The 57,202-nt window shown below is 40.9% G+C and carries 51 protein-coding genes and 1 riboswitch; of the genes, 34 read left to right on the top strand and 17 right to left on the bottom strand.

Annotated features, from left to right (window positions below; translation table 11 throughout):
* The 3 genes from ABMQ40_RS13020 to ABMQ40_RS13010 form a co-directional block, all read right to left on the bottom strand.
* A partial coding sequence (locus tag ABMQ40_RS13020; RefSeq protein ID WP_370900284.1) for a cbb3-type cytochrome c oxidase subunit I occupies nucleotides 1-829 on the bottom strand: 829 nt, incomplete at its 3' end.
* A 5-nt stretch (nucleotides 830-834) separates the two neighbouring features.
* A complete protein-coding gene (gene ccoS / locus ABMQ40_RS13015) occupies nucleotides 835-1,059 on the bottom strand; it encodes a cbb3-type cytochrome oxidase assembly protein CcoS (protein ID WP_370900282.1) in 225 nt (74 codons plus the stop codon).
* 109 nt (nucleotides 1,060-1,168) lie between these two features.
* Nucleotides 1,169-3,547: a heavy metal translocating P-type ATPase gene (locus ABMQ40_RS13010; RefSeq protein ID WP_370900280.1), complete on the bottom strand. Its 2,379-nt coding sequence runs from the start codon at nucleotides 3,545-3,547 to the stop codon at nucleotides 1,169-1,171.
* Nucleotides 3,548-3,636: 89 nt separating this feature from the next.
* On the opposite strand from ABMQ40_RS13010, the gene ABMQ40_RS13005 reads away from it, so the two are divergent.
* From ABMQ40_RS13005 to ABMQ40_RS12955, 11 genes are all read left to right on the top strand, one after another.
* Nucleotides 3,637-4,350, top strand: a complete 714-nt coding sequence (locus ABMQ40_RS13005; protein ID WP_370900278.1) for a Crp/Fnr family transcriptional regulator — start codon at nucleotides 3,637-3,639, stop codon at nucleotides 4,348-4,350.
* A 58-nt stretch (nucleotides 4,351-4,408) separates the two neighbouring features.
* Complete coding sequence (panB, locus tag ABMQ40_RS13000; protein WP_370900276.1) at nucleotides 4,409-5,224, top strand: 3-methyl-2-oxobutanoate hydroxymethyltransferase; 816 nt, start codon at nucleotides 4,409-4,411, stop codon at nucleotides 5,222-5,224.
* 16 nt (nucleotides 5,225-5,240) lie between these two features.
* Nucleotides 5,241-5,924, top strand: a complete 684-nt coding sequence (locus tag ABMQ40_RS12995) for an RluA family pseudouridine synthase (protein WP_370900286.1) — start codon at nucleotides 5,241-5,243, stop codon at nucleotides 5,922-5,924.
* Between the two features lie 101 nt (nucleotides 5,925-6,025).
* Nucleotides 6,026-6,121: riboswitch (TPP riboswitch) on the top strand.
* 64 nt (nucleotides 6,122-6,185) lie between these two features.
* Nucleotides 6,186-6,392 (top strand): sulfur carrier protein ThiS, encoded by a 207-nt coding sequence (thiS, locus tag ABMQ40_RS12990; protein WP_370900274.1) that lies wholly within the window; start codon nucleotides 6,186-6,188, stop codon nucleotides 6,390-6,392.
* A gap of 21 nt (nucleotides 6,393-6,413) precedes the next feature.
* Entirely contained in the window at nucleotides 6,414-8,225 is a 1,812-nt protein-coding gene (thiC, locus tag ABMQ40_RS12985; protein ID WP_370900272.1) for a phosphomethylpyrimidine synthase ThiC, read from the top strand.
* Entirely contained in the window at nucleotides 8,222-8,809 is a 588-nt protein-coding gene (locus ABMQ40_RS12980; protein ID WP_370900270.1) for a thiamine phosphate synthase, read from the top strand. Before thiC ends, ABMQ40_RS12980 begins: the two co-directional genes overlap by 4 nt.
* The gene (locus ABMQ40_RS12975) at nucleotides 8,785-9,531 is read left to right on the top strand and encodes a hydroxymethylpyrimidine/phosphomethylpyrimidine kinase (protein WP_370900268.1); all 747 of its coding nucleotides are present in this window, start codon (nucleotides 8,785-8,787) and stop codon (nucleotides 9,529-9,531) included. Before ABMQ40_RS12980 ends, ABMQ40_RS12975 begins: the two co-directional genes overlap by 25 nt.
* Nucleotides 9,531-10,145 carry a thiamine phosphate synthase gene (locus ABMQ40_RS12970; RefSeq protein WP_370900266.1) on the top strand — a complete coding sequence of 205 codons (615 nt, stop codon included), beginning with the start codon at nucleotides 9,531-9,533 and terminating at the stop codon, nucleotides 10,143-10,145. The genes ABMQ40_RS12975 and ABMQ40_RS12970 overlap by 1 nt, the downstream gene beginning before the upstream one ends.
* Nucleotides 10,142-10,921, top strand: coding sequence for a thiazole synthase (locus ABMQ40_RS12965; RefSeq protein ID WP_370900264.1), 780 nt, complete (start codon nucleotides 10,142-10,144; stop codon nucleotides 10,919-10,921). The genes ABMQ40_RS12970 and ABMQ40_RS12965 overlap by 4 nt, the downstream gene beginning before the upstream one ends.
* A 1-nt stretch (nucleotide 10,922) precedes the next feature.
* Nucleotides 10,923-12,044, top strand: coding sequence for a 2-iminoacetate synthase ThiH (gene thiH / locus ABMQ40_RS12960; RefSeq protein ID WP_370900262.1), 1,122 nt, complete (start codon nucleotides 10,923-10,925; stop codon nucleotides 12,042-12,044).
* Between the two features lie 8 nt (nucleotides 12,045-12,052).
* The gene (locus ABMQ40_RS12955) at nucleotides 12,053-12,760 is read left to right on the top strand and encodes a HesA/MoeB/ThiF family protein (protein ID WP_370900260.1); all 708 of its coding nucleotides are present in this window, start codon (nucleotides 12,053-12,055) and stop codon (nucleotides 12,758-12,760) included.
* 34 nt (nucleotides 12,761-12,794) lie between these two features.
* Here ABMQ40_RS12955 and ABMQ40_RS12950 read toward each other — a convergent pair whose 3' ends face one another.
* Nucleotides 12,795-15,014 (bottom strand): outer membrane beta-barrel protein, encoded by a 2,220-nt coding sequence (locus ABMQ40_RS12950; protein WP_370900258.1) that lies wholly within the window; start codon nucleotides 15,012-15,014, stop codon nucleotides 12,795-12,797.
* Nucleotides 15,015-15,142: 128 nt separating this feature from the next.
* Nucleotides 15,143-17,416 (bottom strand): aconitate hydratase, encoded by a 2,274-nt coding sequence (locus ABMQ40_RS12945; RefSeq protein WP_370900256.1) that lies wholly within the window; start codon nucleotides 17,414-17,416, stop codon nucleotides 15,143-15,145.
* Between the two features lie 221 nt (nucleotides 17,417-17,637).
* Here ABMQ40_RS12945 and ABMQ40_RS12940 point away from each other — a divergent pair, with 221 nt between their 5' ends.
* From ABMQ40_RS12940 to ABMQ40_RS12905, 8 genes are all read left to right on the top strand, one after another.
* Nucleotides 17,638-18,342: a WG repeat-containing protein gene (locus ABMQ40_RS12940; RefSeq protein WP_370900254.1), complete on the top strand. Its 705-nt coding sequence runs from the start codon at nucleotides 17,638-17,640 to the stop codon at nucleotides 18,340-18,342.
* Between the two features lie 240 nt (nucleotides 18,343-18,582).
* Nucleotides 18,583-20,700 carry a TonB-dependent receptor gene (locus ABMQ40_RS12935; protein ID WP_370900252.1) on the top strand — a complete coding sequence of 706 codons (2,118 nt, stop codon included), beginning with the start codon at nucleotides 18,583-18,585 and terminating at the stop codon, nucleotides 20,698-20,700.
* 151 nt (nucleotides 20,701-20,851) lie between these two features.
* The gene (locus ABMQ40_RS12930) at nucleotides 20,852-21,577 is read left to right on the top strand and encodes an HU domain-containing protein (protein ID WP_370900250.1); all 726 of its coding nucleotides are present in this window, start codon (nucleotides 20,852-20,854) and stop codon (nucleotides 21,575-21,577) included.
* A gap of 6 nt (nucleotides 21,578-21,583) precedes the next feature.
* Nucleotides 21,584-22,126 carry an acyl-CoA thioesterase gene (locus ABMQ40_RS12925; protein ID WP_370900248.1) on the top strand — a complete coding sequence of 181 codons (543 nt, stop codon included), beginning with the start codon at nucleotides 21,584-21,586 and terminating at the stop codon, nucleotides 22,124-22,126.
* Between the two features lie 58 nt (nucleotides 22,127-22,184).
* Nucleotides 22,185-23,114, top strand: coding sequence for a 2-hydroxyacid dehydrogenase (locus tag ABMQ40_RS12920; protein ID WP_370900246.1), 930 nt, complete (start codon nucleotides 22,185-22,187; stop codon nucleotides 23,112-23,114).
* Between the two features lie 123 nt (nucleotides 23,115-23,237).
* The gene (locus ABMQ40_RS12915) at nucleotides 23,238-24,500 is read left to right on the top strand and encodes a serine hydrolase domain-containing protein (RefSeq protein ID WP_370900245.1); all 1,263 of its coding nucleotides are present in this window, start codon (nucleotides 23,238-23,240) and stop codon (nucleotides 24,498-24,500) included.
* 20 nt (nucleotides 24,501-24,520) lie between these two features.
* Nucleotides 24,521-26,317 (top strand): Ig-like domain-containing domain, encoded by a 1,797-nt coding sequence (locus tag ABMQ40_RS12910; protein WP_370900243.1) that lies wholly within the window; start codon nucleotides 24,521-24,523, stop codon nucleotides 26,315-26,317.
* Nucleotides 26,318-26,324: 7 nt separating this feature from the next.
* The gene (locus tag ABMQ40_RS12905) at nucleotides 26,325-26,783 is read left to right on the top strand and encodes a heme-binding domain-containing protein (protein ID WP_370900241.1); all 459 of its coding nucleotides are present in this window, start codon (nucleotides 26,325-26,327) and stop codon (nucleotides 26,781-26,783) included.
* Nucleotides 26,784-26,833: 50 nt separating this feature from the next.
* On the opposite strand, the gene ABMQ40_RS12900 is transcribed toward ABMQ40_RS12905, so the two are convergent.
* The 5 genes from ABMQ40_RS12900 to ABMQ40_RS12880 all read right to left on the bottom strand — a co-directional run bounded on the left by ABMQ40_RS12900 (nucleotide 26,834) and on the right by ABMQ40_RS12880 (nucleotide 31,107).
* Complete coding sequence (locus ABMQ40_RS12900; protein ID WP_370900239.1) at nucleotides 26,834-27,358, bottom strand: NUDIX hydrolase; 525 nt, start codon at nucleotides 27,356-27,358, stop codon at nucleotides 26,834-26,836.
* Complete coding sequence (gene xerD / locus ABMQ40_RS12895) at nucleotides 27,358-28,269, bottom strand: site-specific tyrosine recombinase XerD (protein ID WP_370900237.1); 912 nt, start codon at nucleotides 28,267-28,269, stop codon at nucleotides 27,358-27,360. Before xerD ends, ABMQ40_RS12900 begins: the two co-directional genes overlap by 1 nt.
* Nucleotides 28,270-28,275: 6 nt before the next feature.
* Complete coding sequence (locus ABMQ40_RS12890) at nucleotides 28,276-28,698, bottom strand: deoxycytidylate deaminase (protein WP_002983800.1); 423 nt, start codon at nucleotides 28,696-28,698, stop codon at nucleotides 28,276-28,278.
* 51 nt (nucleotides 28,699-28,749) lie between these two features.
* Nucleotides 28,750-29,517, bottom strand: a complete 768-nt coding sequence (locus tag ABMQ40_RS12885) for an enoyl-CoA hydratase/isomerase family protein (protein WP_370900235.1) — start codon at nucleotides 29,515-29,517, stop codon at nucleotides 28,750-28,752.
* 102 nt (nucleotides 29,518-29,619) lie between these two features.
* Nucleotides 29,620-31,107 (bottom strand): catalase, encoded by a 1,488-nt coding sequence (locus ABMQ40_RS12880; RefSeq protein ID WP_370900233.1) that lies wholly within the window; start codon nucleotides 31,105-31,107, stop codon nucleotides 29,620-29,622.
* A gap of 131 nt (nucleotides 31,108-31,238) precedes the next feature.
* Here ABMQ40_RS12880 and ABMQ40_RS12875 point away from each other — a divergent pair, with 131 nt between their 5' ends.
* From ABMQ40_RS12875 to ABMQ40_RS12855, 5 genes are all read left to right on the top strand, one after another.
* Nucleotides 31,239-32,189, top strand: coding sequence for a LysR substrate-binding domain-containing protein (locus ABMQ40_RS12875; protein ID WP_370900231.1), 951 nt, complete (start codon nucleotides 31,239-31,241; stop codon nucleotides 32,187-32,189).
* Between the two features lie 227 nt (nucleotides 32,190-32,416).
* Nucleotides 32,417-33,697 carry a methionine adenosyltransferase gene (gene metK, locus ABMQ40_RS12870; RefSeq protein ID WP_370900229.1) on the top strand — a complete coding sequence of 427 codons (1,281 nt, stop codon included), beginning with the start codon at nucleotides 32,417-32,419 and terminating at the stop codon, nucleotides 33,695-33,697.
* Nucleotides 33,698-33,783: 86 nt separating this feature from the next.
* A complete protein-coding gene (locus ABMQ40_RS12865; RefSeq protein WP_370900227.1) occupies nucleotides 33,784-34,275 on the top strand; it encodes a hypothetical protein in 492 nt (163 codons plus the stop codon).
* 198 nt (nucleotides 34,276-34,473) lie between these two features.
* Nucleotides 34,474-35,064 carry an RNA polymerase sigma factor gene (locus ABMQ40_RS12860; protein ID WP_370900226.1) on the top strand — a complete coding sequence of 197 codons (591 nt, stop codon included), beginning with the start codon at nucleotides 34,474-34,476 and terminating at the stop codon, nucleotides 35,062-35,064.
* 199 nt (nucleotides 35,065-35,263) lie between these two features.
* On the top strand, nucleotides 35,264-35,959 hold the full coding sequence (locus tag ABMQ40_RS12855; RefSeq protein ID WP_370900224.1) for a YjjG family noncanonical pyrimidine nucleotidase: 696 nt from the start codon (nucleotides 35,264-35,266) through the stop codon (nucleotides 35,957-35,959).
* Between the two features lie 56 nt (nucleotides 35,960-36,015).
* On the opposite strand, the gene trpS is transcribed toward ABMQ40_RS12855, so the two are convergent.
* From trpS to ileS, 6 genes are all read right to left on the bottom strand, one after another.
* Entirely contained in the window at nucleotides 36,016-36,984 is a 969-nt protein-coding gene (trpS, locus tag ABMQ40_RS12850; protein WP_370900221.1) for a tryptophan--tRNA ligase, read from the bottom strand.
* Between the two features lie 114 nt (nucleotides 36,985-37,098).
* The gene (locus ABMQ40_RS12845) at nucleotides 37,099-37,743 is read right to left on the bottom strand and encodes a SanA/YdcF family protein (RefSeq protein ID WP_370900219.1); all 645 of its coding nucleotides are present in this window, start codon (nucleotides 37,741-37,743) and stop codon (nucleotides 37,099-37,101) included.
* Between the two features lie 9 nt (nucleotides 37,744-37,752).
* Complete coding sequence (locus ABMQ40_RS12840) at nucleotides 37,753-38,391, bottom strand: lipoprotein signal peptidase (RefSeq protein ID WP_370900217.1); 639 nt, start codon at nucleotides 38,389-38,391, stop codon at nucleotides 37,753-37,755.
* A gap of 23 nt (nucleotides 38,392-38,414) precedes the next feature.
* Nucleotides 38,415-38,660: a DUF6576 domain-containing protein gene (locus tag ABMQ40_RS12835; RefSeq protein ID WP_370900215.1), complete on the bottom strand. Its 246-nt coding sequence runs from the start codon at nucleotides 38,658-38,660 to the stop codon at nucleotides 38,415-38,417.
* A 77-nt stretch (nucleotides 38,661-38,737) separates the two neighbouring features.
* Nucleotides 38,738-39,118 carry a TraR/DksA family transcriptional regulator gene (locus ABMQ40_RS12830; RefSeq protein WP_370900213.1) on the bottom strand — a complete coding sequence of 127 codons (381 nt, stop codon included), beginning with the start codon at nucleotides 39,116-39,118 and terminating at the stop codon, nucleotides 38,738-38,740.
* Between the two features lie 59 nt (nucleotides 39,119-39,177).
* Nucleotides 39,178-42,567 carry an isoleucine--tRNA ligase gene (ileS, locus tag ABMQ40_RS12825; protein WP_370900211.1) on the bottom strand — a complete coding sequence of 1,130 codons (3,390 nt, stop codon included), beginning with the start codon at nucleotides 42,565-42,567 and terminating at the stop codon, nucleotides 39,178-39,180.
* A gap of 246 nt (nucleotides 42,568-42,813) precedes the next feature.
* On the opposite strand from ileS, the gene flxY reads away from it, so the two are divergent.
* On the top strand, nucleotides 42,814-44,106 hold the full coding sequence (gene flxY / locus ABMQ40_RS12820) for a flexirubin biosynthesis putative acyl-CoA ligase FlxY (protein WP_370900209.1): 1,293 nt from the start codon (nucleotides 42,814-42,816) through the stop codon (nucleotides 44,104-44,106).
* A gap of 169 nt (nucleotides 44,107-44,275) precedes the next feature.
* Here flxY and ABMQ40_RS12815 read toward each other — a convergent pair whose 3' ends face one another.
* Nucleotides 44,276-45,520 (bottom strand): NAD(P)/FAD-dependent oxidoreductase, encoded by a 1,245-nt coding sequence (locus ABMQ40_RS12815; protein ID WP_370900207.1) that lies wholly within the window; start codon nucleotides 45,518-45,520, stop codon nucleotides 44,276-44,278.
* Nucleotides 45,521-45,610: 90 nt separating this feature from the next.
* Here ABMQ40_RS12815 and flxA point away from each other — a divergent pair, with 90 nt between their 5' ends.
* The 9 genes from flxA to ABMQ40_RS12770 all read left to right on the top strand — a co-directional run bounded on the left by flxA (nucleotide 45,611) and on the right by ABMQ40_RS12770 (nucleotide 57,066).
* Nucleotides 45,611-47,131, top strand: a complete 1,521-nt coding sequence (flxA, locus tag ABMQ40_RS12810) for a flexirubin biosynthesis tyrosine ammonia-lyase FlxA (protein ID WP_370900205.1) — start codon at nucleotides 45,611-45,613, stop codon at nucleotides 47,129-47,131.
* A gap of 64 nt (nucleotides 47,132-47,195) precedes the next feature.
* The gene (gene flxB / locus ABMQ40_RS12805; protein WP_370900203.1) at nucleotides 47,196-47,927 is read left to right on the top strand and encodes a flexirubin biosynthesis SDR family reductase FlxB; all 732 of its coding nucleotides are present in this window, start codon (nucleotides 47,196-47,198) and stop codon (nucleotides 47,925-47,927) included.
* Between the two features lie 12 nt (nucleotides 47,928-47,939).
* Nucleotides 47,940-49,160 carry a beta-ketoacyl-[acyl-carrier-protein] synthase family protein gene (locus ABMQ40_RS12800; RefSeq protein WP_370900201.1) on the top strand — a complete coding sequence of 407 codons (1,221 nt, stop codon included), beginning with the start codon at nucleotides 47,940-47,942 and terminating at the stop codon, nucleotides 49,158-49,160.
* Nucleotides 49,161-49,164: 4 nt separating this feature from the next.
* Nucleotides 49,165-49,419, top strand: coding sequence for an acyl carrier protein (locus tag ABMQ40_RS12795; protein ID WP_370900199.1), 255 nt, complete (start codon nucleotides 49,165-49,167; stop codon nucleotides 49,417-49,419).
* 46 nt (nucleotides 49,420-49,465) lie between these two features.
* A complete protein-coding gene (locus ABMQ40_RS12790; RefSeq protein WP_370900197.1) occupies nucleotides 49,466-50,350 on the top strand; it encodes a lysophospholipid acyltransferase family protein in 885 nt (294 codons plus the stop codon).
* A 118-nt stretch (nucleotides 50,351-50,468) separates the two neighbouring features.
* Nucleotides 50,469-52,010, top strand: a complete 1,542-nt coding sequence (locus tag ABMQ40_RS12785; protein ID WP_370900195.1) for a phytoene desaturase family protein — start codon at nucleotides 50,469-50,471, stop codon at nucleotides 52,008-52,010.
* Nucleotides 51,997-53,754, top strand: a complete 1,758-nt coding sequence (locus ABMQ40_RS12780) for a C45 family autoproteolytic acyltransferase/hydrolase (RefSeq protein WP_370900193.1) — start codon at nucleotides 51,997-51,999, stop codon at nucleotides 53,752-53,754. Before ABMQ40_RS12785 ends, ABMQ40_RS12780 begins: the two co-directional genes overlap by 14 nt.
* Before the next feature lie 235 nt (nucleotides 53,755-53,989).
* Nucleotides 53,990-55,015 carry a hypothetical protein gene (locus tag ABMQ40_RS12775; protein WP_370900191.1) on the top strand — a complete coding sequence of 342 codons (1,026 nt, stop codon included), beginning with the start codon at nucleotides 53,990-53,992 and terminating at the stop codon, nucleotides 55,013-55,015.
* A 26-nt stretch (nucleotides 55,016-55,041) separates the two neighbouring features.
* Nucleotides 55,042-57,066: an FG-GAP-like repeat-containing protein gene (locus ABMQ40_RS12770; protein WP_370900189.1), complete on the top strand. Its 2,025-nt coding sequence runs from the start codon at nucleotides 55,042-55,044 to the stop codon at nucleotides 57,064-57,066.
* Nucleotides 57,067-57,202: the final 136 nt, after the last annotated feature.

Raw genomic sequence — 57,202 nt, 5'->3', positions numbered from 1 at the left:
ATAGATATACGAAGATCAGTGACCAGAAGTGGATGATCGAAAGTTTATAAGAGAAAACAGGACGGTCAGCTGCTTTTGGAAGGAAATAATACATAAGACCTAAAACAGGTGTCGTCAGGATGAATGCTACGGCATTATGTCCGTACCACCATTGTACAATAGCATCTTTTACTCCGGCATACATAGAGTATGACTTCCATCCCGTGAATGATAATGGAACCTCCAGATTGTTAAAGATATGAAGCATGGCTACAGCAATCCAGGTACCGATATAGAACCATATGGCAACATAAAGGTGTCTTACCCTTCTTTTTGCAATGGTAAGGAACATGTTGATCCCGAAAATAATCCATGAGAATGCGATCAGGATATCAATCGGCCATTCATGTTCGGCATATTCTTTGGAAGTATTGATCCCCATCAGGAAGGTGATAACCACCGCTATGATCATGATCTGCCAGGTCCAGAAGTGGATCCAGGACAGCGTATCGCTGTACATCCTTGTCTTCAATAATCTTTGTAATGAGTAATAAACACCAGTATAAACAATATTACAGACAAATGCGAAAATTACCGTACTTGTGTGTAACATTCTGATTCTACCAAAACCAAATGCACCATGAGTATTTATTAAACCTTGAATATTGCCAGAAGCTAAACTTTTAATGGTTGTATCATCTGTCCCGAATAAAAATTCAGGTAATTCCGGATAGAAAAGCATTAATGCCGCTGTAAGCCCGAACAAGAACCCAATGACCCCAAAAACCACGGTCGCATACAGGAATGCCCGAACAATACTGTTGTCATAACTAAACTTTTGTGTTTCCATATCAACTATTCACTTTTTTCTTCAATTTTATTATTCTCTCCTTTCTCTTTCTCGTCTTCTTTGTTGCCGCTGTCTTCTTTTTCCTTGATTTCATCGGAGTCGAAGAGTATTCTGACAGCCGGAGATTCGTCATCCTCAAACTGCCCTTTTTTGGCATTGACTATAAATACGACCAAGAAAATTGCAGCTAAAGAAACACTGCATAGGATCATTAAATATAGAATATCCATTGGACAACAAAATTAACCTATTTTCGGGGTTCAAATTTAATGAAAAATAATGACATTCATCACGAAATGCCGATTTCACTTAATTTAAAATCAGTCTAAATAAGGGCTTTTAAGCCCCTTTTTTAAAATACTTTCTTCCAAGAATCCAGGTCGAAAGAGTAGTGAATGTAACCACCGTTATAGAGCTTATAGGCATAAGGATGGCAGCAAAAAGAGGATGCATATGTCCTGAAACAGCGTAGCTTAATCCTACGATGTTGTAAAGGAAGCTGATAATAAAGGTCATTTTTACAATGGTAATCGATCCCTTGCAAACGTTCAGATAACGATCAAGAGAAACCACCTTGTCCCCATTCATGATTACATCCGAGGAAGGGGTGAAAGTATTGGTGTCGTCAGCAATGGCAATTCCTACATTACTTTGTTTCAATGCTCCTGCATCATTCAGACCATCGCCAAGCATGGCCACCTTTAAGTTCTTGTCCTGGAGTTCTTTAATGTAATTCAGCTTGTCTTCGGGGCTTTGATTGAAAGCCATTCCCTGGCAATTAGGAATGAGGTCTTTTAGCTGGCTCTCTTCCGAGGCATTATCACCACTCAGGATGAAGACTTTATATCCTGTAAGCTTTGTAAATAAGCTTTTAAGATTTTGACGGTACTCATTTTTGAAAATGAACTTTCCTAAATATACGTCATTTTTACTGATATAGACGGCAGTTTCAAGGTTTTTGGATTCCTGGTTGTTATAGCGTGCAGAACCGATTTTATAGATATTTTCTCTCACACTCGCTTCATAGCCCTTTCCTGAGATCTCCGTGAAGTTTTCCACCGGAAAATAATCATCTTTGATATCCAGAAATTCATAAAGGGACTTGGAAAGAGGGTGGTTGGAATTTTTTAATAAAGTTTTTATGTTTGATAAGTCAAATTCTTGTATCTCAGCACCTTCATATTGAATATTGGCTTTTTTCCTGTGGGTGATTGTTCCTGTCTTGTCAAAAACCAGCGCATCCAGCCTGGCGATCTTCTCAATGGTCAGAGTATCTTTTACATAAAATTTATTCTGTCCTAAAATCCTCATGATGTGTCCGAAGGTAAATGGTGCCGAAAGGGCAAGCGCACAAGGGCATGCGATGATCAGAATGGCGGAAACTACCTGAAACATTTTTTCCAGATCGATAAACGACCAGTAAATTCCCGAGATCAGAGCAATACCTAAAATAATGAAAGTGAAATGTTTACTGATGTGGTTCGTAAGGGTGTCAAGTCCTGTTTCATGCTTTTTGAATGCTTCCTTGTTCCAAAGTTGGGTTAAATAGCTCTGGTCAACATTTTTGATGACCTCCAGTTCTAAAGAAGACCCGATCTGCTTTCCGCCGGCAAAAATCTTGTCGCCCGGCTTCTTGCTGATGCTTACGCTTTCTCCGGTAATGAAGCTGTTGTCAATATTTCCATCCCCGTTGATCAGGATAGCATCTACAGGAATGATTTCCTGATTCCTGACTAGTATCCTGTCCCCAACTTTAATGTCTGAAAGAAGAATGTTTTCCTGTTTGCCGTCGAAATCCACTTTGGTAACGGCGATGGGATAGAAAGACTTATAATCCCTGTCATAAGAAAGGGCACTATAGGTCCTTTTCTGGAATATCTTCCCCAGAAGCATAAAAAACAAAAGGCCGCACAGTGTATCGAAATATCCCGGGCCATAATCCGTCACTACTTCATAGATACTTCTTCCAAACAGAACAAAAATCCCTAAAACAATGGGTACATCAATATTTACGATCCTGTTTTTTAGACCGTACCAGGCAGATTTGTAGTAATCCGATGCCGAGTAAAATACCACCGGACACGCCAGTAAAAACATCAAAGTTCTGAAAAGCCCTTTGTAGTGATCCATCCAATAATCCTCTCCCCCTACATATTCAGGAAAAGCCAGGAACATTCCGTTCCCAAAGGCAAATCCGGCAATAGCAAACTTTACGAGCAGGGATTTATCCAGGTGATCAACGTTTTTATCTGCCGTTTCCAGGCTGATAACAGGCTTATAGCCCAGATTGGTCAGGAAATTAGCTAATTCACTTAATTTCAATTCATTATGACTGAAGGAGATTTGCAGGGTCTTCCTTGTAAAATTAACCTCGGAATACTTAATACTCTTGTTCAGAGTGTGGAGGCTCTCCAGTAGCCAGATACAGGAAGAACAGTGTATTACAGGAATTTTGAATGTGACCAGACTGGTATTCCCCTCCGAGAAGTCCGTAACCTTTTCGAAAATCTCAGGAGTGTCCAGATAATCAAACTGGGAGGAATTTTCATCACTGGGACGGATTCCTGCCCTTTTATTTAACTCGTAGAAATTGGTTAAATTATTGGTATTCAGAATTTCATAAACAGATTTGCAACCGTTGCAACAGAAAATCTTTTCATCAAAAAGAATCCTTTCCTTTTCTATACCTTGACCACAATGAAAACAGTTCTCGCTCACCTTCATAAAATATTGAGATACAAAATTATAACAATTTTTTTTGTTTATCGAGTTTAAATTTTCTATTTTTGTGATAAATGTCATATAAAATGCCGCAGGAACAACAGATAGCAATTGAAGAGAGGTTCGCCAGAGTTTTTAATGATAAATCATTTAAAGAAAGACTTTCTAGCGCAGATTTTGAAAAATATATTAACGCGAAGAAAAAACTGAGTTTCCACAAACATGATACTATTTTCGAGGACGGGGAAACTCCCAAGGGAGTGTATGTCTTGGAAAAAGGAGCTGCCAAACTATCAAAGTCAGGAGCTTTTGGGAAGGACCAGATCTTAAGATTTATCAAAGAAGGCGATATTATCGGTTACAGATCCTTGCTTTGCGGGGAGAATTTCCAGGCTAAAGCCGAAGCAATGACAGATATTGAATGCACCTTCCTTCCTTCCGAGGTTTTTATGCATCTTTTAGAAATAGATTCCCAGTTAGCATTTGTAATGCTTCAGAAAATTGCTTATGAGCTTGGAGAATCTTCCAATACTATTACTTTCCTTGCCCAAAAGACCGTAAGAGAAAGACTCGCCGAAATTTTGCTCCTCCTTGAGCAGAAATTAGGTGTTGATCCAGAAGGGTTTATCAAAATATCCTTAACAAGAGAAGAGATCGCAAATATCATTGGAACGGCTACCGAAAGCGCCATCCGCCTGATCTCGGAATTCAAACAGGATAATCTGATTGAAGTAGATGGAAGAAATATTAAGATTCTCAATCACGATAAACTCATGAAACTAGGTCACGTAGTTTTATAATTCCAAATAAATATTAAGTCGGCGAAAGCCGACTTTTAACTTTAAACATAGTACAATTATGTCTGTTCACTCTGAAATTAAAAAAGTTACAACCGAGACCTTACGGAAAATGAAATTCGATAAGGAAAAAATAACCATGCTTACGGCATATGATTATACTACCGCGAAGATGGTGGATGCAGGCGGGATCGATGCTGTCTTGATCGGAGATTCTGCAGCCAACGTAATGGCCGGATTTGAAACCACCCTGCCCATTACCCTCGACCAGATGATCTATCATGCGCAAAGCGTGGTACGCGGAGTAAACAGAGCCCTGGTTATAGCGGATCTTCCGTTCGGAACTTACCAGAGTAATCCGGAAAAAGCTTTGGAGTCAGCAGTGAGAATGATGAAAGAAGGCGGTGCCCATGCTGTGAAAATAGAAGGGGGTAAGGAAATTTCAAAATCCATAAAAAAAATCATTAATGCCGGGATTCCGGTAATGGGGCATTTGGGGCTCACTCCCCAATCCATATACAAATTCGGAACCTATAAGGTGAGGGCTAAAGAAGAGGCTGAAGCTGAAAAGCTGATCAGTGATGCCCAGCTTTTGGAAGAATTGGGATGCTTTTCTGTGGTTTTGGAAAAAATTCCTGCCGCTTTGGCTAAGAAAGTAACCGAAAGTATTTCTATCCCGACCATCGGAATCGGAGCCGGAGGCCATTGCGACGGGCAGGTGCTGGTATACCATGACATGGTAGGAATGAATAAAGATTTTACTCCAAAATTCCTGAGAAGATACCTTGATCTCTATGCGGAAATCACAGGAGCAGTGGCTCAATATGTAAAAGATGTAAAAAACCTTGATTTCCCGAACGAAAACGAAAGCTATTAGTTTTGGAGGATTACCGATCATGGAGGAACAGATTGTTTTTGAGGACAACCATCTGATAGTGATTAACAAAAAGGTTGGGCAGCTCGTGCAGGGTGATAAAACCGGAGACGAATCACTATTGGAATCAATTAAGAAATTTATAAAAACAAGGGATGCCAAACCCGGGAATGTTTTTCTCGGCCTGGTTCACCGTATAGACCGGCCTACTTCAGGTCTGGTTATTTATGCCAAAACATCCAAGGCGCTTTCCCGCCTTACCCAGATGGTAAAAAACCGGGAAATTAAAAAGACATATTGGGCAATAGTGGCTAAGGAGCTGATCCCTCAAAGCCAGCGCCTCGTACATTTTTTAAAGAAAAATGAGAAGAACAACAAGGCTGTTGTTTTCCCTAAAGCGACGGATGGAGCAAAAGAAGCCATGCTGACCTATAACATCATCAGGAATCTCGATCATTATATGCTTCTTGAGATAGATCTGGAGACCGGAAGACACCATCAGATCCGGGCACAGTTATCCAAAATCGGGGTTCCTATCAAAGGAGACCTGAAATATGGCTCGCCGCGCTCAAATCCGGATGGCGGAATTAATCTTCATGCGAGAAAGCTGGAATTTATTCATCCGGTTACCAAAGAAAAAATTGAAATCACGGCTCCCGTTCCTCAAAATGATGCGGTCTGGAGGGCCTGTGAAGATTCATAGACTTCTAAATGATTAAAATTGTATAATTAAGGCTTCTGTTTTAAGAAGCCTTAATTATTAACATTCCATTTTGTCTGTTCTAAAAAAATAATTAACTTCGTCCCATGCTTTAGGGGTGTCTGTAAAAACAGACTGAGATTTTACCCTTTGAACCTGATCTGGATCATACCAGCGTAGGGAAAAGTAGATGACTTTCTTGTGCATTCTATTGCATAATTACAGCCATTCCTAAAGTGTATTATGTTTAATTAAAGCTTAGGAATGGAACTCACAATCAATCACACCCGAAAAAACTTTGATGTACTTCCGGAAAATCTGGAGGTACTGATGGCTATTGAGGCACCGGGGAAAAAGAAAGGTGTAGCAGTGGCTCTTAATAACCGTATTATTCCGCAGCCTTTATGGGCGGAAACATTTCTTAAGGACAAAGATTCAATTTTAATCATTACAGCCACCCAGGGTGGTTAAAACTCACAAATACCTATACTTATGGCTCATTCAATCACACGCTCACCATTTCCGAACTCCAAGAAAGTCTACATCGAAGGAGAAATACATCCTATCCATGTAGCCATGCGTGAAATACAGCTAAGCCCCACCAGGCTCAGCAACGGAGGCCTTGAACATAATCCTCCCGTAACCGTTTATGATACATCAGGGCCTTATACTGATGAAAATGCAGAAATTGATATTCTGAAAGGGCTTCCGAGAATCAGGGAACAATGGATACTGGACAGGAATGATGTAGAAGTTTTGGATACGGTAACTTCAGAGTACGGAAGGGCCCGTCTTGCAGACCCTTCCCTTGACGAATTGCGTTTTTCCTATAACCATAAACCCAAAGTAGCCAAAACGGGAAAAGAAATTACCCAGCTGTATTATGCCAGGCAGGGAATTATCACTCCGGAGATGGAATATGTGGCCATAAGAGAAAACCAACGTATAGAACAACTGCATTCTGTTTCCGAAGAAATGGCTTTCCAGCATCCCGGAAACAGCTTTGGAGCCAGAACACAGAAAAATAGAATTACCCCCGAATTTGTAAGAGATGAGATTGCGGCCGGCCGGGCGATTATCCCGAATAATATCAACCACCCTGAAAGTGAACCGATGATTATAGGCAGGAACTTCTTAGTTAAGATCAATGCCAATATCGGGAACAGTGCCGTAACCTCAAGTATTGAAGAAGAGGTGGAAAAAACTGTCTGGGCTTGCAGATGGGGAGCGGATACTATTATGGATCTTTCCACGGGAAAAAATATTCATGAGACCAGAGAATGGATCATCAGGAACAGCCCGGTTCCTATAGGGACAGTGCCTATTTACCAGGCTCTGGAAAAGGTGAAGGGTGTACCTGAAAATCTTACCTGGGAAATTTTTAAAGATACTCTGATAGAACAGGCGGAGCAGGGTGTTTCCTATTTCACGATCCATGCAGGGGTTCTGTTGAGATATATTCACCTTACTGCCAGCCGGGTAACGGGAATTGTTTCCCGGGGCGGCTCCATTATGGCTAAATGGTGCCTGTATCATCATAAAGAAAACTTTTTATATACCCATTTTGAAGAAATATGCGAGATCATGAAGAAATATGATGTAGCCTTTTCTTTAGGGGATGGTCTCCGCCCGGGTTCAATTGCCGATGCCAACGATGCGGCCCAGTTTGCCGAACTGGAAACATTGGGGGAGCTGACAAAGATCGCATGGAAGCATAACGTTCAGGTCATGATAGAAGGTCCCGGCCATGTTCCGATGCACATGATCAAAGAGAATATGGATAAGCAGCTGAAGGAATGCCATGAAGCGCCGTTTTATACCTTAGGCCCGCTCACAACCGATATCGCTCCCGGCTATGACCATATTACCTCAGGAATTGGAGCTGCCATGATCGGCTGGTTTGGCTGTGCAATGCTTTGCTATGTAACTCCTAAAGAACACCTGGGGCTCCCCAATAAAAAAGATGTAAAAGACGGAGTAATCACTTATAAGCTAGCCGCCCATGCCGCAGACCTGGCTAAAGGACATCCGGGAGCCCAGTACAGGGACAATGCCTTGAGCAAGGCCAGATTCGAGTTCAGATGGGAAGACCAGTTCAACCTTTCGCTGGATCCGGATACGGCGAGGGCTTACCATGATGAGACACTTCCGGCAGAAGGTGCAAAAATAGCCCATTTCTGCTCAATGTGCGGTCCGAAATTCTGTTCCATGAAGATCACACAGGAAATCCGTGAATCAGCGGAAAAAGGGATGCAGGATAAATCAATGGAATTTATTGAGAATGGCAAGGAGATTTATTTATGATCATTGCCATTACCCCTGAAGAAATGATCACAGGTGAAACTGAAACTATCAATCAAATGTTTCAGGAAGGGCTTGATTTGCTTCATATCAGAAAGCCGTTGATTAGCAAAAACGGATTGGAAAAGTTTATCAGCGGAATAAATGCCTCTTTCCATTCCAGGTTGGTTTTGCATAGCCACTATGATGTAGGAAGTAATTTCAATATTTCCCGGATCCATTTCAGGGAGGCTGACCGGCAGAGCGGGTTGTTCAGAAAATATGCTGATAATATGATTATATCTACATCGGTACATAGCATAAGTACCTATAATGCCTTAGGCAGTGAATGGGAATATTCACTGATAAGTCCCGTTTTTCCAAGCATTTCTAAAAAAGGATATGGGAAGGGCACAAGGATACTGGAAGATATACGGCACCGGGGCCACCCGGATGTCGGGTTAATCGCTCTGGGAGGGATTAATGAGAATAACATTCATACCGCATTGGACGCCGGAGCGGATGGCGTCGCCCTTTTAGGGGCAATATGGGAAAGTGACCAACCTATAAATGTTTTCAAAAAATGCAGAATGAACGCCCTTTTGTAATGACGGTCGCCGGCTATGACCCTAGCGGGGGAGCGGGCTTATTGGCTGATATCAAAACCATGGAGCAGCTGGAGGTTATGGGGCTGGGAGTCTGTACGGCAATGACCTTGCAGACAGAATCAAGGTTCCTGAACCTGGAGTGGCGGCCTCTGGACGAAATATTGAGAACCATAGAGGTACTGATGGAAAGTTATCCTGTAAAGGCCGTGAAGATCGGGATCGTGAAAGATGCATCAATGTTGGCCGGAATCCTGAATACAATCCGTTCATGCGATCCCTTGGTAAAAGTTGTTTGGGATCCGGTGCTTAAAAGTACTTCGGACTTTGTTTTTTTTGATATGGAAACGCTTCCTTTTTTAAGAGAGCTCCTAAAAAAGATCGATTTAATAACGCCGAATTATCCCGAATACAAAATTCTTAAAGAAAACGGACTTTTTCCGGAGCAGGAAGATCTGGCCCCGGTGCTGGTAAAAGGGGGGCACAGGGAAGACCGACCGGGAACCGATATTTTAATGGAGAAAGGAAACACAGTATCCCTGGAAATAAGAGAAGATTTTGTGTATTATTCCAAGCACGGTTCAGGCTGTGTGCTTTCTTCGGCAATTGCGGGCTGGCTGTCAAAAGGGAATACCCTGGAAGAAGCCTGTAGAAATGGGAAATTATATATAGAAAAATTTTTAAAAAGCAACCCTTCATTATTAGGGTTTCATTCAAATCAATAATGGAAAGATTACAATACATATCACAGGGAAGTACGATCCGGGAACAGGAAGCTAATATTCGGAAAGCTTTGGACAATGGGATAAAATGGGTACAGGTAAGGTGGAAAAATGCTTCTCAAAATGAGCTTATCCGGCTGTGTGAAACCTCAAGATCACTTTGCTTGGAATACGGAGCCCTTTGTATTATCAATGACCATCTTCGGCTTGCAGCCCGGATTAATGCGGACGGCGTACATTTGGGGCTTACTGATGCCCCTGTAGAAGAAGCAAGACAGGTCCTGGGAGAAAATAAAATTATTGGCGGAACGGCCAATACATTCTCAGATGTCTGGCAGAGGATCAATGAAGGCTGTGATTATATCGGTCTGGGCCCGTTAAGGTTCACTGCCACAAAAGAAAAGCTTAGTCCTGTTTTAGGCTTTGAGGGATACCGGAAAATCATCGGGGAACTATCGGAAAAATCGCTGGACATTCCCAAAATTTTCGCTATCGGCGGAGTTACCTTGAATGACGCGGAAACATTACGGGAAGCCGGAATATATGGAGTGGCCGTTTCAGGACAGATCACCGGCAGGCCCTCTATCATACATGAATTTAAAACGATATTAAAATGAATAATAAAAAAGACTTAACAATAGCAGGCAGGAGCTTCAGTTCAAGGTTGTTCCTGGGAACCGGGAAATTCGGCAGCCTTCAGGAAATGACGGATTCTATCATCGCTTCCGGAACCAATATGGTGACCATGGCATTGAAACGCATTGACGCCCGGTCCCCGGAAGAAGGCCTGCTCCACGCCTTAAAGCCTACGGCAGCACACCTTTTACCTAACACTTCGGGAGCCAGAACGGCAAAAGAAGCCGTTCTGGCAGCTCAGCTGGCGAGGGAAGCCCTGGAAACGAACTGGGTAAAGCTGGAAATACATCCGGATCCCAAATATTTATTACCGGACCCTGTTGAGACTCTGTATGCTACGGAAGAGCTTGCCAAGCTTGGCTTTGTGGTGATGCCTTATATCCATGCTGATCCCGTTTTATGCAAGCGTCTTGAGGACGCCGGTACTGCAGTGGTAATGCCTCTCGGAGCTCCGATAGGGACCAATAAAGGATTACGGACACTTGATTTTTTAGAGATCATCATCAGCCAGAGTAAAGTTCCGGTTGTTGTTGATGCTGGGATCGGGGCACCTTCGGATGCTGCAAAAGCTATGGAAATGGGAGCAGATGCAGTTCTGGTCAATACAGCGATCGCGGTGGCCAGAAATCCGGTAGCTATGGCCGTGGCATTTAAGGAAGGCGTTATTGCCGGAAGAAGGGCCTTTGAATCCGGGCTTGGATCAATTAAGGACCATGCAGAAGCTTCCAGCCCGTTAACCTCTTTTTTATTTGAGTGATATGAGCAGCTTTAAAAACCTTTTTGAACGTTATCACTGGGATGAAGTAAAGCGGAAGCTTGAAGAAGTGACCCCGGCCGATGTGGAATACAGCCTGCAAAAGAGGAATAAAACCGTAGAAGATTTCTTAAACCTGATTTCCCCGGTTGCTGCCCAAAAGCTGGAGCAGATGACCCGAATATCCCAGTCTGTTACCCGGAAAAGGTTCGGAAAGACAATACAGCTGTATGCTCCTTTGTATCTCAGTAATGAATGTCAGAATATATGTACTTACTGCGGTTTCAGTCTGGATAATAAAATCAGGAGAAAGACGCTTTCCGACACAGAACTGATGATAGAGGCAGCAGCGTTGAAGTCGATGGGAGTCAATCATGTATTACTGGTAAGCGGAGAAGCCAATGCTACGGTAGGGATGTCTTATTTTCTGAACGCAGTTCATGTATTAAAGCCTCATTTTGCCAATATTTCCATTGAGGTACAGCCACTATCTGAAGAGGAATATCTCAGGCTGCATCAGGCAGGAGTGCATTCTGTCTTGGTATATCAGGAAACTTATCATCAGGAAGTTTATAAGCAATATCATCCGAAAGGTAAAAAGTCGAATTTTCATTTCCGTCTCGAAACTCCCGACAGAATCGGAAGAGCAGGGATCCATAAGATAGGTTTGGGGGTGTTATTAGGATTGGAAGACTGGAGGATAGATAGCTTTTTCAACGCCTTACATATAGACTATTTACAGAAACAGTACTGGAAAAGCAGGTTCTCAGTTTCCTTTCCGAGATTGAGACCGGCGGAAGGAATTATAGAGCCTAATTTTGTCATGGAGGACAAAGACCTTTTGCAGCTCATCTGTGCATACAGGATCTGGAATGAAGATCTTGAAATTTCGATATCCACCAGGGAAAATGAGAAATTCAGGGATAATGTCATTCCTTTGGGAGCTACCACCATGAGTGCCGCATCCAAAACCAATCCGGGCGGGTACGCTGTAGATAAAGGATCTTTGGAACAGTTTGAAACCAGTGATGAAAGAAGTATGGAAGAAATAAAGAATATGATCCTAAAAGCAGGGTATGACCCTGTAATGAAGGACTGGGATCCCGTTTACAGTGGATCAATCTGAAACCGCTTATGAAAAACGACATATTTAACCGCTACAGCCGGCAGATTTTTATTGAAGAGATTGGTCTGGATGGCCAGAGGAAAATAATGGATTCCAGAGTGCTTGTGATCGGCGCAGGAGGGTTGGGAAGCCCCGTTATTCAATATCTCACGGCTGCAGGGATAGGAACTTTGGGGGTGGCAGACTTCGATCGTGTTGAGCTGCACAATTTAAACCGGCAGGTCATTCACAGTGAGGAAAGCATAGGTGTCCTGAAAGTAAAAAGCGCGGAGCATTTTGTTAAAAAGCTTAACCATCAGGTGGAATTCATGGGATTTGAAGATAAAATTGACGATTCCAATGCCGGGGAAATCCTTTCCCGTTTTGATATAGTCATTGACGGGTCAGATAACTTCAAAAGCAGGTATCTGATCAATGATACTTGTGTGAAATTACGAAAACCATTGGTGTATGGAAGCATACTCGGCTTCACGGGTCAGGTGGCTGTTTTTAATCATAACGGTAGCAAAAACTTAAGAGATATATTCCCTGAGCCGCCTTTCAATGAGGATATTCCGGATTGTGACAGCCAGGGTGTGCTGGGTGCCCTGCCGGGTATGATAGGCAGTATGATGGCCAATCAGGCATTGAAGATTATAACGGGCCTATCTGTAAATGTAAATCAGATAACCCTTGTCGATACATTAAACTGGAGATTCCAATCCATTGATTTTTAAGAGGAGTAAATAACCTTACTCCTCTTTACATTTATTACTGGCCGGGTTGCTGCATAATCCCTCCGTTGTCATCTTTTTTGGTGCTGTTCAGGATATTCGGATCCTCTTTCGCAAGCTTGTTTTTTGTCGGGATCTTATAATTGATAGACAATCCGAAATTTCTGCTATCATATTTATTTCTCAGATATACAGATTCTCCGGATGGCGGGTTGGATCGTACCTGCATTACCTGTCCGTTGAAAATATCATTGGCAAAAACAGAAACCGTTAAGCGGTTATCAAGAAATTTCTTGGTCAAGGTAAGATCAAAGGAATTATTGAACGGCTTTTCTGCCGTAAAGTAGAAATATCCTGCTTTTGGGGTAAGATAGCTGTAATTGGCGGTCAGTTTGATATCTTTAGGTAGAATGAGCTGGGTCATAACGTTGAAAATCCAAAACCCTTTATTATTAAGATTGTCAATATCATGCTTCTGGTATCCTGCATACAGGTACATAAAATTGATTTTATCCGGGTTGAAATTGAACTTCATGATTTCGCTTATCGGTTTGCTGAAGATCATGAATGGTACAGGAAGACCAATATTGAAGTTGTGGATTTTCATATCCGAAATATTGATCTGCTCATTATAAAGATTTTTTCCGTCCTTTCTGATGATTTGCGCTACCTGGTTTTTAGCCGAGCTTACACTGTATCCGATAAAGGCATAATCAAAAGCGGAAACCTTCAATTCATAATTATCAAAGATGGTTGGCTGGAGATTTGGATTACCGGTGATCTGCGTATTAGGTCCCTGGAAGGTTGTATTATTGGGGTTGAGGGCGGAGATGCTTGGTAAACTGATCTTCTTGTTATAGTTCGCTGCTACGTACACCTGGTTCATCAGATTGTACTGAATGCTCGCGTTCGGGAATAGTTTGAACTTATTGAACGGGATAAGGTCTTTTTGTACTACTGATCCCGTGCTGTCAATGACCCTTGTTACTCCAGAAATATCATAATTCTCGGCACGGCTTCCTAAAATAAAATCAAATTTTTTCAATTTGGCCTGAAACTCCAGATACATCGAAGCTGTCTGCCTTTGATATTCCAGATTGGTGAAACCTTTACTTTCCGTATCAAAATCCTGCCTTTCATATAAGCCTCCGGTGCTTACTTTTCCGCCATCAAGGATTTTAAGAGGCTGGGCATAATCTACCTTGAAGTTGGCAATTCTCATTGTAGACTTATTATTCAGAACATCCTGGGTGCCCGGATTAAAGAAATGTTCATTGAGATCCGTATAAGTGCCCTGCTGGAAGAAATTATCCTGGGAAAATTTGTTATCCGACCTTGTATACCCGAACTGGAAATCAAGTTTTTGGGATTTGTCGTCAAACCGTTTCTGATAAGTAACCACAGCTTCCTGTCTCACATTGTTGGTATGGGCGGCATCTGAAGCATCAAATCTGGCTTCCCTGAACGTATTATTTTTCTTGTCCGGAACATCGGCAAGTCCGTTACTTAGGGTGGAGTTATCATTATTATTATGATAAATATCGTAGTTCAATAGCAATCTGTCCTGCCCCAGATCAAAGGTCAACCCTGATTTTGCAAAATATCCTCGTCCTGTCCTGCTTGTATTGCTTAGCAAAAGATTATCCTGATCTGTGTTCAGCATGCTTTCACGATAGTTTTGTCCCACATTCAGCTGCCATCCGAATAATTTATTTCTGGCATTCAGGTTCAGGGAGTGGCTGGTTCTGCTCCTGTACTTATCATAATCAGTGAAAGAATAATTTCCTGAGTACGTTGCTGTTAAATATTTATTGGCATTCTTATTTGTAATAATATTCATAATGGCACCGCCTGAAGTAGCAGGAAATTCAGCTCCGGGCTGGGTAATCACTTCAATTCTGTCCACTGAATTGGCAGGCATACCTTCCAGAAAAGAATTCAGTTCGTTAGAGGTGATATTCAGAGGTCTGCCGTTGAGGTAAACATCCAGTATTTTACCCTGATACATCATTCCTGCAATATCCGTGGAAACAAGACCCGGAAGCTTTTTGATTCCCTCCAGTACATTTCCGTTGTTAAGCTGAGGTTGCTCGGAAAAATCAAAAATGGTACGGTCGGCTTTTTGTTCAACAGCCTTTTTTGTTTTGGTAATGGTAACTCCCTCTATTTCTTTTTCTTTGACCTTGTTGCCGGGTTTCTCTTGTGCATGAATAATTACAGAGCCTAAAAGAGATAAAGCAAAAATTGTTTTTCTCATAATATTTGTATTATCCAGTTAGACGCCGGAAAATAATTTTTGTTACAAACTATCGTTTATTTAAGGATGTAAAATAAAAAAGCGGCCTCAATTGAAGCCGCTTTTTTTATGATTAATCAATCTAACAATTAATTTTGTTTTTCCTGTTGTTTGATTAAGTTTAGTGCAGAACCTGCCTTAAACCAGTCAATTTGCTGATCATTATAAGTATGATTGGCTATGATGATATCTTTAGTGCCGTCAGCATGAACAAATTCCAGGGTAAGCTGTTTTCCCGGAGCAAATTGGTCCAGATCTAAGAAGTTTACGGTATCGTCTTCCTGGATCTTGTCATAATCAGCTTCATTGGCAAAAGTTAGTGCCAGCATTCCCTGCTTTTTAAGGTTGGTTTCGTGGATCCTTGCAAATGACTTCACTAGTACAGCTTTCACACCAAGGTGTCTTGGTTCCATGGCCGCATGCTCTCTTGAAGATCCTTCACCATAATTTTGGTCTCCAACGACGATTGACGGGATACCGGCAGCTTTGTAAGCTCTTTGTACAGCCGGAACCTCACCGTATTCACCGGTTAGCTGATTCTTAACTTTATTGGTTTCCATGTTGTAAGCATTTACAGCTCCGATCAACATGTTGTTAGAAATATTATCAAGGTGACCTCTGTATTTCAGCCATGGTCCTGCCATAGAAATGTGGTCTGTGGTACATTTTCCGAAAGCCTTGATCAAAACCTTAGCTCCTTCAATGTTTTTTCTGTCCCAGGCCGGGAATTCTTCTAATAGCTGAAGTCTGTCTGAAGTAGGGCTTACATTGACAACCACTTTCGAGCCGTCCTCAGATGGTGCCTGGTAGCCATTGTCTTCCACGGCAAATCCTCTTGTTGGTAATTCAGAGCCTTTTGGCTCATCCAGTTTTACCTGCTCACCGGCTTCATTGGTCAATGTATCAGTGATAGGGTTGAAGTCCAGTCTTCCTGAGATGGCTACTGCAGCCACCATTTCAGGAGATGCTACGAATGCATGCGTATTAGGGTTACCGTCAGCTCTTTTCGCAAAGTTTCTGTTGAAAGAGTGGATAATGGAGTTTTTCTCTCCTTTTTCTGCTCCTTCTCTGTCCCACTGCCCGATACAAGGGCCACAGGCGTTGGTAAAGATTCTTGCATTCTCAAATTTTCTGAAAGAGTTCAGGAATCCGTCTCTTTCTGCAGTATATTTTACCTGCTCAGATCCCGGATTGACACCTAAAATAGCTTTAGGCTTCACTCCTTTTGCCACCGCATCTTCTACGATGGAAGCAGCTCTTGACAGGTCTTCATAAGAAGAGTTGGTACAGGAGCCGATAAGAGCCCATTCAACCTCTAATGGCCATCCGTTGGCTTCAGCCTTAGCCCTGAATTCAGAAACCGGAGTAGCCAGATCCGGAGTAAAAGGACCATTTAAATGTGGGGTAAGCTCAGAAAGGTTGATCTCGATTACCTGATCAAAATATTGCTCAGGGTTGGCATACACTTCAGGATCTCCCGTTAAGTGCTCTGCAATTTTATCTGCTGCATCTACCACATCCTGTCTTCCCGTAGCAGATAAATATCTTCTCATGGAATCATCATATCCGAAGGTTGAAGTAGTAGCACCTACTTCCGCTCCCATATTACAGATAGTACCTTTACCGGTAGCAGAAAGAGATTGTGCTCCCTCTCCGAAATATTCTATGATGCATCCTGTTCCTCCTTTTACAGTAAGGATACCTGCTACTTTTAAGATAACGTCTTTTGCAGCAGTCCATCCGTTCATTTTACCGGTTAATTTTACACCGATAAGTTTAGGCATTTTAAGTTCCCAAGCCATTCCGGCCATTACGTCCACAGCATCAGCCCCTCCTACACCAATAGCCACCATACCAAGACCTCCGGCATTTACGGTATGGGAGTCAGTACCAATCATCATACCGCCAGGGAAAGCATAATTTTCCAATACTACCTGGTGGATGATCCCTGCTCCCGGTTTCCAGAAGCCGATTCCGTATTTATCACAAACAGAACTTAAGAAATTAAAAACCTCAGAGTTTTTATTGATACCTTCTTGTAAATCTTTATCAGCACCTACCTTTGCCTGGATCAGGTGATCAGCATGAGCTGTTGAAGGAACGGCAACCTTAGCTTTTCCGGCCTGCATAAACTGCAAAAGAGCCATCTGTGCTGTAGCATCCTGCATGGCTACTCTGTCCGGAGCAAAGTCCACATAAGAATTTCCCCTCTCATAAGCCTGCGTAGCATTCCCTTCCCAAAGGTGAGCGTATAATATTTTTTCTGATAATGTAAGAGGTTTTCCCACTACTTGTCTTGCGGCAGCAATCCTTTCCGGGTAACGCTCGTACACTTTTTTGATCATATCAATATCAAATGTCATATCTCAAAAACGTTTTAAAATTATCAAACAATTAAAAATGTCCTCAAAATTACGAATTTTTAATATTTTATCAGAATGAAATTATTTAGATTGTTTATAAATATGAATTTTATAATTTCTATTTTTGGTCGTATTTTTGCAGGCAAATGGTGAGTATGGAAAAAGTGATCAGTTTTTTATGCATAATGATTTCGGTAGCGTTCTTTTCGCAGACAAAATCTGTGAAAAAAGTACCCGTTAAAAATATTTCAAAAAATACGGTTAAACGCACATCTCCAAAATCTCAGGCTAAACTTGATCTGCCCCTGATCAATAAAGACCTCCCGCTCCTGATCCCAAAGAAAAAAGACGGGAAGTTCGGATACGTCAATCAAAACGGAAAATTTGTTATTCAGCCGGAATATCATATCGCTGTTTTCTTTTATGAAGATTGCAATCTTCTGAATTCACCCAATGAAAAGGTAAGGAAATTTGGAACGAAAGACTATGCCACGGTAGAAAAGGATATGATTTCCTATAGGATAAACCAGGCAGGAAAAAGAGTTTATAAATTCAATGAGGCAGACTTTGGGAAATGTAAACCCTCGGAATATACGCAGCAGCTGTATCAGGCATATATTTTAAATGGCTTCTACGGGATCATTGAGAAGAAAAGGTTTGTAAACGCAGCCGACTACAGAGACTATCAGATTTACCCGCAGTATCAGTACCTGTTTATCCTGGAGGGAGATGATGTGGCCAATCCGATGATTGTTGCCTCCTATAATGATAAGTTCGGGGTCATTGATGTACACAACAAGGTGATCATCCCTTTTGAATATGATGACATCAAACGTAATTTCAGTTGGAAACTGGGTAAAATGTTTGAAGTTTCCAAAGACGGAAAAAACTATTACTACGTAGATTCAAACAATAAGGCCTATTAAGACCCGGATTAAATAATTGCTCATGGCGATCTTAAAAATGTGGTAAAACAATAATATTTTTCATTAATTAAAGACTTTTCATAAATTTTTGTAATTTTGCGCCTGAAATAAAGGGGTGCTGTAACAGGCTGAGATTATACCCAATGAACCTAGAACAGGTAATGCTGTTTAGGGATGGTTGTACCATATTGTATATCTTATCGATCCCCTTTTATTCATTAAATTTTAAAAATTTATAGAATGAAAGGTTTATTTTTTTTAGGGCTTGCCGCAAGCTCTATGGGTTTGGCGCAAACCCGTAATACAGATTCTTTAAAAACAAAGGATATTGAGGCAGTCAACTTCACAAGAAGATTGCCGGTAGCCAAAGAAGTTATCAATGTCCAGAGGGACCTGGACAGTAAAAATCTCGGCCAGGACCTTCCTATTCTTTTGAAAAACCAGACCTCTTTAATCTCTACCTCGGATGCAGGAAACGGAATAGGATACACCGGTTTCAGGATCCGGGGCGTTGCCGGGAACAGCATCAACGTTATGATGAATGGTGTTCCGTACAATGATGCTGAAAGCCAGGGTACTTTTTTTGTTGATGTGCCGGATCTTACCAGTTCGGCTTCCCAGATTGTCATCCAGAGAGGGGTAGGGACTTCCAGTAACGGGGTGTCGGCTTTCGGGGCAAGTATCAATGTGATCTCCAGAGATCCGGAAGAAAAATTTTATCTTAAAACGGATGACAGCTATGGCTCATTCAATACGTACAAATATTCGGCGGAGATAGGCTCTGGAAAATTCTGGAAGAATCGTCTCTCTGTGATGGGAAGATATACCCATATCCATTCCGATGGCTATATTGACAGGGCTTTTTCCAACCTGGATTCCTATAATTTTGCGGCTCTGTTTGAAGAAGGAAAAACCAAGTTGCGACTGCTCGCATTTGGAGGAAAGGAAAAGACTTATCAGGCCTGGAACGGGATCGACAGAAAAACCTGGGAAACGGATCCTAAATTCAATTATTCAGGAGCTATTTATGATGCCAATTGGGAAAATATCGTAAGCTTTTATGATAATGAAACGGACAATTACAGGCAAAATCATTATCAATTGCTCTGGAACCAGGGATTTAACGATAACTGGAGCCTGGAAACTACCTTACACTACACCAAGGGAAAAGGATATTATGAGAATTATAAGCAGGGAGATCCTTTTTCAAGATATAACCTGCCGGATATTGAAGAGAACGGGCAGGTGATAGATTATTCGGATTTTATCAGGAAAAAGTGGCTGGATAATGATTTTTACGGGATCGTTTCAACACTTTACGGGAAGCTTGAGAACCTGGATCTTAATTTTGGGGTTGTAGCCAATCAGTATTACGGAAGACATTATGGAAATGTCACCGGGGTTTTCTATCCTCAGATCGATGAACATGAATATTACAGAGGGCGTTCTGTAAAAAGTGAAGTATCTGGATATGCGAAAGCCTTGCTGAAAGTAAATGACTTTGAGTTTTTTGGGGATTTGCAGTTAAGAAATATAGACTACGATACCAGGATCCTGTTAGCGGGCGACGATGAAGGGGCTAACCTTGATAAGAGCTGGTTGTTCTTTAATCCCAAAGCAGGGGTTAACTATAGAATAGAGGGGGGCAAAATATTTATTTCCTATGCTCATGCCCATAGGGAGCCAAACAGAGATGATCTTATCGCCAATAATGATGTGAAGCCGGAAAAGCTTCACGACTTCGAAGCCGGATTGGAAAAACAATTCGGGGTTCTTTCCCTGACGGCTAACCTATATTACATGTACTATGTCAATCAGTTGGTCTTAAATGGTGAGCTTAATAATGTAGGAGCCTTCATCAGAACAAATTCAGGGAAAAGCTACAGAAGAGGAATTGAAATTGGTGCCCTGGCAAAAATTTCAAGACAATGGGAGGTTTCCGGTAATCTGAGCTTGAGCCAGAACAGAAATCTGGATTTTAAAATAGAGAATGATACAGAAATAAAAGACCTGGGAAACACACAGATCTCATTTTCACCCAACGTTATTGCCAATCTTGGGTTGAAATTCAGCCCTTCCAAAAGTTTCCGGTTTGCCTTGATGAATCAATATGTGGGTAAACAATATCTGGATAATTCAGAAGATCAGAATCTGCAATTAAAAGACTATATGCTTACCGATTTTAATGCCCAATATGAATTCAGTATCGGCAGTAATGATATTGCGTTGAAGCTGTTGGTTAATAATATATTCAACAAAAAATATGTGAATAACGGGGCTGTTTATGACGAGGCACCCTATTATTTTTCGCAGGCAGGTACGAATTTTATGTTTGGGATAAGCTGGAAGATTCAATAATGATAATTCAAAAATAATCAGTAATTATTTTCAAAAATGCAGTAAACAGGATCAAACGGTTATATAATATTGCAAAGGCTGTCCCGGCAGCCTTTTTTCATGTCAACAAATCTCCTAAAAAGTCATGAAAAAGTTATAAATTTGCCAGCAAATGAATATTTCGGCTTACATTTTAGAATACCTGAAACAATTTGGTTCTGTTACAGTTCCTGGCTTTGGAGTGTTTTCTTTAGAAAATTCCAAGGCTATCATCAATTCTGAAAACGGAAGCATTCTTCCCCCTGCAGGCCAGATTGCATTTGCCCCGGATTATGAAGTGCAGTCTGATGAGCTGACTGCCTTTATCAGCAGTCACAAACAGATCACCCTGGAAGCTTCCGGAAGCGATCTGAAAATTCAAACGGATTTCTGGAAGAAAAAGCTGCAGGCAGATCAGAGCCTCGAGATCCAGAATCTTGGAACCCTCTTTATTGAAGACGGAGAAATTCGTTTTAAAGGTAAAAGGCTGGAATCTGATCATCCTGACTATTATGGTCTGGAAGAGATCAGGATTTCGGATATTCATAGCGGAGAAACTAAGACAAAACCGGAAAATGCGGATAAAGATTATAAATTCAACAGGTCTGTCCTGTGGATATTTTTGCTTATCCTTCCCGTTTTAGGGTTGCTTTTCCTGGCATACACCCAAAGGGAGCTTCTTTTCGGGAAAAAGTCTTTCGGTAATGTCTCTGTCCAGACCAAAACACATAGGATTGAAAAAGATACAGTAAAGCTACAGGTACATACCCCGGTAATTCCCGATAGTCTGAAAAAAGACTCATTGCTGGAGCCTGTTCAAAAAGACGTCAAAATTAAGACTACTTCAAAACAACATTAAAACTGCATGGCAAAAGTAAAAAAAGCGTCAGAGTCTCTGACTATTATGACCAATATTGTTCTTCCTAATGAAACCAACTCTTTAAGAAATCTTTTTGGTGGTGAACTTTTAGCAAAAATGGACCGTTGTGCATCCATCTCTGCTGCACGGCATTGTGAAAGAAGAGTGGTTACTGCGTCCGTGAATCATGTGTCTTTCAACCATCCGATTCCTGAAGGAGGAGTAGTTGTTTTGGAATCTAAAGTTTCCAGGGCCTTTTCCACTTCCATGGAAGTTTACGTAGATGTTTGGCTGGATGACCCGATTAATCAGAAAAAAATACATACCAATGAAGGGATTTATACTTTTGTGGCTGTAGATGAATTTAACCGGCCGATCCCGATCCCCGAGATGGTTCCGGAAACCGAAGTGGAAAAACAAAGGTATGCGGCTGCTTTCCGAAGAAAGGAACTTTCACTGATTCTTTCCGGCAGAATGAAGCCCCTGGAGTCGGTGGAATTAAAAAAGCTCTTCCAGGAACCGCAAGGTTCGGATGAAGATAAAAAATAAAGGAACCAGCGATTTATAAGCTTAAGAATCTTTTAAAAGCCTGTATTGGCCCATCTGTATGAAAATCCTGCTTTTAGATAAAAACCACCCTCTCATCACAGAACAGCTTTCAGCGCATCACTTTATCCTGGAGGAAGATTTTTCATCTTCCTATGAGGAGGTCTGTCATAAAATTAAACATTATGACGGGATTATTATAAGGAGCAGGATCCCGATAGATCAAAATCTTCTTGCAAAGGCAAAGAATTTGAAATTTATTGCAAGAGTAGGAGCCGGAATGGAAAATATTGATGTTGAGGCTGCTGAAAAATTAGGAATCCGGCTGATCAATTCCCCTGAAGGTAACAGAGACTCTGTGGCAGAGCACGTGGTAGGCATGCTATTGGTTTTAATGAACCGGCTTTTTATTGCTTCTCAGGAGGTAAAGAACGGAATATGGAAGCGGGAAGAGAACAGGGGGGATGAGCTGCTTGGGAAAACAGTCGGACTGATAGGGTATGGAAATATGGGAAAAGCAACGGCCAGGAGACTTTCCGGCTTCGGATGTAAGGTGATCTTCCACGACATCCTTCCCGGGCTCTCTGATGAATTTGCCACCCAGGTTTCCCTGGAAGAGCTGAAGGCCTCGGCAGATATTCTGAGCCTGCATATTCCATTAACTGAAATTACCTATTATCTGATAGACGGGAAATTCATCTCGGATATGAAAAAGGATTTTTACTTTGTCAATACGGCAAGAGGTAAGAATATTGAAACAAAGAGCCTGGTTGAGGCGTTAAAGTCCGGAAAGGTGAAAGGGGCATGTCTTGATGTTTTGGAATATGAAAAATCATCTTTTGAAAATCTGGAACAAGAAAATGAGGATCTGAAGTATCTTCTGGAATCCGAGAAGGTGATCGTTACTCCTCATATTGCCGGCTGGACCCATCAAAGTAAGGAAAAACTTGCCCAGGTGATCGTAGATAAGATCGTAGCCTCTTTTTGCTGATCAGTGATGATCTTCTGAATTTTTGTCTTTCCCGTTCAATATGAGTGTTAAATAATTCATAATTTAAGCCTGGGATTTAGTATTTATTTTGAGTTTTATTAAATTGCCGCTCATTTTTAAATCATGGGGGTACGTAATTTTATATTTGCTTTAACAGCTTTTTTATTTCTTTTTTCATGTAAAAATAAATCTGAATCCAAAGAACCTTTAACGCAAAATACTACCAGTCTTCCTAATTTTGGAAATGTTGATTTAAACAAGATCTTTACAAAAGCTGATGACGAGCTGGCCAATAAGCCTTCTGTGATCCGTTATATAGATCAGTATTATCAAAAAGTTTGGGAGGGAAGCGATTTGAGTGGTGGCATTTTGGTGGCCAAAGGAGACGATATTCTGTATGAAAAATACAGGGGATACGGAAGAGAAGGAAATCAGATGCCCATAGACAAGAATACGGCTCTGCACGTTGCCTCCGTTTCCAAAACTCTTACGGCAATGGCTATGATGAAGCTTGTAGAAGCAGGTGAAATAAAGCTGTCGGATCATTTGACGCAATACTTTACAGGTTTCCCTTACCCTGACGTTACCGTTCAGAATCTGCTTACCCAAAGAAGCGGTTTGCCAAAATATGAATATTTTATTACGAAAATCCAACCTGCCCCGGAAGAGCTTTCCAAAGCGTTTATCACGAATCAGGATATTCTGAACATGCTTGTAAAATACAAGCCCGACCTGGTGAAAGAGCCCGGCACAGGTTTTATGTATTGCAATACCAATTTTGCCTTACTGGCCCTGCTGATTGAGAAAATCACCAAAACTCCTTTTCCGCAGGCTATGAAAGAGATTGTTTTCACCCCGCTGAAAATGAATAATACCTATATTTTTCAGGAGAAAGATATCCCGACTGCAGCCCAGTCTTTTTACTATGGCGGGAACAGGCTGTATCCTTTGGACAGGCTGGACCTTATTTATGGCGATAAAAATGTGTATACCACACCAAGGGATTTGCTTAATTTCTCAAAAGCCATGTATTCCAAGGATTTTCTGAAACCTGAACTGATGGATATGGTATTCAGGCCTTACAGTAATGAAAAGGCAGGAATGAACAATTACGGGTTAGGCTTTAGAATGAAAATTTTTGACAACGGTGAAAAGCTTACCTACCACAATGGCTGGTGGCATGGTACCAACTCAGTATTTGCCCATCTGTTGAAATCAAAAGTTACCATTGTGGCGATCGGGAATAAATATTCCAACAGGGTGTATACTGCGCTTGCGTTATCAGGCTTGTTTGAAGACTTCCCCGTACAAAAAGACAAGCTGCACAGTGTGATGAACGATAATAAAGATTCTTTAAGCAGCCATAATGAAGTTTTTGGAGAATAATGTTTACTTTTGCTGTATTCATGAAAAGATTTCTTCTATTATTCGTCATCGCTTTTCTTGCTCACTCATGTGCAAGGGTGGGTTCTCCTGTGGGTGGAGGAAAAGATACTTTAGCTCCTAAATTTATCGGCTCCAATATAGATACCACAAGGGTAAATGTCCGCAGGGATATAAAGGAGCTTCGTCTAGATTTTGACGAATATGTGAAGCTGAAGGACATTAACAAGAACCTGAATATTTCTCCCCCGATAAAAAATATCAAACGTATTCTTCCTTCCAATATTGCAAATAAGTTTGTCCTGATCCAGTGGGCGGATACCTTACAGGAAAATACGACCTATAATTTCAATTTCGGAAACGCTATTGTGGATAACAATGAGGCTAATCCCCTGCCTTATTTCAACTTTGCCTTTTCTACGGGAGATAAACTGGATGATCTGTATATAAGCGGCGAGGTTAAAGATGCCATTGCCGTGAAAAAGCAAACTAAAACTACGGAAAATAAGCTGGTAGTGGGCTTGTACAAGGTTCAGGATACCATGGATTACAGGCAGAAGCCTTATTATATTACAAAAGTAGATCCTGACGGTTATTATGAGCTTAATTACCTTGCTCCGGGAAAATATAAGATCATAGCTTTCGAGGATGAAAACGGAAATTCAGTATATGATCCCGGAAAAGAAAAGGTAGGTTTTCAGAAAGATCCGGTAAATGTGGAAAAATCCATTTCCGGACTGAACCTGAAGGTGTATCCTTCCAAAAAACCGCTCAAATATGTTGAAATGAAAGAAATGCCGGGAGGAATTACCATGACGTTCGAAGGAGCGCCTGATGACGTGAAGGTTCTTTCCCTGAACGATAAGCTCCAGGATATCAGAGTGACCCACCGCCCGAAATCAGATACCGTAAGGATATGGTTTGATGCTGTGAAGAATAATGTGGGGCAGGATACAACAGAAAACCTGAAATTCAGCTATGATGCTGATAAAAAACAGGATACCGTTTCCGTATTTTATAAATACAATGCTAAAAACGCTATGGATATCAGCAGCGATAACGGAGGCGGACTGCTGGCCCCGAAGGCAGACTTTAAAATACTTTCAAACTATATCATAGATAAGATTAATCCAGAGAAATGGGTACTGAAAAGTGATAGCCTGACCACTCAGGAATTTACGGCGAAAATCTCAGAGACCAATCCGTATCAGATTATTATCCAATCTGATTTTACCACAGGAAAAAAGTATCAGCTTACTGTACCTAAGGAAACCGTATCCTCTTTTTATACCAAAAATTCGCAATCCAAACGTTTTGACTTTGAAGTGGATAAGGTGGAGAACTACGGAAGCCTGACGATCAAGCTCCTGAATGCCCCTGTTTCCAACTATTGGATCCAGCTATTGGACTCTTCGGAAAAGGTGCTTTATCAGAAATATACCCAGGGAGATCAGATAAAATTCAATATTTTAAAGCCTGGTGAATATGTGGTAAGGATCCTCGTGGACAATAACGGGAATAAATATTGGGATGAAGCTGATTTCCAGAATGAGATCTTTGCGGAAGATTCCTATGTGTTTTACAAGGTTGCTGTAGTAAGACCACTTTGGGACACCAATGAAACATGGGATCTGAAAGATACCAGGACCCTGGATAATCCTAAAGGCAGTATTCCTCCTGCTGTTCCGGCAGCGGATGCTTCCGAAGGGCAGGAACAGGATGATGATACACAGCAGGGGCCGGTACAGCAAAATGGTAATGATGCCGGTAAAAATAAGCCAGTAAAATCAGCAAGAGATACTTTGATCCCTTTAAAGTAGGCTATAAATGAAAGCGGTAAAAAAAACAGTTTTTTGGGTTCTTCTTGTATTTATACTGATCCAGTTTATCCCTGTAGACAGGGTGAATCCGCCCGTTAAACGTTCCGTAAACTTTGTTGACTCCAAAAAAACACCGGAGAAGATCAAAAACCTGATCAGGGGAGCCTGTTATGATTGCCATTCCAATGAAACGGTCTATCCCAGATATGCGTTCATCGCCCCTGTTTCATGGTCTGTAAAAAGCCATGTCAATGAAGGCAGGGAGCATCTTAATTTTTCCGTTTGGGAAACCTATAACAAGGACCTGAAAGAAAATATGCTTATGCACTCCATCCAGACGATCCGGAATAAAACCATGCCTATGCCGGGCTATATTGTTTACCATAAGGAAGCAAACCTTTCCGAGGCGGAAAGGACCCTGCTGGTACAATATTTTGAGAACATGCTGAAGTCGAAATCTTATTAACCTTCTTTGCAGCCATTACTTGTCCGGACAATCATATACGGTTTTCCGGATTAAAGAGATTGGTTGTTTTTTAAATAGCTTTCAAAAAATTTCTTCTGCGAATCAAAGGCGATATCATCAATATCCAGTTCCTTCAGCGGGATCCAGACGGCCTCTGATATCTCGGAAAGCTCAAGGTTTACTTCAAACTTTTCCGGAACATTGTACTCATAAAACAGATCAATGGTATTGTACTCGATTTCCTTGTATTGATAAATATTCGGCAGACTTGTTATGTATACGAGCTTTGAAATATCAATATCAAGCTGAAGCTCTTCAAAAAGTTCTCTTTTACAAGTCTCTTCGGCACTTTCTTTCGGATCTACAAATCCTCCGGCCAGATCCAGCTTTCCTTTTCTGGGATCCCTGTTTCTTCTTGTCAGATAAACTTCTTCACCATGCCTTATCACAACAGCAACGGCACCGGCGACATTGTTATAGAGAGTGAAGTTGCAGTTGGGACAGCTCCATTTCTTTTCACCATCCCAATGCAAAGATTCTTTGCCGCAGCTTGGGCAATATTTCAATAATTTCATTAAGCTATATTAATATTTCTCGGGTGATAGTTCAAAATCACATCCCTGAGCTCCTCTGTTTTTAAATGGGTATAGATTTCCGTTGTTGTAATGCTGGAATGCCCCAACATCTCCTGGATATACCGTAAATCCGCTCCGTTCTGTAGTAAGTGGGTGGCAAAGGAATGTCTGAAGGTATGGGGAGAGATCTTTTTGCTTACACCAGCCTTGTCTGTAAGTTCTTTTATAATAAGGAATACAATTACTCTGGACATGGAGGTACCCCTGCTGTTTAGAAATAATACATCTTCGTACTTTTTATTGATCTTGTTTTTGGAACGTACATTCTGGATGTAGTTTTTCAGCAGTTCTGCCGTATAGTCGGCAAGCGGGACAAAACGGGTCTTATTGCCTTTTCCGTTGACCTTAATATAATGTTCCTTGAAATTGATGTTTGAAATTTTCAGATCAATAAGTTCTGAAACACGAAGTCCGCAGCCATAGAGAACCTCAATGATACACTGGTTTCTTTTTCCTAAATCTGAATTTACCTCGATGGCACCGATGATTTTGTTGATATCCGGCAGGCTTAATGTATCAGGGAGATACAGCCCCAGCTTTGGACCTTCCAGCAACGCGGCCGGATTATCTTCCCGGCACTCGTCCTCCAGTAAGAACTTGAAGAAAGCTTTTATGGAAGATATCCATCTCGCCTGAGATCTTTCACTGAATTTCTGTTTGGAAAGATTAAAAATGTATTCCTGCAGATTTTCATACCCTATAGTATCTGGTCCGACATTATCCAGATCTTCTTCTGCATACTCTTTTAATTTTTTGATGTCTCGTACATAGGCGTCGAGAGTGTTTTCTGAAAAATTTCTTTCGAAACGAAGAAAGATTTCAAAATCCTTAATTTTTTCATCCCAAGTCATTGTGTGTTATTTTTTTAGTTCACAGTCCGATATTTGCTCTATTTCAATGTTATGGTTTCTTAAGAATGATATTCCGTCATCATCTGAATATTCATTAATATACACAAGCCTGGTAATCCCTGCCTGTAAGATCAGTTTACTACATTCCTTACATGGGGATAGCGTCAGATATAACGTTGCACCTTTTGCAGATTGTGTGGAAGCGGCTAATTTTAATATTGCATTAGCTTCTGCATGCAGCACATACCAGTGTGTTTTCCCTTCTTCATCCTCACAGCAGTTTTCAAAGCCTGAAGGAGTACCATTGTAACCATCTGAAATAATCATCCTATCTTTTACGATAAGAGCTCCTACCTGTTTTCTCTTACAGTAGGAAAGTTTTGCCCACTCCTGGGCCATCTTTAGATAAGCTTTGTCAAACTTATTCATACCACAGCATTGTTTTGTTTTTCGAAATAATTTGTATTAAGGGTTTTGATCTTAGAAGTTCGGCTTTCTTTTTTCCATAAAAGCGGAAACTCCCTCTTTCTTATCTTCAAGTTCAAAAAGCTCTCCGAAATATTTCATCTCGGTTTCAAAACCTTTATCCGTATCTGATAAGTTTACGGCATGTATAGCCTTAGTGATCGCCATAGGTGAGTTATGGGCAATAATGTTCGCTAATTCTTTTGTTTTGGTTAATAAATCTTCAATAGGGTATACTTCGTTCACCAATCCGATCTCTTTGGCTTTTTGAGCAGGGATCATTTTGGCTGAGAAGATCAGTTCGTTGGCAAGACCTTTTCCGATAAGCTTTGGAAGCCTTTGGGTACCGCCGTACCCGGGAATTAATCCCAAAGTAACTTCAGGAAGTCCCAATTTGGCATTTTCCGATGCATATCTGATATGGCACGCCATAGCAAGCTCCAGACCGCCACCTAAAGCAAAGCCGTTTACGGCTGCAATTACTGGCTTGGTCATATTTTCAATTTTATTGAACAGGATGTTCTGCCCGTTCCTGGCCAGCTCCTCGGCTTTCTCCCGTCCAAAATCACTGAATTCCTTTATGTCTGCCCCGGCAACAAAAGATTTTTCCCCGCTTCCTGTAATGATGATTACCCTGCAGGAATTATCGGATTTCAACTCCTCCAATGCCGAGCTTATTTCCTGAATCGTTTTAGCATTAAGTGCATTTAAGCTTTCAGGCCGGTTTATAGTGATAATAGATATCTTATCTTCTTTATTTAGCAGTATGTTTTCGTAATTCATTTTCCACTTTAAAAATTGTATCCTGCAAATTATAAATTTTTTATAAAAAAAAAGGAAAAATGTTGTTTTTTTTCCTCTTTAATTGAATTATTTTTCAAAAGCTTATTTGGAATGATTCATCATATTAGAGTCAATATTAACGTTTAACCGCGATGCCACTTTCATGCCAAGTTCAATATTCGCTCTGAAAAAATGACATAACTGCCGGTTTATAATATCAGCTTTTTTAGGTCCGTCTATTCCTTTCATGCTTTCAACGATATTGTGAACCAGGTGTCCCCTGTCCTCGGCGTTCATCGCCTTGGTATATAGCAGGCCGGGCTGGGTGTAGTGGTCATCATCATTTTCATTCCTGTTATAGCTGGCCACATGTGTGCTGTCTAGCTCATATTCAAAGCTTTTATATGCCGGATCCGGTCTGATATCGTCAAAGCTGTTCGGATGATAATTAGGCTTGTCGCCATAATCTCTGGCATCAGCCATAAAGCCGTCCCTCTGATAATTGTTAACGGCGAAAGGACAACGGTTCACTTCAAGCTGATGGGCATTTACGCCTACCCTGTACCGGTGGGCGTCAGGATAGGAAAAGAGCCTTCCCTGAAGCATTTTATCAGGAGAGAAACTGATTCCGTTGATCAGATTGCTCGGAGAGAATGTAGACTGTTCCACATGGGCAAAATAATTCACGGGGATCTCATTCAGTTCCATTTCTCCGACTTCAATTAACGGAAAATCATCCTGGAACCATACCTTGGTAATGTCAAAAGGATTCCATCTGAATTCCTTCGCCTGTTCTTCGGTCATCACCTGAATATACATGGTCCATTTTGGATAATCACCACTTTCAATGGCGTTGCACAGATCCTCCTGGGCAAAGTCTGGGTTTTCTCCTGCCATCTTTATGGCTTCCTCGTGGGTAAAGTTCTTAATTCCCTGTTTTGTTTTCAGGTGAAACTTTACCCAGACCCTTTCGTTATTGTTGTTGATCATGGAAAAAGTATGCGAGCCGAAACCGTGCATATGCCTGTAGCCATACGGGGTTCCCCTGTCAGACATTAAGATAAGGACCTGGTGGAGCGATTCGGGATTCAGGCTCCAGAAGTCCCACATCATGGTTGCACTTTTCAGATTGGTTTTCGGAACTCTTTTCTGGGTATGGATGAAATCAGGGAATTTTTTGGCATCCTTAATAAAGAATACAGGGGTATTGTTTCCTACCAGATCCCAGTTTCCGTCTTCCGTATAAAACTTCAACGCAAAACCTCTGGGATCTCTTGCCGTATCTGCACTTCCTTTTTCTCCTCCCACTGTTGAAAACCGGGCAAACATTCTGCATGAATTTCCAACCTTTGAAAAGAGCTTTGCTTTTGTATATTGGGTGATATCGTGTGTTACGGTAAATTTACCGTAGGCACCGCTTCCTTTGGCATGAACAATTCTTTCAGGGATTCTCTCTCTTACGAAGTGGGCAAGGTTTTCCTGAAGGATGAAGTCCTGTAACAAGACCGGACCTCTAGGGCCTACCGTCTGCGAGTCCTGATGCTCAAAATAAGGAGCACCGTTGCTTAATGTTAACTTTTTAGAATCCATATGATTATGATTTGAATGATTATCTCCCCTCTAAAGTGAATAATTTTGATATAATAATCATCAAATTTAGTCGAAATTTTGATTGCTAATAGCAAAAACGTTATATCTTTGTAATAGATAATATTAATCAGATGAACATTCAGCAACTGGAGTATCTTATCGCCGTAGATAAGTACAAACATTTTGGCAAGGCAGCCCAAGCATGCTTCATTACCCAGCCTACACTAAGTGCAATGATACAAAAATTTGAAGATGAACTGGATGTCAAAGTTTTTGACAGGACCACTCACCCGATCCGAACCACGGATGTAGGGCTTCAGATCATCGATCAGGCCAAGGTAATTATAGAATCTGTCAATGAGCTGAAGAATAAAGCCAATTTGTTAAATAATATTTTAGGAGGAACAATCAATATCGGGATCATTCCTACCGTATCCTCTTTCATCCTTCCCACTGAGATTTTCAAATTCCTGGAAGATAACCCGAAAATCCAGATGAATGTAAAGGAGATGACCACAGATAATATTATTAAGGCATTAAAAGCTGGAGAGCTTGACGCAGGAATCATTTCAACGCCTTATGATACGGCTGATGAATTTTATCAGGATTTCCTGTTCAATGAAGAGCTGATGATTTACAGTTCAGATACGGAAGCCAATAAAAAGAATTCTTATGTGGTTCCGGAAGAGCTGAACGTGGAAAAGGTCTGGCTTCTTGAGGAAGGCAACTGTTTGAGAAACCAGTTTGAAAATATCTGTCATTTAAAAGAAAATACTCTAAAGCCCAAGAACCTGGATTTTCTGGCCTCCAATATCCAGACACTGGTACATATGGTGGATAAGGTGGGCGGAATCAGTATTTTGCCGGAACTGGCCTTAAGCCAGCTTTCTGAAGAGCAGAAAGGTAATGTTTTCAGGTTTAAGAAGCCTTTTCCATACAGGGAAATCAGTATTATTTATTACAAGCCTACCTTCAAGCAAAAAATTATTGATGAATTGGCCCATTCCATTAAAAGTTCTTTGGAGAAAAAGCTAAACTATAATGAAAACCCTAAAGAATACGTAAGCATAAAACCTCAATAGTTCTTTTGGGTAGAAGAAGGTAAATCATTCATTTAAAGAATATGATTTGTAGACAAAAATTTTGAGTATTAAGAAATAGTACTTAAATTTGCCCCGTTTACAACGAGGAAAAATTTGACCTGATTGCAACCTCTATAAAAAAATGCTAAAACAGTATTTCTTTTTGAGCTTCCTGGCAATTTATCTTATTTTTCTTCAAAATTTTAATCTAAAAAACAAGGAATAATATGTCTTATTTATTTACGTCTGAATCTGTTTCAGAGGGACATCCGGATAAAGTTGCCGATCAGATTTCCGATGCTTTAATTGATCATTTTTTAGCCTATGATAAAAATTCAAAAGTAGCCTGTGAGACACTTGTTACAACAGGGCAGGTAGTACTGGCCGGCGAGGTGAAGTCTGAGGCTTATCTTGATGTTCAGAGCATTGCGAGAGAAGTTATTAACGGGATAGGGTATACCAAAGGGGAGTATATGTTCAATGGAGATTCCTGCGGCGTCATTTCCGCGATCCATGAGCAATCGCCAGACATCAACCAGGGGGTTGACAGGGCTGTATCCGATGACTCTTTTGAAGCGAAAGCGAATGCACAGGGAGCCGGAGATCAGGGGATGATGTTTGGCTATGCCACTAATGAAACGGCGAATTATATGCCTTTGGCGCTGGATCTGGCGCATACTATTCTTAAAGAACTTTCTGCGCTTAGAAGAGAAGGTAAAGAGATCAATTATCTTCGTCCGGATGCCAAAAGCCAGGTTACCATCGAATATTCGGATGATCACAAACCAATCCGGATTGATTCCATCGTTGTTTCTACCCAGCATGATGATTTCGGAACCGAGGAAGAAATGTTGAACAAGATCCGGGAAGACGTGAGAAATATCCTGATCCCCAGGGTTGTTGCACGGCAAACGGAAGAGATCAGGGCTTTATTCAATGATCAGATCAAATATCATATCAATCCGACCGGCAAATTTGTAATCGGTGGCCCTCATGGAGATACGGGACTTACCGGAAGGAAAATTATTGTTGACACCTATGGTGGTAAAGGAGCTCACGGAGGTGGTGCCTTCTCAGGGAAAGACCCTTCCAAAGTTGACAGAAGCGCAGCCTATGCCACAAGACATATCGCTAAAAATCTGGTTGCCGCAGGTGTTGCTGATGAGGTCCTGGTACAGGTTTCCTATGCGATAGGGGTTGCTGAGCCTTGTGGCTTATACATCAATACTTTCGGAACTTCCAAGGTGGATCTTCATGACGGAGAAATCGCCAAAAAGGTTTCTGCTATTTTTGATCTGAGACCTTACGCCATTGAGCAGAATTTAAAGCTAAGGAACCCGATCTATCAGGAAACGGCTTCTTATGGGCATATGGGAAAAGAATATTATATTGCTGACAAAACCTTTAATAAAGGCCAGAAAAATGAGCTTACCCTGAAAAACCTGGAGTTTTTTACCTGGGAAAAGCTTGATAAGGTAGATGAAATTAAAGCGGCTTTCGGAATTTAATTTTCTCCAATGATAAATACCACTGCTTTATCTGTATCAGGTAAAGCAGTTTTTTTTATTTTTACAATTAAATAAATTAAAAACAGATGACGAACTTTCGCCAGGTAGTTGCCATCCTTGCAGCATCCTTCCTGAGTACTTTTGCAAAAGCCCAGTATACCATGCACAAAATGATCAATGTAGGCTACGTGTACCAGAACCAGAGCTTTGGGGAGATCGGCGGCAAACTGCTTTTCCTGAAAAACGATGATGTGATTTACAGATTGGGAGGTTCCGCATTAATGGGATCCACGCATTCCGAATTTGCCATCATGCCGAAGCTGCAAGCCGATGTTCTCCTTAATTTTGAAAAGAACGTAGATTTTTATCATTCTTATTACTTCCTGATAGGAGCGGAGGGAACCAACAAATATATTGCTCCGAAGATAGGAGTCTCTCTTTTCGGGATTTTAGACCTTACCGGAGGGTATGGTTTTCCGGTTGGTAATGCTGAATCCCATGGCAAACAACTGAAAGGATTAAATATCAATTTCACACTAAATATTCCTACCGTGTTTATTCATGATATGCTTAAGTGATTTTTTTTAAATATTTTTTGTAAAAAATTAATAATAGGTTAACAGTTATTAAAATTTTATTATATTTACACAGTTAAAAAATTGTACCGCCTATTGATTAGACTTTACTCTGGAAAACTATTTTGTATTTACAGCAGAAGCCGGATAAAATATCTGGAAGGATGCTTATCTGCAAATATATATTTATTGAGAAGAGTTATGAAATCAAAATCAGATAGTTTATTAATTTCCCTTTATCAGAAAGGAGATGAAGAGGCGTTGTCAACCCTCATTCATCGTCATCAGAGAGAACTGTTTACATTCATTTTTTACAAAATTAATGATGAAGATTTAGCCAATGACGTATTTCAGGATACATTCATGAAAATTATCGTAATGTTGAAAGAAGGACGCTACAATGAAGAAGGAAAATTTATTCTCTGGGCCAAAAGGATTGCCCATAATCTGATTATTGACCATTACAGATCAAAAGCGAAAAACATCAAGGTTTCCGAGACTACCTTTGAATCGGACGAGTTTTCTATTTTTGATCTGATCAGAGAGCCCTCTGAAAATATTGAAGACCAGCTGGTAACCAACCAGATCCAGGAAGATCTGCTGAAAATGCTGCAATATCTTCCCCAAAATCAACAGGAGGTAATCAAACTAAGATTTTTCGACGGACTAAGCTTTAAGGAAATTGCCGAGCATACCAATATGAGTATTAACACTACTCTCGGAAGAGTGAGGTATGCCCTGATAAACCTGAGAAAAATCATGGATGAGAATAATATTATACTTACCAGATAATAATTCTTATTATTTCTCGTTTTAAGGAAAAACATTTTTAGCCTATGAGAAAAAATGATTCCTTAAAAGTGAAAACTTTGAAACCAAAAAAAGAAACAATTGATTTTTTACTTAGCTTTTCAAAGAATCTTGAGATAGTGAAAATCAAGAATAAGAATTATCCGATTACCAAAAATTAAAATTATTAATTTTGTGCTGTATGAAAATTCAGCACATTTTTTTTGACCTGGACAATACGCTCTGGGACCACCGCAAAAATGCCTATCTTACCATTAAAGACCTTTTTGAAAAAGAAGAAATCACTTTAAAATATAATATTGATTTTGAAGCGTTTCATTCTGTTTACCATGAAGTTAATGAAAGCCTTTGGGAAAAGATCAGGGACGGGATCATTGATAAGGAATATCTCAGACAGCATCGTTTTTATGATACGTTCAGGCACTTTAATGTAGATAATAAAAAGCTTTCGTTGTATTTTGAAGAACATTTCTTGGATAAAATCCTGAACCATAATGAATTGGTAGAAGGTGCAGAATATATTTTAGAATATCTTACATCCAAAAATTACACTTTGCATATTATCTCCAACGGATTCAAGGAAGTGACGGAAAGAAAATGTATTTTATCAGGAATTGATAAATACTTCCAAACCATTACAAGTGCAGACACTGTTGGGGTAAGAAAGCCCCGGCCGGAGATTTTTGAGTATTCCTTAAATCTTGCCGGTGCCCACAGGGAAAATAGCATTCTGATCGGTGATGATTGGATTGCCGATGTGGTTGGCGCCCAAAACTACGGAATGGATGTAATTTTCTTTGATGTTTTAAATGAGAACAGAGAAGAAAAAGGATTAAAAGTCATAAAACACCTCCTTCAGATAAAGGAATATTTATAAAGCAAAGCCTCTCAAATACTGAGAGGCTTCCTTATGTATAATTAAATAAAACGAAATTAAATTCCTAAGCTTTCCCTTACTCTTTTAATGGTTTCGCGCGCAATAGGCCTTGTTTTCCCGGCTCCCTCCTGAAGCTTTGCTTCCAGCTCATCCAGGTTGTTCATATAGTAATTGAATGTTTCTCTTTCTTTGGCAAAGCGGGTAAGTATCAGGTTTAAAAGTTCCGTTTTTGCATGGCCATACCCGAAATTGCCGGCTAAATATTTAGCCCTCAGTTCCTCAGTTTGTTCGGGAGTTGCAATCAACTCGTAAATAGCAAAAACTTTATCCGTTTCAGGATCTTTAGGCTCTTCCAAGGATTTGGAGTCTGTTTCTATGCTCATTACCTGCTTTTTCAGCTCTTTTTCGGGCAAGAAAATATTGATGATATTCCCTCTGGATTTTGACATTTTGTTTCCGTCTGTTCCCGGAACGTACTTTGTATTTTCCTGAAGCTCAGACTGGGGGAGAACAAATACCTCGCCCATCTGGTTATTAAATCTGGATGCTACATCACGGGCGATCTCCAGGTGCTGAAGCTGATCTTTTCCCACGGGAACAATTTCCGCGTCATACAGCAATATATCCGCTGCCATCAGGATAGGGTAAGTAAACAGCCCTGCGTTCACGTCCTGGAGTCTGTCTGCCTTATCCTTAAATGAATGGGCCAGAGTCAGTCGCTGATAAGGAAAAAAACAGGATAAATGCCAAGAGAGTTCACAGGTTTCAGGAATATCACTTTGCCTGTAGAAAAATGTTTTTTCGGTATCCAGCCCACAAGCCAGCCAAGCCGCAGCAATCTCGTAGGTGTTCTGTTTTAAAACTTTTGCATCTTTAATCTGCGTAAGCGAATGTAAGTTTGCAATAAATAAAAAAGATTCATTTCCTTCCTGCTTGGAAAGCTCAATTGCGGGGATAATTGCTCCCAACAGGTTTCCAAGATGGGGTGTTCCGGTGGCTTGAATGCCGGTAAGAATTCTTGACATTGGTTTGAAATTATTTAAAATTAATGAACCGCAAATTTACGAGAACATTTTGAATTTGAAATATTGTTGTTCCTGAGATAAGAGTATTGCTCCCCAGATCAGCGGCCTTGTTCATTAGGGGATAAGGACCTTATTACCGCCGAATTTAGGATCCACTCCGAAAAGCAAATCCCAATAGACCTTAGCCTTGGCAATATATTCCCGCATATTGGTTTTAAAGCCCGCATATTTATTAACATCCTCCGCATTATATCCATATGCTTCAATCCCGTTTTTCCGTGCTAAAAAAATAGCCCGTTCATTATGGAACTTTTGCGGAATGATAATGAGTCTGGTCTGCCCGAAAATTTCTCTGGCCCTGATCACGGAATCCAGAGTCCTGAAGCCGGCGAAATCCAGGAAGATCCTGTTCTTTGGAACTCCGTATGCCATTAAGGCAAGCTGCATATCTTCCGGCTCATTGTAATCTTTTCTGCTGTTGTCTCCGCTTACAATGATATATTTTACCTTTCCGCTTTTATAAATATCTGCTGCCGCCTGAATCCTGTTATTGAAATAAGCATTGGGCATTCCGTTACTTAATGTTTTACTTGTTCCCAGAAGTAGGGCCGTTTTAGTTTCAGGAATCCCCGCAACAGTATCAGAAATATAAGGTTCACTTTTCAGTTTGATGTTATAGTTGGCGAAAATGATAAAAATAATTCCTGCAACCAGAAGAAGCAGGAAAATTTTAAAAATATTTTTAATGGTTTTTCTCATTTTGAGCTCTTAAAATTCAAGGCCGTTAGGGAACGCCTTTTTTCTGAAAATTAACAGCAGAATGGCTCCTATCGTGATGGAGGAATCAGCAACATTAAAAATATATTTAAAAAATTCAATGTGTCTGCCCCCGATCAAAGGGAAATCTTTGGGAACATACCAGTCTACCAGAGGAAAGTGGAGCATATCCACCACACATCCCTTCATAAATGTAGAATATCCCTCACCAAAAGGGACAAGCTTGGAAATCCCGCCATAGCCGATCCAGCGGTCGATGCTCGGGTCGTAAACCGTTCCGCTGTCGAAGATCAGTCCGTAGAACATCCCGTCGATAAGATTACCGATAGCCCCGGCAAAAATCATGGCCATCGGGATGAGAAGATAGTTTGATTCTCCTTTCTGTAACCATTTTCTGAACAGGTAGATCATCCCGCCGATCAGAAAAATCCTTACGATAACAAGAAAATATTTACCGATGATACCTCCGAAATGCAGGCCGTAAGCCATTCCCGGATTTTCTACAAAAGTAAGCTTGAAGCCCGGAAATACGGAAATGCTGTCGTCAAGATTGAAATGGGTCTTAATGTAGATTTTTGAAGCCTGATCGATTAATAATATAAGAAAGGTTACGGCTAAGATTTTTTTCAAGATTTCTAAATTTTCTGCTTAAGTTACTTTCTGGACAATTCATCAAGCCTTTTCCTGTCTTTTTCAGACAGGTCATTAATGCCGTTTTTGCCCATTTTATCTAAAAGTTTGTCAATTTCTTTTTCCCTTTCGCGCTTCTCTGAATTGAATTTATCATCGATCGTATAGTTCTTCTGTTGATCGGGGAAGAATTTATTTCTGACCCACGTTCTGTTGAAAAACCACAATACTATGATCAGAATGACAATTAAAATCAGAAACTCGCTCATGGACGTGCATTAAAAATTAGGTTTATAAAGTATCCGCGAATACAATATAAACCCAAAATTATTTTACAAACCTACGGTTATTTTTGCATATTTTTTGCTTCGATGCTCAGCGTGGCGTGAGGTACGGCGAGAAGCCTTTCCTTTGGGATCAGCTTACCGGTTACCCTGCAAACGCCGTAAGTCTTGTTTTCAATCCTTATTAAAGCGTTTTTCAGATCTCTGATGAACTTTTCCTGTCTGCCCGCAAGTATCGCGTTCTGCTCCTTGCTCAGAGTCTCCGCGCCTTCTTCAAACGCTTTAAAGGTAGGAGATGTATCATCCGTACCGTTATTTTGATCATTAATAAAACTTTCGTTGATCAATGCTAGATCTTTTTCGGCTTTTGCGATCTTTTCTTTGATGATTGCTTTAAACTCCTGTAAATCAGCATCGCTGTATCGTACTCTTTCGTCTGACATGTTCTTTTCTCTTTTTTAATAAAATTATGAATTGGAATTTGAAATGCAATAACTAAACGTTAATTTTTTTCAATATTTACTTTAAAATTAACTTCATCTATTTCAATTTCATTAAAATTTGAAAGTGAAGATACAATTTCTATTTTACTTGACAAGACTTCTGAAGAAATATATTCTTCGTTTTTCTTCACATCATTCAGGAAAGGTGAGGTTTCTTCAATGAAGATGTTTATCCGGTCTGTCAGTTCAAAATCCTTATCTTTTCTCAGGTTTTGAATTCTGTTAATGAATTCCCTTGCTATACCTTCAGACTTTAATTCATCTGTTAACGTCAAATCTAATGCCACAGTTGTTTTTCCGTCTGAAGTTACCGTCCAGCCCGGTATATCTTTTGTCGAAATTTCCACATCATCAAGGGTGATCTCATAACCCTGGATATTGATTTTACCTTCTTTTTCAAGACCTGAGATCTGCTCCGGGCTCAGATTGGTGATTTCGCCTCCAACCACTTTCATATCTTTTCCTAATTTAGGGCCAAGCGCTTTGAAGTTGGGTTTTACCTGCTTTACGATTAAATGGGATGCTTCTTCCGCATTGATCAGTTGCAGTTCTTTCACATTTACTTCCTGTTTGATCAGGTCTGCCACAGCGAGGATCTGCTCTTCTGTTTTGGCATCCAGCACAGGGACCAATATTTTTTGTAACGGCTGACGAACCTTCACGTTCTCTTTTTTTCTTAAAGAGAAAACCATGCTCGTGATATTCTGTGCCAGGTGGGTTTTTTCAACAAGATCCTGGTCGATCAGGCTTTCATCAGCAATCGGAAAATCTGTCAGATGGACAGACTCACGGCTTTCTTTTCCTGTCACTTTATTTAAATCCTGGTACAGCTGATCCATAAAGAACGGAGCTATAGGTGCGGATAATTTAGCAACCACTTCAAGACAGGTATATAAGGTCTGGTAAGCAGAAATTTTGTCATCGGTATAATCTCCTTTCCAGAAACGCCTTCTGCACAATCTTACATACCAGTTACTCAGATTGTCGTTCACGAAGGTGTTGATGGCCCTTGCCACCCTTGTCGGCTCATAATCTTCATAGAATCCTTTTACCTCTTTGATCAGAAGATTCAGCTCGGAAAGTATCCATCTGTCTATTTCAGGACGGTCTTCCACTTCTTTCTCTGAATAGTTGAATCCGTCAACATTGGCATACAATGCGAAAAATGAATAGGTATTGTAAAGGGTTCCGAAGAATTTTCTTCTTACCTCATCTATTCCTTCAATATCAAATTTCAGGTTTTCCCAAGGATTGGCATTGGAGATCATATACCAGCGTGTGGCATCCGGGCCGTAAACGGCCAGCGTTTCAAAAGGATCCACCGCATTCCCTAAACGTTTTGACATTTTCTGGCCGTTCTTATCCAGAACAAGCCCGTTGCTCATTACGTTTTTATAGGCAACCGAATCAAAAACAGCAGTTGCTATCGCATGAAGAGTATAGAACCAACCACGGGTCTGGTCGACGCCCTCGGCAATGAAATCAGCGGGAAACGCTTTATGATTGTCAATCAGTTCTTTATTTTCAAACGGATAATGCAATTGTGCATACGGCATTGAGCCTGAATCGAACCAAACATCAATCAGGTCACTTTCACGTTTCATGGCCTTTCCGGAGTCTGAAACCAAAACTATCTTGTCCACTACATTTTTATGCAGATCTACCAAAGCATAATTCTGCTCAGACATATTTCCGGCTACGAAGCCTTTGAAGGGGTTTTCTGTCATGAATCCGGCTTCAACGGATTTTTCGATCTCGTTGTATAATTCCTCTACAGAGCCTATGATTTTTTCTTCCCTGAGGTCATCCGTTCTCCAGATCGGTAACGGGATGCCCCAATAACGGGATCGGGATAGGTTCCAGTCATTTACGTTTTCCAGCCAGTTGGCAAAACGTCCTTCACCTGTGGCCTTAGGCTTCCAGTTGATTTCTTTGTTCAATGCCACCAGCCTGTCCTTTACAGCGGTCATCCTTACGAACCAGGAATCCAGCGGGTAATATAGTACCGGCTTGTCAGTTCTCCAGCAATGAGGGTAGCTGTGAACGTACTTCTCAACTTTAAAGGCCTTATTTTCTTCTTTTAATACGATTGCCAGATGTACATCCCAGGATTTTTCCGGGGCTGTCCCGTCATCATAATATTCATTTTTGATATATTTTCCTGAGAATGCTTCAGGAACATTTTCTCCCCTGATGAATCTGCCCTGCAAATCCACCAAAGGAACAAGATTGCCGTTCTCATCCTTTACCAGCATGGGAGGTATCCCGTTCTCTTTCGCCACTCTGGCGTCATCTGCACCAAAAGTAGGGGCGATATGAACGATACCCGTACCGTCTTCCGTGGTTACAAAATCCCCGATGATCACCCTGAATGCCTTTTCAGGTGTTTCAGACGGTGTGAACCATGGGATCAGCTGCTCATATTGTGTACCGGCAAGTCTTTCTCCCGTAAATTCTTTCAGGATCCTGTAAGGAATAGTCTTGCTTTCCGGAGTAAAGGCGGCAAAGTCCTCATCAGTTCCTTCAACATATTTTTTACCGAATACTTTAGGCAGAAGTACGTTGGCTAAAACAACAGTTACGGGCTCAAATGTGTACTGATTGAAAGTCTTAACCAGGACATATTCAATATCTCTGCCCACTGCCAGAGCGGTATTGGATGGCAAGGTCCACGGAGTGGTTGTCCATGCCAGGATATGCACGTCTCCTTCAGCGTCTTTCAATAGGTCAGAAGCTCCTTTTTTTGCTTTGAACTGGGCTACAATGGTAGTATCTGAAACATCGCGGTATGTTCCGGGCTGGTTCAGCTCATGGGATGAAAGCCCTGTTCCCGCTTTGGGGGAGTACGGCTGAATGGTATACCCTTTATACAGCAAATCCTTATTATACAGCTGCTTCAGCAGCCACCAGACAGTCTCCATATATTTTGACTTGTAGGTGATGTAAGGATCATCCAGATCTACCCAGTATCCGATTTTTTCCGTAAGCGAGTTCCAGACGTCCGTATAACGCATTACGGCTTCACGGCATGCTTTATTATAGTCTTCAACGGAGATTTTTTTGCCAATGTCCTCTTTAGTGATCCCCAATTCTTTTTCCACACCCAGTTCTACAGGAAGCCCATGGGTATCCCAGCCTGCCTTTCGAAAGACCTGCTTTCCATTCTGGGTCTGGAAACGACAGAAAATATCCTTTAACGCCCTTGCCATTACGTGATGAATCCCGGGCATACCATTTGCTGAAGGCGGACCTTCATAAAATACAAATTCAGGATTGCCCTCACGAATCTCAACACTTTTATTGAAAGTTTTGTTCTGCTTCCAGAATTCCGCTATGTTTTCCGCTATGTCAATAAGATTGAGGCTTTTGTATTCTTTAAATTGGCTCATTGTAATATCTCAATATCGTTGATGATTAATTAAGTTTGCAAATTTAGTGAATTTTGTCGGTTTATAATATATATGTTTTTTAGGTTCTGTCTATTAAAAAGTTCTTTTTCAGAATATAAACGGTGCAGACTGCAGCAATGGTGAGCACGGCTTATGGGGATTCCGTCAATTAGCATTTGACCTCCAAAATACAATTTAGGATTAATATGCAAGAATTAATAAATTTGTTCATTAAAATTACAATCATTGGAATTCTATCCGTCAATCGAAAGATCAGATATTCAGGAGATCAAAAGGTTTCAGGAACATAAGCTCCGTGAGCTTTTAGTCTATCTGGAAAACAACTCACCTTTTTACCAGAGGTTATTCAAAAGCAATGATATCCGCATCACCGATATCCGGACCCTGGAAGATCTGCGGAAAATCCCCGTAACAACTAAAAATGACCTGCAGCAGCATAATCAGGACTTTTTTTGCATACCTGGTGATAAGATAGTGGATTACAGCACCACCTCCGGAACTCTTGGGGATCCGGTAACGTTTGGTTTATCGGATAATGATCTTGAGAGGCTGGCGTATAATGAAGCTATATCTTTTGCCTGTGCGGGAATACGGAAAGGCGATGTGGTTCAGATGATTACTACGATCGATAAAAGGTTTATGGCGGGGCTTGCTTACTTTTTAGGACTCCGGAAAATGGGGGCAAGCGTAATCAGGATGGGACCCGGAATCCCGGAGCTGCAATGGGATTCTATTTTCAGGTATCGTCCGAAATATCTCATTACGGTTCCGTCATTTCTTTTAAAAATGATCGATTATGCGGAAAAGCACGGTCTGGATTACAGGAATTCCGGTGTTTACGGTGCGGTTTGTATCGGTGAAAGCATCAAAAACCAGGATTTTACAGATAATATTCTGGCTCAGAAAATTAAAGAAAAATGGGATATTCAATTATTCTCAACCTATGCTTCCACAGAAATGAGCACGGCTTTCACGGAATGTGCATACCAACAAGGAGGCCATCATCATCCGGAGCTGATCATCACAGAAATTCTTGATGATGAAGGCAACCCTGTTCAGCAGGGTGAAAGCGGAGAATTAACGATTACCACATTAGGTGTGGAAGCGCTTCCTTTATTGAGGTTTAAAACAGGAGATATTGTAAAAGCACATTATGAACCATGCCGGTGCGGACGGAATACAATGAGACTAGGGCCTGTTATCGGCAGAAAACAGCAGATGATCAAATACAAGGGAACAACCTTATACCCGCCTGCCATGAATGATATTTTAAATGATTTCAATGACATCTCATGTTATCAGATCGTTATTCAGTCGAATGAAATAGGGCTGGACGAAATCATTATTAAACTGAGCACGGAAAACAGGCAAGAGAATTTTGTTAATGAAGTAAGAGACCATTTCCGGGCAAAGCTGAGGGTTAGCCCGAAAATTGAAATTGTTAGCTTTGATGTTTTGTCAAAAGCGGTTCATAACCCGAGCCATAGGAAACCGATTACTTTTATAGATTTAAGATAACCATAATATTTAAATGCAACGCGTGAAACTTATTTCAGGCGATTACCGCTTTAAAAGGAGAAAGTTTTTCCGGTGTCCCAAGCCGTAAGACAGAATAAATAGCAGAATGTTATGCAAAGACGGCAAAAATGCTGTCTTTATACAGAATAAATAAGGGACCTGTGCAACCTTATGGCTGCTGTTTTTCCAACTTAATAAGGTTTGCAAGATTCTTAATTACCGTATCATGCTTTTTTACAAACGGGTTATCTTTGTTCCAGACATAGCCTGCTAAAACGGCGCAGATTTTCTTTTTAACGTCAGGGTTTTCCGGCTGGTGGAAAAATAATTCTTGGAGATTTCCCGTATACCATTCTTTTACATAGGTTGTGAAAACATCAACACCGTATAAAATATAGTCCGTATACTCTGTCTGCCAGTCAACTCTTTCACCGTTCAGTTGTCTTAAAGCCAGTTTTGCAGCCAGCATCCCGGATTCCGTGGCAAAAGCCATCCCAGAAGAAAAAACAGGATCAAGGAATTCCGAAGCATTGCCGGTTAAGGCAAATCCGTCACCGAATAATCTTTTTACCGAACATGAATAATCTTTCAAATGTTTCGGCTCAAAAAGAAAATCCACATTCCCGAAACGCTTCACATAATAATCGGAAAGAGCAATTGCTTTTTTTAGCGCTTCTGCGGTATTGCCGTTCTCAGATAACTTTTCAATATAATCCGTTGGGCCTACAATTCCTACACTGGTGTTGCCATTAGAAAAAGGAATTACCCATAGCCAGACTTCAGTTTCAATAATATCGAAAGAAATCAAAGTTCCTTCTGTTCCTTCTTCACGGTTAATGTCTTTTACATGAGAAAAAATCGCTGAGTGTGGGGATAACTTTGAAGGCTTTTCCAAATCCAGAAGACGAGGCAAAACCCTTCCATATCCGCTGGAATCAATTACAAATTTTGCGTGAATTTCCTTTGTTTCCCCGTTTTTATTTTTCACGGTGGTTATAGAATCTGTCCCGTTAAACCGAATGTCAATAACCTCCGTTTCAAATTCAAGATCAATGCCTTTACGGATCACTTCCTGGGCCAAAGTATTATCAAAGTCAGCTCTTGGCACCTGCCAGGTCCAGTCCCAGCCTTCCCCGAATTTATTGCTGAAGTCAAAAATACAGACCTCCTGCCCACGGAGAAAACGTGCGCCTAATTTTTTTTCAAACCCCATTTTATCTAAAGCAGGGAAAAGACCGGCCTCATCGAAATGATCCATAACTCTGGGAATTAAGCTTTCACCTACCACCAGCCTCGGAAACCTTGCCTTTTCAACCACTTTCACATTCACATTGTTCTTCTTCAGGTAAGATGAAGAGACACATCCTGAAGGCCCGGCTCCAATGACAAGAACATCAACAAATTCTTTGCTCATGTTTGATTTTTTATTTTAATAATAACTTTTATCTTTGCCGCAAAATTAGTGACAATTAATTAATATTTATCTCATTATCACTTTTAATTGATGAAAATAAACAACTTTTTAAAACTGAAAGATTTTCAAAGGGTTATTGTTGAAAATGAAAAAATAGAACTGGATGAGATGCTTCTAGCCAGAGTGGATGAAAGCTTTCAGTTTTTAAAGGAATTTTCAAAAAATAAGGTAATATATGGTGTGAATACCGGTTTTGGACCGATGGCCCAATTTAAGATCAGTGATGAAGATACCCATCAGCTTCAGTATAACCTTATAAGAAGTCACTCCTCAGGAATAGGAAACCCGTTGCCCGCTGAAGAAGCTAAAGCTTGTATGCTGGCAAGGCTGAATACTTTATCCCTGGGGAAATCAGGAGTACATCCTTCTGTGGTCAGCTTACTTAAAGAATTAATAAACAGGGATATTATCCCGTTGATTTTTGAGCACGGAGGGGTTGGAGCAAGTGGGGATCTGGTTCAGCTGGCACATCTTGCTTTGGTTTTGATCGGGGAAGGAGAGGTTTTTTATAAAGGAGAAAGAAGATCCACGAAAGACGTATTTGAAGTTGAAGGATTGGAGCCCGTTAAAGTGGAAATTCGCGAAGGGCTTGCCCTGATGAACGGAACCTCGGTCATGTCAGGGATCGGAATTGTTAACGCATACAAGGCCAGTCAATTGACTGATATTTCCATTAAGCTCTCCTGTGCTGTTAATGAAATTGTTCAGGCTTATGATGATCATTTATCAGAAGCTTTAAACGGAACCAAAAGGCATTACGGACAGCAAAAGGTTGCGGAAAAGATGCGGCTGCACCTGGCAGACAGTAAACTGATCAGGAAAAGAGAAGATCATTTGTACACCCGTTTTGAAGAGCAGGAAAAGGTATTTAAAGACAAAATCCAGGAATATTATTCCCTGAGATGTGTTCCGCAGATTCTGGGACCCGTTCTGGATACTTTGGAGTACACGGAAACAATTCTTGAAAATGAGATCAATTCGGCCAATGACAATCCGATCATTAATGTAGAGGACCGGCATGTTTACCATGGTGGAAATTTTCATGGAGATTATATCTCTCTGGAAATGGATAAGCTGAAAATTGTGGTTACTAAATTAACAATGCTTGCGGAACGGCAGCTGAATTACCTTTTAAATGCCAAGATCAATGAAATTTTGCCGCCTTTTGTAAATTTAGGTAAATTAGGATTCAATTTCGGAATGCAGGGAGTTCAGTTTACGGCCACGTCCACCACGGCAGAAAACCAGATGCTGTCTAATCCGATGTATGTTCACAGTATACCTAATAATAATGACAATCAGGATATTGTGAGCATGGGAACCAATGCGGCCGTAATCTGCAGAAAGGTGATAGAAAATGCGTTTGAGGTGTTGGCGATTGAGACGATAGCTGTTGTCCAGGCGATAGAATATCTTGGCTTTCAGGATAAAGTATCATCTGCCACCAAAACATTATATGAAAGGATAAGGGAAATTATTCCTCCTTTTTCCGACGATATGGTGATGTATCCTTACCTCGAGGAAGTAAAGAAATATTTAAGGGCAATGTAATTACTGCTGCTGCTTAATTGTCAATTATTAAGGATGATATCTGATCAAAACTGAAAACTATCAAATGAAATGTGCAATTGTAACAGGAGGCTCCAGAGGAATCGGAAGAGCGATCTGTATAAAACTGGCTGAAGAAAAGAAATATCATATACTGATCAACTACACAGCGAATGAATCTGCGGCCGGGGAAACTCTGGCCCGGATAAAGGAGCTGGGAGCAACAGGTGAGATCATGAAGTTTGATGTGGGGAATGCTGAAGAAACCCGGAAAGCTCTGGAAGAATGGCAGGAAAGGAACCCTGATGCGATTGTAGAGGTGATTGTAAATAACGCAGGGATCACAAGAGACGGGCTCTTTATGTGGATGCAGCCTGAAGACTGGAATAGCGTAATCAATACGAGCCTGAATGGCTTTTATAATGTGACCGGTTTCTTTATCCAGAAGCTGCTCCGCAATAAATATGGAAGAATCATCAATATGGTTTCTGTTTCCGGAGTGAAAGGTACTGCCGGGCAAACCAATTACTCCGCAGCAAAAGCTGCCCTTGTGGGAGCAACTAAAGCACTCGCGCAGGAAGTAGCTAAAAGAAATATCACCGTAAATGCCGTTGCCCCGGGATTTATCAGGACAGATATGACCCAGGAGCTTAACGAGGATGAGCTTAAAGCAATGATTCCGGCAAACAGGTTCGGAGAGGCTGAGGAAGTGGCGGATCTGGTTGCCTTTTTAGCCTCTGAAAAAGCTTCTTATATTACGGGGGAAGTTATTAATATTAATGGAGGAATTTACTCATAATCATTACAGGTAATGGAAAACAGGGTTGTAATTACGGGAATGGGAATTTATTCGTGTATCGGAACATCTTTAGAAGAGGTAAAGAATTCCTTATATCAGGGTAAATCCGGGATTATTTTAGATAAAGAAAGAAAAGAGTTCGGTTATAGGTCGGGCCTGACAGGCTATGTTCCAAAACCGGATCTGAAAGCTCTTCTCAGCAGAAGGCAGCGTGTAAGTATGGGGGAAGAAAGTGAATATGCCTATCTTGCTACTGTTGATGCCTTGAAACAGGCCGGTATAGAACAGGATTTTCTTGATGCACATGAGGTAGGGATCCTTTACGGGAACGATAGTGTTTCCCAGGCGGTAGTAGATGCCATTGATATTGCAAGAGAAAAGAAAGACACCACGCTCATGGGCTCGGGGGCCATTTTCAAATCAATGAATTCCACCGTTACCATGAACCTTTCCACAATATTCAGACTGAAAGGGATCAATATTACCATCAGCGCGGCATGTGCCAGCGGCTCCCATTCTTTGGGACTGGCTTATCTGATGATCAAGAACGGATTACAGGATATCATAGTTTGCGGTGGCGCCCAGGAAACCAATAAGTATTCCATGGCAAGCTTTGACGGTTTAGGAGTGTTCTCAGTAAGGGAAGACGAGCCGGCAAAAGCTTCCAGACCGTTTGATTCTGCAAGGGACGGCCTCATTCCGAGTGGTGGTGCGGCTACTCTCATCGTTGAAAGCCTGGAATCGGCTCAGAAAAGAGGGGTACCCATCCTGGCTGAAATCGTAGGTTATGGTTTCTCTTCCAACGGTGGACATATTTCCACTCCGAATATTGAAGGTCCTGCTTTGGCTATGGAAAGGGCTTTAAAGCAATCAGGGCTGAAAGCCGGAGATGTTGATTATATAAATGCTCACGCCACCTCCACACCCATTGGCGATGCTAACGAAGCTAAGGCCATTTATGAGATCTTCGGAGGAAAGGTTCCGGTAAGTTCTACAAAATCAATGACCGGACATGAATGCTGGATGGCCGGAGCAAGCGAGATCATTTATTCGATGCTGATGATGCAGAATGATTTTATTGCACCGAATATCAATCTGGAGCATCCTGATGCTGAGGCCAAAATGATTAATTTGATCTCGGAAACAAAAAGTCAAAAAATTGATGTATTTTTGTCAAATTCTTTCGGATTTGGGGGGACTAATTCAGCATTAATCGTTAAAAAATTTAATTAAAAACATGGAAAGGGAAAAAATTGTTGCCATTGTCAATGATTTCTTAGTTAATGAATTTGAGGTAGACAGAGATGAAATCAGCAATGATGCCAACCTTAAAAAAACTCTGGGGCTTGACAGCTTGGACTATATTGATATGGTGGTCATCATTGAATCAAATTTCGGGGTGAAATTAGGAGAAGCGGATTTTAAGAAAATGGTCACCTTTGATGACTTTTATGCTACGATTGAAAATAAAATTTTAGAAAAAAACGCTTAATTATTGATTAAGGTCTTTTTTAATCAATACCGGCCTTGCTTACAATATGAACAAATGGAAAGGTAAGTCTAAAGGAACCTTATTAGGGTACAGAATATTTGTTTACTGTATTAAAAATATCGGGATCCGGAGTTCTTATTTTGTGCTTTATTTTGTAGCGGCCTACTACTTTCTGTTTCTTAGGAAGAGCAATCAATACATTTTTTACTATTTCCGGGACAGGCTTAAATACGGTTTCTGGAAATCAAAACTTTCAATATTCAAAAGCTATTTTACCTTTGGGAAAATCCTGATCGATAAAACAGCTATTTTCGCCGGCCTCAGAGATAAATATTCCTATGAATTTGACGGGATTGAGAATCTCAGGAATCTTTTAGCAGAGAAAAAGGGAGGCATTCTTATCAGCGCCCATATCGGTAATTTTGAAATTGCGGAACATTTCTTTGCCGATATAGATTTTGACTGTCAGATCAATCTGGTAACAACTGACCAGGAGGTGACGGCCATAAAAGAGTACCTCGAAAGTGTTGCTGTTAAAAAAAGCAATATCAAATTTATCTATGTTAAAGAGGATATGTCGCATATTTTTGATATCAATGAAGCCTTATCCAAAAACGAGCTGATCTGCTTCACAGGTGACCGTTACTTTGAAGGCTCAAAATATCTTGAAGCTGATCTGCTGGGGAAAAATGCGAAGTTCCCGGCCGGCCCTTTCCTGATCGCCTCAAGACTGGGAGTTCCGGTAGTATATGTATATGTGATGAAAGAAGAAAAGCTTCATTATCATCTCTATGCAAGAATGGCACAAAACGTTAAAAAACGGGATGCCCAGGGACTCTTGGATTCTTATGCCGGAAACCTTGAAATGATGCTCCGAAAATATCCCCTTCAATGGTTCAATTATTTTGATTTCTGGGATGATATTGATTAATTTTCTAATTTAGCCTTTGAAAACTAATACCATGGCTACATTAAAATATCGGATACCTCTCAAATTAAAATTTAATTTTTATCTTCACTCCGGAATCTAATTAAACATATTTCCTCCTTTGAAAAAAGAATACGACATACTTGTGATCGGAAGCGGTTTAGGAGGCCTTGTTTCGGCTCTTATCCTGGCGAAAGAAGGTCTGAAAGTCTGTGTTCTGGAAAAGAATAACCAGTACGGAGGAAATCTGCAAACCTTTTCCCGGGATAAGCAGATCTTTGACACAGGTGTGCATTACCTGGGAGGCCTTTCGGAAGGGCAGAACCTTCATCAATATTTTTCTTATCTGGAGATCATGGATGAACTGGAAATTAAGAAAATGGATGAGAACGGATATGATAGAATAACTTTTGGGGACGACAGTACAGAATATCCGCATGCCCAGGGGTATGAAAATTTTGTTGAGCGGCTGTCTGAAATTTTTCCTGATGAAAAAGACAACCTGGAGAGCTATTGTGAAGGGATCCGGTATATTTGTAATCAGTTTCCGAGATATAATGTTGTGGGAAAAGAATACTATAATGAAGAAATTCTTCATCTCAATACAAGGAGGTTTATAGAATCTGTTACCTCAAACAAAAAATTACAATCGGTCCTGCTGGGTGCCAATTTCCTGTATGCCGGGGATTCTGAAAAGGTTCCTTTTTATATTCATGGACTTACGATGAATTCCTATATTCAAAGCGCTTATAAATGCGTGAAAGGGGGAAGCCAGATTTCTAAGCTCCTGATCAGGAAACTGAGGCAATATGGAGCGGATATTTATAAGCACGCAGAAGTTTCCGGAATGATTTTTAATGAAGATGATGTCCTGGTGGCGGTTCAGACAAAATCAGGAAAGGAATATTCCGCGAAACAGTTCATTGCCAATATTGATATCCGTTCCGTGATCAGACTGATCGGAGAAGAAAGACTGAAAAAGTCTTTTCTGAACAGGGTTTTAAGCTGGGAGCCTACACCTTCCTGCTTCAGTGTCTATCTGGTTTTGAAGCCATGCACCATTCCCAACTTTAATTATAATATTTATCATTATGCTTCCGAAGAGCTGGCTTGGCATGCCTATCGTTATAAAAAAAGCAGCTGGCCGGAAACCTATATGCTCTCATGTACCCCTTCAAGGCAATATCCTGAATTTGCAGAGAGCCTCACGGCTATTTCATATATGGATTTTGATGAGGTAAGATCCTGGGAAGATACGGTAAATACGGTAGCCGATGAACATGACAGGGGAGAGGCCTACGAAAAATTCAAAAGCGAAAAGGCCGGAAAAATGATCGATGCCCTGGAAAAAAAGATCCCCGATTTAAAGCGGTCGATAAAGAAAGTATATACTTCTTCACCTTTATCTTACCGGGACTACATAGGAAGCTTTGAAGGGAATATGTACGGCTACCTGAAAACTTCTGAAAACCCATTGAAAACAATGATGTCACCGCGGACTAAAATAGAAAATCTGTTTTTAACCGGCCAGTCGGTAAATATGCATGGGATTTTAGGTGTTACCATTGGGGCCTTCAGTACCTGTTCCGAAATTTTAGGAAAAAAATTGATTGATGAACGCTTGTCACAAATGATCAATAAGAATAAAAATGAAGAACGATAAATGCACGCTTACCGCCCGGGATGAAGCGTTAAGATGCCATAACGGGCCTCAGCAGGGTGAAAGGTGTTTTTTCCCGTGCCGTACCATAGGGTATTGCATATTGGTTTTCTGTCTTATTCTTTTCTGTCTTGTTTCCTGTGGCGTATCCAGATCAGTGCACCATCTTCCGGAAGTAAGACAATATGCATTAAATATACCGGATGTCACCAAGATCAATGATTCGGCTTTTTCTTATGACCAGAATTATTTAACGAAGAACAGACAGCAGCTTTGGGAGCTTTACATTAAAGGAAATCCTTTACAGCTGGGATATAATAACGGCGCCCTCACCGGTAGCCTGATGCGGGAACAGGAAAAGATCTTTTTCTCTAAAGTGGAGGGGTTTGTTCCGTCAAAATTTAAGCAGAGATTATTAAGAGGCTTTTTAAAATGGTACAACAGGAAAATGTACCTGAATGTGCGTGAAGATTATCAGGCTGAATTATATGGGCTTTCCAGGTATTCCTCAGATCAGTATGATTTTATAGCCCCCAAATATCTAAGAAGTCTGTATCTGCATGGAGCTCATGATATCGGGCATGCCTTGCACGATCTGGCAATGGTAGGCTGCACTTCCTTAGCCGTATGGGATGCAAATACAGAAGATGGAGATCTGCTGATCGGCAGAAATTTTGATTTTTATGTGGGAGATGATTTCGCGAAGAATAAGCTGATAGAATTTGTAGATCCGGACCAGGGGATTCCCTATATGTCCGTAAGCTGGCCCGGAATAATAGGTGTAGTTTCGGGGATGAATAAAGAAGGCATTACCGTCACCATCAATGCAGGAAAATCAAAAATCCCGTTAGCGGCAAAAACTCCGGTTTCTTTTGTGACAAGGGAGATTTTGCAATATGCAAAAAATATTGATGAAGCGGTTGCTATTGCCAGGATGAGAAAAGTTTTTGTTTCAGAATCAATTCTGGTAGGCAGCGCTTACGACAGAAGAGCCGTGATCATTGAAGTTTCTCCAAAAAAGATTGGTGTTTATGACGCCGGAAATTCAACGCGGATTTTTTGCACGAATCATTTCCAGTCAGATGCTTACCGGAATGACAAAAGAAATCAAAAGCATATTTTGGAAAGCCATTCGGAGTACCGGTATGAAAAGCTCCGGGAGCTCCTGGAAGTGAATAAAAAGCTGAATCCGGAAAAAATGGCTTCCATTTTAAGAGATAAATCTGGTTTGAAAGGAGAAAAAATAGGTTATGGCAATGAAAAAGCGATCAACCAGCTTTTAGCCCATCATGCAGTTATCTTTTCCCCTGAAAAGAAACTGGCATGGGTGTCTTCAAACCCTTATCAGCTGGGGGAGTTTGTCTGTTATGACCTGAATAAAATCTTTTCAGGGAAAGGGCTTCAGAAAGACGGGTATTCGCGACCGGAGTTGAATATTGCAAGAGATCCTTTTGCGGATTCACAGGACTTCAGGAATTATACAGAGTACAGGAAGCTGGATTCCCGGATTGAAGCGGCAATTGCCAAAGATGAAATTCTTTCTGAAACATTGATCAGCCATTATAAAGCCCTGAACCCTGATTTCTGGCGGGTATACTACCAGGCGGGAAGATATTATTTCTATAAAAAAGAGTATCAGAAAGCTAAGGCGGAGTTCCAAAAGGCGCTTACCAAAGAAATTACTACCGTTCCGGACCGGAAAGCGGTAGAAAGATATTTAAAAAAAACAGGGAATCGGCTGGATTGATTTCATGCCATGGTGAATAAAATTAACCATTTTGCAGGTATTGTAGTCGATTTTTATTGTCTCTTCTTGTTTCTGTTTTTTGTTTTATTTTATTAATTGATTTTAAAAATTTTTTGTTGAATAGTGTTGATTTATGCTTTATATTTGCTTTTAAAATCATCATATTATAATGAAAAAAAATTATTTCCTTCTATTGTTATGTTTTATCACGTTGTTTTCCTGTAAGAATGATAGCATGGAACCTGTAACGGTTGAAACTAACCTCGTTAATTTTGATATTAATTCCGTTCCCTATGCCAGGCTATCCACTTATGCATTTTTCACCGGCCAGCTGAAAGATCTGGAGCCCTCACCAAAAGTGATACCTTATGAGCCGGCCAGCTCATTATTTACGGATTATGCCTTGAAAAAAAGGTTTGTCTGGATGCCGCCGGGGACCAAGGCAACCTATGATGAAGACGGTAAAGTATTGAACTTTCCCGTAGGGACCGTTTTGATAAAGAATTTTTATTACAATACCGTACAGCCTGGAAATACAACCAAAATAATTGAGACCCGGCTGATGATCAGAAAATCAAGTGGCTGGATATTTGCCGAATATTTGTGGAATGATGAGCAGACAGAAGCCAATCTTATTGCCGGAACCGACTTTACAAGCGGAAGCTCAAAAAACATTACCTTCAAAAAAGACAATAACCAGATCATTACAACAGACTACAGGATACCTTCAGAATCAGAATGCTATGCCTGCCACAAACTAGATAACCAGCCTATACCTATTGGCGTGAAACCCCAAAACCTGAATACAAAATACAATTATCCCGGAGGACTTAAAAATCAATTGCAGAAACTGGTGGATGAAGGCTACCTTGCCAGCTATCCCTCAAATATAGTTTCCACGGTTAATTATAGAGATGAAAGCCAGCCTTTGGATTTACGGCTGCGGTCTTATCTGGATATCAACTGTGCCCATTGCCATCAGCAGAATGCACGCTGTGATTACCGCGCTATAAGATTGAGTTTTAACCAGACTGCCAACCTTACCAATATTGGTGTTTGTGTTATAGCAGATGAGCCTATAAACCAATCGCTGCGGAAAATTATAGCTCCCGGAAACTACAATAAATCTGTGATGAACTTCAGGCTGAACTCTGTAAATGAGAGCACCAGAATGCCTTTGCTGGGAAGAACGGTGGTACACGACGAAGGTGTTGCCTTATTGCAGCAATGGATCAGCTCATTAAATCAAAACTGCCCTTGAAAATCTAATAATCAAACTCCAACAATATGAAAAGAAATTTTTTATCCCTTTTTGTTTTATTGTTCAATACAACATGGGGAATAGCTCAAATGATGTGCAGCTCTGCTTTAGAACTCACACCTGGAATCCATACCGCACCTACCATTACAGGTACTGCACCTACTTCTTCGTGCGGGCTGGGATCGCTAGGCACTGCAGGTCTATGGTATAAATATACCGCCACTCAGAATGTCAGTATTACTGTTTCCACAGTACTTCCCGGACAGGAGGATATTGATACCCGGGTAATGGTATACACCGGAACCTGCGGATCGCTTGTCTGCCTGGCTGCTAATGATGATTACTCAGGATATGGATATGGCTCACAGGTAACATTCGCCGCGACTGCCGGTACTACGTATTATATAGCTTTTGACAGTATATGGTCGACCTCAGGCTTTAATTTTACCATCAATGAAACCATCGCAATACCAGACAGAATCTCATTTACGGCCCAGCCGGTAAATGCTCCGGGAAGTTATAATCATTGTGTGGTAGATATGAACGGGGATTATCTGGATGACATCGTTTCCGTTATCAGTAATACAGAGATGGTTATCTCCTATCAGCAGGCCGGAGGCGGTTTCAATGACGTTGTCTATACCATACCCAATACCGAGGTAACGCCAAGCTGGAGTATCGCAGCGGGGGACTATGACAATAACGGCTTCAATGATCTGATCTATGGCTCAGCCAGTGGGGTAACTTTTGTAAAGGCCAATGATACCGGAACAGGATACACTTCTGACCGGAAAACCGAATCGTACCTGACACAACGTACCAATTTCATTGATATCAATAAGGATGGTAAGCTGGATGCCTTTGTATGTGATGATAATTCCCCGAACAGGTTTTATATGAACAACGGAACGGATATGATCCATTATCAGGGCGGACTGGGTGATTTTCCGTCAGGAGGGAATTATGGCTCGATCTGGATAGATTACGATAATGACGGGGATATGGATCTGTACATCGCTAAATGTAGCGGCGGAGGTTCCGGACCGGGAGGAAATATTGATGAGCTGCATAGAAATAACGGAAACGGAACCTTCACTAATGTTGCCGCTGCAGCTAATATGGCTAACCCTGTTCAGACCTGGTCCTCTGCATGGGGAGATTTTAACAATGATGGCTGGATGGATGCCGTAGTAGGCATAAACTCCGCCTCCGAAGGGTTGAGTAAAGTAATGAAAAATAATGGTGACGGAACCTTTACGGATATGAGTGCCGGCTCGGGCTATGATACCAGCACGGGACTGAGCCGGGAATATGTGGCCTATGATTTTGATAATGACGGATTCCTGGATGTCCTCGGAGCGAATAACAATATCATGTTCGGTAATGGAAATTTCCAGTTTACTCCGAATTCTAATACCTATAACCTTGATCTCAATAACAGACCTATCGGAGATCTGAATAATGACGGCTTCCTGGATATCCAGAACAGAAATATTGTTCTGCTCAATAACGGAAACTCCAATAAATGGTTAAAAGTAACCTTACAGGGAGTACAAAGCAACAGAAACGGGATCGGGGCAAGAGTTGAAATCTATGGAGCCTGGGGAAAACAGATCCGCGATGTGCAGAGTGGCGTAGGATTTGGAAATATGAATACACTGAATGTTCATTTCGGAATAGGACAGGCTACTGCTATTACAAGTGTGGTAGTAAGATGGCCTTCAGGAGTGGTAGATACAGTTTATAATGTGAGCCCCAATACTACACTGAATGTAGTGGAAGGATCAACCTTAGGTCTGGCCGAGGCTCAGAGTTCCAAAGATTTATTTGCTGTTTATCCGAATCCGGTACATGATATCGTTAATATTAAAGTGAAAGGTGATTTTACTCCTGTAGAAGCCAGGGTATATGACATGAGTGGTAAAATGGTTCTTCAGACAAAGATGGAGAAAAACGAGATCTCCGTAAAACATCTGAATGCGGGAACCTATATGTTTATGGTAACAGACCGGTCAGGCAGGGTATATTCCCAGAAAATTATAAAAAAATAGGATCATATCAATAGTACATAAAGTATCGGGGGGGGGGGGGGGGGGGGGGGGGGGGGGGGGGGAGGGGGGGGGGGGGGGGGTGGTGGGGGGGGGGGGGGGGGGGGGAGGGAGGGGAGAAAAACAACCCCCCCCCCCA

This window comes from Chryseobacterium gossypii, assembly GCF_041361455.1.
Lineage (GTDB): Bacteria > Bacteroidota > Bacteroidia > Flavobacteriales > Weeksellaceae > Chryseobacterium > Chryseobacterium gossypii.
This window is presented reverse-complemented; position numbering and strand designations above follow the sequence as displayed.

Excerpts from the sequence above, each read along its gene's own strand:
- ABMQ40_RS12860 (WP_370900226.1), top strand. The coding sequence starts at position 34,474 with ATGAAATCAAAATCAGATAGTTTATTAATTTCCCTTTATCAGAAAGGA.
- ABMQ40_RS12890 (WP_002983800.1), bottom strand. The coding sequence starts at position 28,698 with ATGAATAAGTTTGACAAAGCTTATCTAAAGATGGCCCAGGAGTGGGCA.
- ABMQ40_RS12770 (WP_370900189.1), top strand. The coding sequence starts at position 55,042 with ATGAAAAGAAATTTTTTATCCCTTTTTGTTTTATTGTTCAATACAACA.
- ABMQ40_RS12900 (WP_370900239.1), bottom strand. The coding sequence starts at position 27,358 with ATGAAATTATTGAAATATTGCCCAAGCTGCGGCAAAGAATCTTTGCAT.
- ABMQ40_RS12835 (WP_370900215.1), bottom strand. The coding sequence starts at position 38,660 with ATGAGCGAGTTTCTGATTTTAATTGTCATTCTGATCATAGTATTGTGG.
- trpS (WP_370900221.1), bottom strand. The coding sequence starts at position 36,984 with ATGTCAAGAATTCTTACCGGCATTCAAGCCACCGGAACACCCCATCTT.
- panB (WP_370900276.1), top strand. The coding sequence starts at position 4,409 with ATGTCTGTTCACTCTGAAATTAAAAAAGTTACAACCGAGACCTTACGG.
- ABMQ40_RS12935 (WP_370900252.1), top strand. The coding sequence starts at position 18,583 with ATGAAAGGTTTATTTTTTTTAGGGCTTGCCGCAAGCTCTATGGGTTTG.
- flxA (WP_370900205.1), top strand. The coding sequence starts at position 45,611 with ATGAAAATAAACAACTTTTTAAAACTGAAAGATTTTCAAAGGGTTATT.
- ABMQ40_RS12945 (WP_370900256.1), bottom strand. The coding sequence starts at position 17,416 with ATGACATTTGATATTGATATGATCAAAAAAGTGTACGAGCGTTACCCG.
- ABMQ40_RS12915 (WP_370900245.1), top strand. The coding sequence starts at position 23,238 with ATGGGGGTACGTAATTTTATATTTGCTTTAACAGCTTTTTTATTTCTT.
- ABMQ40_RS12930 (WP_370900250.1), top strand. The coding sequence starts at position 20,852 with ATGAATATTTCGGCTTACATTTTAGAATACCTGAAACAATTTGGTTCT.
- ABMQ40_RS12950 (WP_370900258.1), bottom strand. The coding sequence starts at position 15,014 with ATGAGAAAAACAATTTTTGCTTTATCTCTTTTAGGCTCTGTAATTATT.
- ABMQ40_RS12875 (WP_370900231.1), top strand. The coding sequence starts at position 31,239 with ATGAACATTCAGCAACTGGAGTATCTTATCGCCGTAGATAAGTACAAA.
- ABMQ40_RS12830 (WP_370900213.1), bottom strand. The coding sequence starts at position 39,118 with ATGTCAGACGAAAGAGTACGATACAGCGATGCTGATTTACAGGAGTTT.
- thiH (WP_370900262.1), top strand. The coding sequence starts at position 10,923 with ATGAGCAGCTTTAAAAACCTTTTTGAACGTTATCACTGGGATGAAGTA.
- flxB (WP_370900203.1), top strand. The coding sequence starts at position 47,196 with ATGAAATGTGCAATTGTAACAGGAGGCTCCAGAGGAATCGGAAGAGCG.
- ABMQ40_RS12815 (WP_370900207.1), bottom strand. The coding sequence starts at position 45,520 with ATGAGCAAAGAATTTGTTGATGTTCTTGTCATTGGAGCCGGGCCTTCA.
- ABMQ40_RS12795 (WP_370900199.1), top strand. The coding sequence starts at position 49,165 with ATGGAAAGGGAAAAAATTGTTGCCATTGTCAATGATTTCTTAGTTAAT.
- xerD (WP_370900237.1), bottom strand. The coding sequence starts at position 28,269 with ATGACTTGGGATGAAAAAATTAAGGATTTTGAAATCTTTCTTCGTTTC.
- ABMQ40_RS12800 (WP_370900201.1), top strand. The coding sequence starts at position 47,940 with ATGGAAAACAGGGTTGTAATTACGGGAATGGGAATTTATTCGTGTATC.
- ABMQ40_RS12910 (WP_370900243.1), top strand. The coding sequence starts at position 24,521 with ATGAAAAGATTTCTTCTATTATTCGTCATCGCTTTTCTTGCTCACTCA.
- ABMQ40_RS12855 (WP_370900224.1), top strand. The coding sequence starts at position 35,264 with ATGAAAATTCAGCACATTTTTTTTGACCTGGACAATACGCTCTGGGAC.
- ileS (WP_370900211.1), bottom strand. The coding sequence starts at position 42,567 with ATGAGCCAATTTAAAGAATACAAAAGCCTCAATCTTATTGACATAGCG.
- ABMQ40_RS12775 (WP_370900191.1), top strand. The coding sequence starts at position 53,990 with ATGGAACCTGTAACGGTTGAAACTAACCTCGTTAATTTTGATATTAAT.
- ABMQ40_RS12780 (WP_370900193.1), top strand. The coding sequence starts at position 51,997 with ATGAAGAACGATAAATGCACGCTTACCGCCCGGGATGAAGCGTTAAGA.
- ABMQ40_RS12885 (WP_370900235.1), bottom strand. The coding sequence starts at position 29,517 with ATGAATTACGAAAACATACTGCTAAATAAAGAAGATAAGATATCTATT.
- ABMQ40_RS13005 (WP_370900278.1), top strand. The coding sequence starts at position 3,637 with ATGCCGCAGGAACAACAGATAGCAATTGAAGAGAGGTTCGCCAGAGTT.
- ABMQ40_RS12880 (WP_370900233.1), bottom strand. The coding sequence starts at position 31,107 with ATGGATTCTAAAAAGTTAACATTAAGCAACGGTGCTCCTTATTTTGAG.
- ABMQ40_RS12790 (WP_370900197.1), top strand. The coding sequence starts at position 49,466 with ATGAACAAATGGAAAGGTAAGTCTAAAGGAACCTTATTAGGGTACAGA.
- ccoS (WP_370900282.1), bottom strand. The coding sequence starts at position 1,059 with ATGGATATTCTATATTTAATGATCCTATGCAGTGTTTCTTTAGCTGCA.
- ABMQ40_RS12975 (WP_370900268.1), top strand. The coding sequence starts at position 8,785 with ATGCAGAATGAACGCCCTTTTGTAATGACGGTCGCCGGCTATGACCCT.
- ABMQ40_RS12865 (WP_370900227.1), top strand. The coding sequence starts at position 33,784 with ATGACGAACTTTCGCCAGGTAGTTGCCATCCTTGCAGCATCCTTCCTG.
- ABMQ40_RS12920 (WP_370900246.1), top strand. The coding sequence starts at position 22,185 with ATGAAAATCCTGCTTTTAGATAAAAACCACCCTCTCATCACAGAACAG.
- thiC (WP_370900272.1), top strand. The coding sequence starts at position 6,414 with ATGGCTCATTCAATCACACGCTCACCATTTCCGAACTCCAAGAAAGTC.
- ABMQ40_RS12925 (WP_370900248.1), top strand. The coding sequence starts at position 21,584 with ATGGCAAAAGTAAAAAAAGCGTCAGAGTCTCTGACTATTATGACCAAT.
- ABMQ40_RS12905 (WP_370900241.1), top strand. The coding sequence starts at position 26,325 with ATGAAAGCGGTAAAAAAAACAGTTTTTTGGGTTCTTCTTGTATTTATA.
- ABMQ40_RS12965 (WP_370900264.1), top strand. The coding sequence starts at position 10,142 with ATGAATAATAAAAAAGACTTAACAATAGCAGGCAGGAGCTTCAGTTCA.
- ABMQ40_RS12980 (WP_370900270.1), top strand. The coding sequence starts at position 8,222 with ATGATCATTGCCATTACCCCTGAAGAAATGATCACAGGTGAAACTGAA.
- thiS (WP_370900274.1), top strand. The coding sequence starts at position 6,186 with ATGGAACTCACAATCAATCACACCCGAAAAAACTTTGATGTACTTCCG.
- ABMQ40_RS12970 (WP_370900266.1), top strand. The coding sequence starts at position 9,531 with ATGGAAAGATTACAATACATATCACAGGGAAGTACGATCCGGGAACAG.
- ABMQ40_RS12955 (WP_370900260.1), top strand. The coding sequence starts at position 12,053 with ATGAAAAACGACATATTTAACCGCTACAGCCGGCAGATTTTTATTGAA.
- ABMQ40_RS12845 (WP_370900219.1), bottom strand. The coding sequence starts at position 37,743 with ATGAGAAAAACCATTAAAAATATTTTTAAAATTTTCCTGCTTCTTCTG.
- metK (WP_370900229.1), top strand. The coding sequence starts at position 32,417 with ATGTCTTATTTATTTACGTCTGAATCTGTTTCAGAGGGACATCCGGAT.